The sequence below is a fragment of the Curtobacterium sp. MCPF17_047 genome (assembly GCF_003234045.1).
GTDB lineage: Bacteria > Actinomycetota > Actinomycetes > Actinomycetales > Microbacteriaceae > Curtobacterium.
The window spans coordinates 1-55,532 of the sequence record NZ_QKSF01000005.1 but is presented as its reverse complement, the minus strand read 5'-3'; the positions used below and the strand labels follow the sequence as shown (position 1 = coordinate 55,532).

Below are 55,532 nucleotides of genomic sequence, written 5' to 3'. Positions count from 1 at the left end.
CCGTTCACGTTGGAACCTAGTCCGGCACTTGTTGGTACAGTGAAGCCATGACCGAGCCAGCCGCCGAAGCAGACACGACCCCGCTGACCTTGGTCGAACGCAAGCAGCGTGCCGCGCGGAGCCGGATCATCGACGCCGCAGATGAGTTGTTCGCCGAGCGAGGCTTCGACGCGGTCTCGGTCACGGACATCGCCGAACGGGCCGAGGTCGGCCGGACGACGTTCTTCCGACACTTCGGCGACAAGACAGAAGTCGTCTTCGCCAAAGAGCAGGCCATGTTCGACGCGATCACTACCGTTGCATCCGCGCTTTGGGATCCCGCGCCAGCCGTGCAAACCCTCGGAGACGCCCTGAGCGCGCTCGAACCGCTTGTCCTCCAACTCTGCGCACAAGCGATCTCGGACCTTGCCACGTACGGGCGGCACACAAGGCTTCTCGACGCGCACGAGGAGCTGCGGGCACGCGAAGCGGTCAAGCACCAGTACATCGCGAACGAGTTCACGAAGGCGCTCATCATGCAGAACGCCCCCGTTGACGTTGCCACCATTGCAGGGCAACTCGCGGTCGCCTGCTACTCCAGCGGTCGAATCCTGGCCAGCGACCCCGCCGACCTGGTGGAAGGGACCGCGGATGCCTTCCGGAAAACACTGGCGATGCAATCTGCAGGCTCGAACTAGTCAAGCTCGCGATCGTCGACTGGGCGGTCCTCGTCTGAACGAGTAGGGAGAGGCCGAACACGAGCACTCCCAGCCCGAGCGGGGCAAGGACGACCAGGAACGGCGTCGTCGCTCCTTGAGCAGCGAGCATCATCGCGATCCAGAAGAACGCGATGATGCCTGTTCCCGCGCTCACCGCCCCGAAAGTGATCGCTGCGCCCCATCGCGAAGCGCCCGAAGACAACGGGACGACCAGCAGACTGCAGACAAGCGCTCCGACGATGCCCGGAACGATGCACGACCAGAAGGCGTCGTCCGCCGAAGCCCACTGATCTGGGCCTGCTCCCGTCCAATGCACGGGCACTGGAGAGGGAGGATCCGTCCATGCCAGGCGGAGAGCGACCACCGAAGCTGGAGCAAGCCAGGCCACCAGCGCAGCCACGACAAGCGCAGCGCTCAAGCGCGAGCGCGAGTTCCATGACAGCGGAAGATCCAGGCGAGCGTCGCAATACTCGTGACATGACCCGTGCTCTCGTCCTCGTCGACATCCAGCGTGACTACTTCCCCGGCGGCGCGTTCCCCCTCGTCGAGCCCGAGGCGGCGGCCACCGCGGCGCGGACCGTCCTCGACCGCTTCCGCGCGTCCGGCGAGCTCGTCGTGCACATCTTCCACGTCAGCACGGACCCGGCAGCGTCGTTCTTCCGTCCCGAGACGTCTGGGGTGGAGTTCCACTCGTCCGTCACGCCCGCGGACGGTGAGGTCGTGCTCGAAAAGCACCGGCCGAACAGCTTCATCGACACGGGGCTGGCATCGGTCCTCGACGACGCCGACGTCACCGAACTGGTGATCGTCGGGATGATGAGCAGCATGTGCATCGACTCGACCACGCGGGCCGCGCACGAACTCGGCTACAGCAACACCGTCGTCTCGGACGCCTGCACGGCACCAGACCTGCAACACGGTGACACGGTCGTGCCGGGCGCAGCCGTGCACGCCGCATTCATGGCCGCGCTCGACGGCAGCTTTGCGACCGTGACCGACAGCAGCTCCCTGGTGTGATCGACCCGGTCACCGAGACGAGCAGTCATTGACCGGTAGGCCATGGCTCATCGAACGTCGCTGTTGATGACCTCCGACATCGCCCGCAGCGAAGTGAGGCCCACGGACCCGGCCCGGCTTGAACGGGCAGCGACCCTCGCCATGCTGCGGGCAGGACGCATCCTCACCGGGTAGATGCACTTTGGGCGGGTTCCCGTGGATGCGACAGCCCCTCAGCGACCGGTCATTGCGTCGACGCACGATCGTTCACTGCGACGGTGACGGTCCCCAGCGCTCGCTCCCTCGCCACAACTCCGCTGTCCGCTGGGTCACCGGCTCACGGAACATCACTGCAGGTTGCCGGCTGGATCACCGCGGGGGGCAGCCACGGGAGGAGCGCCGTCGTCGCGATGACGAAAGTCACTGCCAGGTCGACGGGCCTGCAGCTAGTGGGCGACTTCAGTGGTGATGAGATCGAGCAGCCGCTTCAACGTCGCCCGTTCCGCTGAGGTCAACTGCGTCAGCAGCTGGTCCTGCGCCGCCGCGAAAGCGGGGTCGAGCCGCTTGAGGAGCTCCGTCCCCGCAAGCGTGTGCTCGAGCAGGTTGCGTCGCACGTCTGCGGGGTCAGGACGCCGCGTGACCAAGCCGAGCTGCTCGAGCCGCGCAGCGTATCCCGAGAGGTCTTTGCGGTCGATCCGGACGCGACGGCCGACTTCGGCTTGGCTGAGCGGACCAGCCGCCTCGAGCACGGCAAGGATCGGGTACGCCGCCTTCGGGACGCCGGCCTCGGTGGTGAGCTCCGACACCACTCGAGACGCTCGCGCCGCAGCCTCGACGAGCAGCCAGCTCGGAAGCGAACGCAGTCGCTCCGGAATCTCCCGCTCAGCCATGTTCTCCACGGTAGGCGAAACTCCCGCTTCCGTGTATCGTTGGGATTCCAACGTTGGGATCCCAACAGTAAGAGAGGCTTCTCATGTCAAGCACACCGTCGGACATCATCTCCCGCATCTTCGCCGCGATCGACGACCGCCGCTTCGACGATCTCCCCCAGATGTATGCGAGCGACGTGGAAGCGACGACGGTCATGGGTGTCACTGTCGGCGCCGGCTTGGTGGTCGAGCAGGTCCGCGCCGTTCACGAGCCGATCCCCGCCACGCAGCACCTCGTCTCGGGCGTCGTGGCCGACATCGCGGGGAACCAGGCGGAAGTTCGCGGCAATGTCACTGCGGTCTTCTGCGACGACGCGCATACGCCGGCATTCGAGGGATCGAACGTCTGGCGCGGCCGCCTGATCCGTCACGGCGACACCTGGCTCGTCACGTCGTTCTCCATCAACCTGGTGTGGGCGCGCGGAACGTTCCCCCAGCTGCAGGCGTGACCACCGCGGACCTCCCCGACTGTCGTGCCTCACCACTACGTCTCCAGACTTGGCGGATCCCCTCCGCGAGCGGGACTCGCGCCAGGCCGAGCGGGGGGGGGAGGACGGTAAGCTCCGGTCGACCGAAGCCGGGCGGACTTGCCCGGTGACGAGGGGGGGGGAACACGTGGACAAGCGCAACATGCTCCGGGGAACCGGAGTCGCACTGATTCTGGGCGTCACTCTGGTGGCCAGCGCCTGCTCCGCTCCGAGCAATCAAGAAGGGCCGCGTGTCCCATCTTCATCCTCCGCGGCGAAGCAAACGACGCCTGCCAGCGCCTCCCGTCCAACCGATGCAGCATCGCCTTCCGATGCGGGCTCGAGCACTCAGGCTGGCGCGGCGGCGACGCCACTGGGCGACGCGACGCAGGATTGGCCCGCAACCGATCTCGGTCAGCGTCAGGGTGCGATGGGGTCGGCAACCGAGGAATCGCCCGGCGTCTACCGGTATGTGGTCGCAGCCAACGACACCACCTCCAACCTGCTCGAGCGGTTCGACCTGTGCCAGATCGATATCGCGCTCTCGTATGAAGCCGACGGCGGCCATCTCGCCGCAGGTCAGGCCATCACCGTGCAGAGGCACATGGCTGACGGACGAGGCAGCGACACCACCGACGACCACCGAGGCTGGAAGTGCACCTACCCCGAGCAGCCCCGCATCTCGCGGACGGGTTAGCCCGCGAGGAATCTGCGCCACCGCTCTCGCATGCTGTCGGTCTGACTGACTGACTGACTGACCGCCCTAGGCAGCACGGCTGACCATCAGCACATCAGAACGCGCCCGGTAGCCGATCGACCGCCGAGACATCGGCCGAGTACAACTGAGGGATGCGAACACATCGACTCTGGGTGGGCTGGATACTCGGCCCGGTCACCATTGCGTTGTTCGTCGTGACCGTCATCGCAGCGGCCACACGTTTCACGTCGTGGCCGCCCCTGCTCGCCGCTGCGGTGACCGCCGCCGTGGCTGGATCAGTTCTCTTCGTGTTGGGGCCGCGCGCTGCTCGACAGCAGCAACGTACGCAGCGGATTGAGGCAGCGGAGCGCGACCGGTAGAGGATCGGCATCCGGGACGAAGCTGCGCTCGTCGCAGTGCTCAGGCTCGACGCAGCACACTGGGCTCACTTAGACGAGCTACCGCGACAGCAAGCTGTACGCGTCGACGACCAGCGTCGTGAGGTCGCCGGAAACCGCTCCGCGATCGCAGCAGACAGGGGGATCTCCCGGCTCCCCGGGAGGCCCAGACACCTGCACCAGCATCTCCGCCCCCCCCTCTGTCGACCGCCGTCCCGACTGAGTACCGGGCAATCCCGGAGTCTCACCTGCCGCGAGAAGCGACAGGTGGAGCCGCCGTTCCCCGCTCCGCGTCGCGCCCGCGCCACGTCCGTCGGTATCGTCACCGGCACCCAGACGACGAAGGAGTACTCGACGTGAGCATGCAGTCCGCACTCCGGCGCGCACGGCAGGTGGTGGCGGTCGCCATCAACCCGCACATCCCCGCGGACCGGTTCGACTGGGTCGGTGACGACGGAGCCGTCGTCACCGACCTGCTGGTGGAGGCGAAGGAGACGATCGAGCTCCTGCAGTCCGACCGGGCCGTCCTGCACACTGGGCGGATCCGTGACCTGCCGACCGATGCGCGCCGGCGTCAGGAACTCTCGAACGCGATCGTCCAGACCGTCTTCGACCGCCTGCCGGCTCGGCGCAGCGTCTCGGAAGCGGCACTGAACGCCGCCCTCGCGATGTTCGTCGAGGACGTCGCGCTCGTCCGGCGCGACGCGGTCGACGCCGGCGTGCTCACCCGGTCAGCGGACGGTTCGTCGTACCGTCTCGACACGAACCCGGCCCGGAACGGCGGGCACCTGCCGTGACCTCGACCTGTCGCCCTGACCGCTGGCGGGTGACCGGCGTCACGCGCGGCTGACCGGCTCGCCGAGCAGCCGCCGGGTCCAGTCCGCCAACGCCGCGGTCGCGCGCCGCGACACGGCGGCCTCGGGCACCATGCTCGTGAAGCCGTGGAAGGCGCCCGGCCAGACGTGCAGCTCCGCGTCGACGCCCGCGGCCCAGAGCGCGCTGGCGTAGGTGACGGTCTCGTCCCGGAAGACCTCGGCGCTGCCGCAGTCGATGTACGTGCGTGGCAGCCCGGCCAGTGACGTCGCACGCGCCGGGGCGGCGTACTCGGACACGTCGTCGGTGGCCCGGCGGTCGCCCAGGTAGGCGGTCCAGCCGGACCGGGTCATCTGCCGGTCGGCGACGCCGACGCCGTCGATCTGCCGCGTCGACACGGTCCGGTCGCGGTCGTCGAGCATCGGCGAGACCAGGATCTGCCCGAGGAGGGCAGGGCCCCTGCGGTCGCGTGCGAGCAGGGCCGTCCCCGCCGCGAGGCCGGCTCCGGCGCTCTGTCCGGCGATCACGATCCGGTCCGGGTCGATGCCGAGTTCGTCGGCGTGCTCGGCGACCCACACCAGGCCGGCGAAGCAGTCCTCGACCGGGTAGGGGTCCGGGTGTTCCGGGGCCAGGCGGTAGTCGACGCTGACGAGGACGACGTCGTGGTCGAGCAGCCAGTCGTCGTAGGAGCCCAGGTTGCCGAGGTGGTGGCCGAACATCATGCCGCCGCCGTGGATCGTGTAGACCCCGGTCGTCGGGCCGGTGCGGCCGGTGCGCTGGATGACCGCCAGCTCGATCGGGTCGCCGAGGTGGCCGGGCACCGTGATGCTCCGACGCTCCAGGCCGCGCTGGCGCAGTCGCTCGTCGTGGGTCTCCAGCGGGATGTCGAGCTGCCGCATCCGGGGCAGCATCTCCGGCGTGAGGACGAACGGTCCGCGCGCGGCGAGTGCGGCGAGGAACGGCGCGAGCTCGCGGTCGAACGGCGGGCGGGCAATCAGGTCAGACATCGGTGTTCTCCTGGCTGGTGGTGGGAGCAGTTGCGGTGGAAGGGGTTGCGGCGGTGCGGGCGCGGAGCATGCCGACGACGACCAGGACGGCCGCGACGGCGGTGACCACCGCGCCCGCGATCGAGACGGCGCCCTCGAACGCGGCGGTCCGACCCGGCGCCCAGGGGGTCGTGCCGAGGTCGCCCGGCACGAGTGCGGCGAGGATCGTGCCCGTGGCGGCGATCCCGACCGCGGTGGCGATCTCACTCGCCGTGTCAACGAGCGCCGCCCCGATCGACGTCCGGTCGGCGGGCAGCCCGTGCAGGACGTTGTTGCCGGCCACGGCACCGACGACGCGCATGCCGGCGGCGACGAGCACGAGGGCGACCAGGACACCGGGGTACCCCAGCCGTGCGGTCAGGGCGAACACGGCGAGGCCGGCGACGACCGCGGCGGCGCTGATGCGTGCCGCCCGGTCGAGTCCGACGCGCTGGACGAACGGGCCGACGAGGCGTCCGCTGGCGAGGAGCACGACCACCTGCGGCAGCGTCCCGACTGCGGCGAGCGCCGGGGGCCATCCCCAGGCGAACTGCAGCTGCAGGGTGACGAGGTACGACAGCGCGGCCATGGCGAGACCCGCCGCGGCCTTGTACGCCAGGCCACTCGCGACGAGCGGCCGAGCGATCAGGTGCAGGTCGAGCAGCGGGTGGTGTGCGGTGCGCTCCCGGACGACGAAGCCGACGGCCACGAGGGCGGTGACCGCGCCGGCGCCCCACCCGGCCCATCCGGCAGCGCCACCGACGACGAGCGTCGGGGTGACGAGGACGCCGACGATGCTCGCGGTACCGAGGACCGCCCCGGCGACGTCGATCGGGTCGCGGTGCAGGTCGTCCGGGCGGTCCGCGGCGATCCCTGCCCGGATGCCGGCGAAGGCGACGACCGCGATCGGCACGTCCGCGACGAGCAGCACCTGCCACGGCGCCACGGCCAGGACGAACCCGCCGACGGTCGGCCCGACGGCGAGGCCGACCAGCCCGGCGGTGGAGATGACGGTGAGCGCCCGGACCCGCAGGTCCTGGCGGGCGAAGAGGCGGAACGCCAGTGCCATCGAACCGGGGGTCGTCATCGCGGCGGCGACGCCCATCAGGGCCCGGACGACGATGAGCTCCTGGACCGAGGTGACGAACACGGTCAGGAGGCTCGCCACCGCCAGCAGCACCAGGCCGACGAGCATCGTGCGACGCCGGCCGACGCGGTCGGCGACCGCACCGAACAGCAGCATCAGGCCGCCGAAGGCCACCGAGTAGGCACCCGACACCCACTGCAGCGCGGTCGTCGAGGCCCGGAGGTCACGGGCGATGGTCGGCAGCGCGACGTTCAGGACCGAGTTGTCGAGCATCTCGAACAGGAAGACCGCGGACAGGCCGGCCAACGGCAGCCAGGCGTCGCGGAGACCAGCGGGTGGCGAGACGGGTGTGGTCGGCGGGGAGGTTCGTACTGACACGGGCGCACTCCTTCGATGAAGAAGTGGCGGCTCCCGTGAGACGCGTACGCGGTTCCGTCTGCCGGAGCAGAACGGGTTTTTTTCCCTCTGCGTCGAACTGTAACGCATCCGGACCCCCCGCGCAGGGCCCGGCGGGACACCGCGTTCACTACGGTGTCGTCATGCCCCCTGCGACGTCGACCGACGGACCGACCACGCACACCTCCGACCACGTCGTCATCGGCGGTGGCGTCCTGGGCGCCGCGACCGCCCGAGCCCTGGCCGCCCGCGGCGAGCGCGTCCTGCTGCTCGAGCAGCACGACCGGGGACACGTGCACGGTTCCTCGCACGGGGGCAGCCGGATCTTCCGGATGGGGTACCCCGACGCGGACTACGTCGACCTGACGCTGCGGGCCTGGGACGCCTGGGCCGCGCTCGAGTCCGCGTCCGGTCGGACCCTGCTCGACCACACGGGCGCCGTGGACCACGGTCGTCCCGAGGTCGTCGACGCCATCGCCGCCGCGCTCGACGCCGCGGGCATCGCAGTCGAACGCCTGACCCCGGACGAGGCCGCAGCACGGTGGCCCGGGATCGCGTTCGAGGGGCACGTCCTGGCGCACGCCACCGCCGGCCGGATCCGCGCCGCCGACGCCCTGGAGGCGCTGCTCGACCTGGCAGCGGCGGACGGCGCCGACCTCCGCTTCGGTGTCCGTGTCACCGACGTGCAGGACGCCGGCGACACGGTGACCCTGACCCTCGCGGACGGCAGCACGGTCCGCACCCGCAGCGTCGTCGCGGCCGTCGGTGCCTGGGCGCCCACCCTGGTGGGTGCGTTGCTCGCCGGGCGTGGGGCGAGCCTCCCGGCCATCCGCGTCACCCAGGAGCAGCCCGCGCACTTCCCCAGCCACCTGCCGGACGAGGCGTGGCCGTCGTTCGTCCACCACCCGGCGGACGGCGGTGGCGTCTACGGGCTGCTGACCCCGGGCGAGGGCGTCAAGGTCGGCTTCCACGGCACGGGGCCGGTCGTCGACCCGGACGACCGTGACCGGACGCCGGACGCCGCCGAGGTGACGCGGCTGCAGGCGTACGTCGAGCGGTTCGTGCCGGGGGTGGACGCGTCGCAGCCGACGCTGATCAGCTGCCTGTACGACAACTCCCCCGACGAGGACTTCGTGCTGGACCGGCGCGGGCCGGTGACGGTCGCGACGGGATCGTCGGGGCACGGGTTCAAGTTCGCGCCGGTCGTCGGGGAGATGCTCGCGGACCTCGCTACCGGCGGCGAACCGCACCCGCGCTTCGCGCTCTGACCGTGCCGCGTGCTGACCGTGCCGGGCGTCAGTCCCGTTCGGCGTCGGTCTGTTCGGCGTCGGCGCGCTCGGGGTCCTGCTGCGAGTCCTGCCGACGGTCCTGCATCAGCTCCTTCGTGCGGAGCAACCGGAGCGCCGTCACCAGGACCAGGCCGCCCAGGACGTTGAACAGCAGCGTGTAGCCGAACCACCCGAGCCACTGCCCGTACGTGATGTCCGCACCGGACTGGATCGCGCCGAAGACCAGCAGTGAGTCGAGGATCGAGTGGAACAGCTGGAGGCCCGCGAGCAGGAACCCGCCCGCCACGGCCGCGACGAGCTTCGCCGGGTCCGAGTCCGTCCCCTGCTGCATGCGCGTCATCAGGGTGATGGTGCTGCCGCCGAGGACGGCCAGGACGACGCTCTGCAGGCCGAACGGCGCGTCGATGTAGTGCGCCGCCGACTCGGTGAGGGTGGCGTGCCACTGCGGGAACGCGTGCACCACCAGCCACATGAAGACCCAGCCCCCGGCGAGGTTCGCGACCAGGGTGCCGCCCCAGAGCTTCATCAACTGCAGGACCGTCCCCTCGCGGGCGACGACCGCGGCGACCGGCATGAGGAAGTTCTCGGTGAACAGCTCGCTGTGCGCCAGGTGCAGGGCGATGAAGCCGATGCCGAACGCGAGGCCGGCGAGCAGGTGGCTGTCCGTCTCGGTGAGCACGGCGAGGTACGCCATCACGCCGAGGCCCACCTCGAGGCCGCCGAAGAAGCCCGTGATGAGGACGGCGCGGGTCGTCCGCTGCAGCCGTTCGGCGCCCTCCTCGATGGTGGCGTCGAAGGACTCGGCGAGCTCGTCCTCCACAGGTGCGTCGGTGGAGCCCAGCTCGCGGCGGCGGTCGTCGGTCATCGTCCGGACGGTACTCAGCCGGACCCGGGCCAGCTGGTCGGTTGCGCCGCAACACGCAACGCGGGCGGCGGCACGCAGCGGTACTCCGTTGCGCGGTGCCGCCGGGGTTGCGTTCTGCGGGCGCGCTCGCGGGGTTGCTAGCGTGACGGGATGCGCGTCGTCATCGCACCGGACTCGTTCAAGGGGACCGCGTCGGCGGCCGACGTCGCCCGGGCCGTCGCCGACGGTTGGCGGAGTGAGCGGCCGGACGACGACCTGGTCATCCTGCCGATGGCCGACGGCGGCGAGGGCACCATCGACGCCGTGGCCACCGCGGTACCGGGCAGCGAACGGGTACCGGTGACCGTGACGGGACCGGACGACCGGCCCGTCGAGACGGCATGGCTCCGTCTGCCGGACGGCCGTGCCCTGGTGGAACTGGCGGCGACCAGTGGCCTGACACTCCTCGACCACCCCCGGCCCGACACCGCGCACACGACCGGGTTCGGGCAGGCGATCGCCGCGGCCCTCGACGCCGGCGCGACCGGGCTGCTCCTCGGCATCGGCGGCAGCGCCTCGACCGACGGCGGCATCGGCGCACTGCGGGCGCTGGGACTGGCGGTCGGGACGAGCGTGCCGGCGGACGCGACCGGCGGCACGGTGCTCGACCACGTGCCTCCCGTCGACACCACCGCGCTCCGGACCCTGCCGAAGCTCGGCGCCGTGGTGCTCAGCGACGTGACCTCCCCGCTCCTCGGCGAGCACGGGGCCGCCGCCGTGTTCGGACCACAGAAGGGCGTGGCGCCCGACCGGGTGGCCGTGCACGAGGACCGGCTCCGCCGCTGGTCCGAGTGCTTCCCCCACGTCGACGCGGCCACGCCGGGCGCGGGAGCGGCAGGCGGGACGGGGTTCGGGCTGCTCGCCTGGGGCGCCGTCCTCGCGAGCGGTGCCACGACGATCGCCGACGCGATCGGACTGTCGGACGCCGTGGCCCGAGCCGACCTCGTGATCACCGGCGAGGGCTGCTTCGACGCCCAGAGCGCCGCGGGCAAGGCCCCTGCCGTGGTCCGGGCGCTCGCCGAGGACCTGGGGACGCCGACTGCGCTGGTCGCCGGAGCAATCGCGGCACCGGTCGACGGGTTCGCGCTGGCGGCGTCGCTCACCGTCATCGCGACGCAGACCACCGGCGAGCCCGACGACGCGCTGCGGGACCCGCTGCGCTTCGCCCGGATCGCGGGGGCGCGGATCGCGCGGGCGCAGGACGCCTGACCGGCAGCGCCGTCCCGGTCCGGCTCAGCGCACTGACGGGAGGCGCGGCACGCACGGCAGGCGCGGCACGCTGACGGGAGGCCCACCCCGCGTGTGTCGGACAGGTCCGGAACGCCTCCCCCGGCGTCGCGGTAACCAGGGGCCGTGCACCAGCGACCGACCCGTACCCCGGTCAGGACCCCGGCCGGCGTCCTGACCGGATCGGCCCTGCTCGCGGCCCTGCTCATGGCCTCGGTCACCGGGTGCAGTGCGGGCGGCGACACCCGGGCGGCGGCCGTCGACGCGGCTTCCGACTTCGTCACGGCGCTCGACGACCAGCGCGGTGCCGACGCCTGCGCCCTCCTCGTGCCGGACGCACGCCAGGCAGTGACCGACCAGACCCACCGGGACTGCGCCGACGGTGTGCTCGAGCTCGACCTGCCGAGGGTCGTCCGCACCGCGTCGACCGAGGTGCACGGACGCGCCGCACTCGTGCACGGCGAGGGCGACGCCGTGTTCCTGGCGCGGTCCGGCTCGTCGTGGCTGGTCCGCGCCGCCGGGTGCACGCCGGTCGCCGACGCCCCGTTCGAGTGCGTCCTGGACGGGAGCTGACGTGCGGAAGCTGTTCACCGCGTACCTGGTGTTCATCGTCGCGGGCCTGGCGTACTGCTTCGCCATCGCCGCACTCGGGCGGTGAGCGCGGTGCGCAAGGCCGTCCGGCAGAACGCACTCGGGCTGTTCTTCGGCGGGATCCTGGTGGCCGCGCTCGTCGGGCAGTCGTTCGCCGGCTGGGCGGTGTTCAACGACACCCAGACCGCGGAGGGCCTCGACCCGATCGGCTGGCTGGAGTACGTGTCCTCGTCGAGCTTCACCGCCGACGTCGCGGAGAACTGGCAGTCCGAGTACCTGCAGTTCCTGCTCTACATCTGGACGACGGTGTGGTTCGTGCAGCGCGGTTCCCCGGAGTCGAAGGAGCAGGACCAGACCGGGCTCGAGTCGGACGCGGACCAGGAGGTCGGCCCGCACGCCGGTCCCCGCTCACCGCGCTGGGCCGCGGTCGGCGGTCTGCGGCAGGCACTGTTCTCGCACTCGCTGCTGCTCGTGATGGGCGGCGTCTTCCTGGCGAGCTGGGCCGCGCAGTCGGCCGCCGGGGTGGTGGCGTACGACGAGCAGCAGCTGCTCGACCTCGAGGCGCCGGTCACCTGGGCGCAGTACGTCGTCAGCGCGGACTTCTGGAACCGCACCCTGCAGAACTGGCAGTCCGAGTTCCTGGCCGTCGGGAGCATGGCGGTGCTGTCGGTGTTCCTGCGCGAGCGGGGGTCGCCGGAGTCGAAGCCGGTCGGGGCCGCGCACGACGACACCGGTGCCGAGGGCTGAGCGCCAGGACGGCGGACGGGAGGTGCGATGCCGACCGGCACCGCACCTCCCGTCCGTCACGTGTCCGTGCTCCGACCGGTCCCTACTCCGTCGGCACCCCCAGTCGGTCGCGTCGACGTCGGACCACCGTGACCGCGACGGTGATCGCCGCACCGAGCGCGATCAGCGCTCCGGCCACGAGCCCCCAGCGGGCCGGGTCGACGTCGGAACCGGTCCAGGCGAGGCCGTCCCAGTTACCCGGCTCCGCCGGTGCCGCCCCCGCGTCGGCGGCGGGTCGGGCGAGGACCCGGAACGCGGCGCTCACCGTGACGTCGGACGTCGCGCCGAGGGCCTCCACCCGGTGGCTGCCCGGTCGCGCTGCGGACGGCACCGTGAAGGTCCCGCCGAGCACGCCGTCGGCGTTGGCGGTCGCGGTCCCGAGGGCGATCGGGGCGCTGTGCAGGGTCAGGGTGACCCGCTCGTTCGGCGCGAACCCACTGCCGGAGAACCCGACGACGGTGCCCTCGGTGCCGGCGTCCGCCAGGAGCCGGAACTCCGGCGCCCACGATCCGTGTCCGCCGCCGTTCCCGTTCCCGTTGCCGCCGCCGTTCCCGTTGCCGTTGCCGTTGCCGTTGCCGCCGCCGTTCCCGCCGCCGTTCCCGTTGCCGCCGCCGTTGCCGGGGACGACCACCTGGAAGGTGGCGCTCGCCGGGGTCGCCGACCGGTCGCCGGTGGCCGAGACCACGTGGCTGCCCGGACGTCCCGGGGCGGTCACGTCGAACCCGACCGCTCCGTCACTGCCCGCGGTCGCCGTGACCGGGACCGTGGTCCCGTCGACACCGACCGTGATCGACTCGCCCGCCGCGAACCCGGCGCCCGTGACGTGCACGGTCGCACGCGGTCGGACGCCGTCGCCCGCCGAGGTGGTGAGCGTCGGGGTCCAGACCGGCGCCGCCTCGATCGTCACCGCGGTGCGCACGGTCGCGCTCCCGGTGCCGTCGTCCACGGTCACGATGGCCGTGCGCTCCCCGGCGTCGGCATAGGTGTGCTTCCCGGTGACGGTCGCGGTGCCGTCGGTGACGCTGACGGTCGCGGCCTCGAGCGGCGAACCGTCGCCCCAGTTCACGGTCGCGGTGGTCGTGCCCGTGCCGACGGTGCCGCCGGTCGCGGTCGCGAGGGTCCCCGAGACCTCCTCGCCGGCGGTGCCGGTGAGGGTGTCCCCGGCGGTCGCGGCGAGCGCTGTGGTGGGGACCCGGGTGCCGTTCGTCGCGATCGCGAAGACGTGGATGCGGCCCTGACCCGACGGGGTCCCGACAGCCTCCGGCAGCGTGATCGAGACGGCTTGCTTGCCCGTCGGGATCGCGAACGCCGCGGTCGCGAAGACGCCGGCGTCCGTGCCGTCGGTGCCGTTCACCCCGACGGTGCGGTGGTCGCTGGTCGCGACGACGGTGTTCCCGAACTGCGGGTTCGCCAACGAGGCAGTCCAGTCGCCGAACGCGATCGGGAGGACGTCCGTGCTGCCGTCCGCGTAGGTGATCGTGCCGTCGAGCTGCTGCGGGTGCTCGTTGGCGGTGCCGATCACGGAGAGCTCCGTGATCCCGGTGCCGGTCGGCACCGGGATCACCTGACCGTCGTTCGTGGCGTTGTCCGGCTCACCCGGCTCGACGGCCGGCAGGTCGAACGTCAGGTCCGTGCCGGGCACGGCGTTCGTCGCACCCTGGGTGAACCCGTCGGCGGCGAGCGCCGAGCGGGAGAACCCGCGGCCTCCGAAGTCGCAGTTCGCGGCCTGGCCCGGGTCACCGAGGCAGACGTTGTCGAATGCGCCTTGGAGGCTCGGAGCGGTCCGCGAGATCGTCACCGGGACGTCGGTGCTCGCCATCTCCGTCCCCGAGCGGACGACGACGTGCACGGTGTGCTCGCCGGCGGTGTCGAACACGTGCTCGCCGGGCACCTCCCACGCGCCGAGGGCCGACTTCGTCGGGGTCACCTGCTGCGGGTCTGAACCGTCCTGCCAGTCCACGGTCACCGTGTAGTCGGCGGCCGTCGTGCCGGGCCCGGTGATCGCAGCGAGGTTGCCGGAGAAGGTCTGACCGACCTCCGCGGTGAGTCCCGGCGTCGGTGCGACCGCGAACGCGCTGGTCGTGGCGGTGCTGTCCGCAAGCAGCTCGAACTCGCCGATGGACGGCGCCTTCCCGGTGCTCGTCCCGGTGACCGACAGGCGGTACCAGGTCAGTGCGGCGGGGTGGGCGATCGTCGTCGGACGGGTCTGGAGCGGCGCGTCGAAGGCGCTCTTCGCGACGGTCGACAGCGGCACCCAGGTGGTGCCGTCACTCGAGCCCTCGAGCTTCCACGACGTCGGCTGGGCGCCGGAGGCCGCGGTGGTGAGCGTGTACTGGTCGACGGTGACCGGCCCCTGCGCGGACTTCCAGGTGATCGCCGGAGTGGCGGTCTGGAAGGTCGTCGCGGTCATGGACTCGTCGTCGGTCAGTGCGCCGACCGCGGTGTCGTCGTCACTCGTCGTGGCGCCGAACCCGGGGGTCGTGGCGTCGACGAGCGGCTTCGGTGCCACGGCCGGGGTGTCCAGGCCCTCGGCGCCCTGCGTCTTGCCGGCACCCCAGTTCGACGCGGTCGACCCCATGGTGAAGTCGAGCGTGCCGCCCTTCGCGACGTCGGCCTGCGAGATGACCGCTCGGTCGAGGGCCTTCCCGTTGAACGAGGCCGACTGCACGTACACGTTCTGCGCGCTGTTCCCCCTCGCGTTCACGTGCAGGTCGCCGCCGTCCAGGTGCACGGTGGCCTGCGAGAAGAGCGGCGAGCCGATCGTGTACTGCCCGGAGCCCTGTGCCAACGGGTAGAGGCCGAGGGCGGAGAACACGAACCACGACGACATCTCGCCGTTGTCCTCGTCACCGGTGTAGCCCTGCCCGATGTCGCTGCCGACGAACAGGCGTCGCATGCTCTCCCGGACGACCTGCTGCGTGAGCGACGGGTCGCCCGCGGCGGCGGCGATGTACGGGATGTGGTGCGAGACCTGGTTGCTCATGCCGAGCTGGCCCATGCGGACCGAGCGTGCCTCGAGCATCTCGTGGATCTGGCCGCCGTAGGAGCCCACGTTCTCGGCGGTCTCCGGGGTGGCGTAGAACTCCTTGAGCTTCGCGATGAGTTGGTCGTCGCCGCCGTAGAGCCCGGCGAGGCCCTGCACGTCGAACGGGGCGTGGAACGCGAAGTTCCAGCCGTCGGTCTCGGTGAAGGCACCGCCCCACTCCGCGGGGTCGAACTCGTCGGCTGCGACCTGGAACGACCCGTCGGCGTCGCGGCCCTGGAAGAACCCGGCGTCCTGGTCGAACAGGTTGACGTAGTCCTTCGCCCGGTCGTTCAGGTAGGCGGCATCGGCCGTCAACTCGTCGACGCGGTCGGCCGGGGTGGCCGGGTCCTTCGCCAGTGCCTCGGCCATCTTCGCCAGGCCGTGGTCGTTGATGGTGCCCTCGAGACCCCAGGAGACGCTCTCACCGAGCGAGTCCGGGACGTAGCCGAGGAAGGCGGACTGGTCGAGCGCCTTCCGGCCGGCGCCGGAGACGTCGGTGGAGACGGTCGTGGCGTTCTTGAAGCCGGCGTCGAAGGCCTCGAGCGCGGTCTTCGTGTCCACGGCACCGTCGAGGTACGCGGTCGCGAACGCCACGTCGGAGCTCGTGCCCGTCATGAGGTCTGCGTAGCCCGGGGAGGACCAGCGCGGCGTCCATCCACCGTCGCGGTACTGCTGCACGAACCCGTCGACGAGCTCCTGCGCGACGTGCGGGTACAGCATCGAGTACAGCGGCCACACCGTGCGGTAGGTGTCCCAGAACCCGTTGTTGACGTACACCTTGCCGGCCTTCACGACAGCGTTCGTCGTGGTGGCGGTCGCCGCGCCCTTCGGGGCGATGTTCGGGCTGGCGTGTTCCCAGACGGGGGCGCCGGCAGTGCCGGTGTTCTCGTGCTGCGAGTTCGGGTAGAGGTTCATCCGGTAGAGCGAGCCGTAGAGCGCCTGCAGCTGCGAGTCGCTCGCCGCGGACTGCGGCACGGTGACGACACCGAGTCGGTCGTTCCACGCGGACGCAGCAGCCTGCTGGACCTGGCCGAATGACTTGCCGGTCAGTTCGAGGTCGGCGTTGTGCCGGGCCTGGGCCAGCGAGATGAACGAGGTGGTGAGCCGGAGTTCGACGACGTGGTCGCCGGTCAGGCCGGAGAACGACGCGTACCGGGCGCTCGAGCGGTTGCCCGCTGCGGTGCCGGTGCCGGACGGGTCGTGGTCGAACGTGCCGGCGAAGAACATCCGGGTGGCGCCGACCGACAGGCCGGAGCCGCCCTGGGTCCAGCCGCTGACCGTCCCGTCCGGGTTCATCGTGATCGAGGTCTGCTCGTCCGAGCCGACGTTGTCGAACACGACGCTGCCGCTCGACGCCGGGAAGGCGAAGCGGAGCACGGCGCCGTGGTCGGACGGCGTGACCTCGGCCACGACACCGGACTTCGTCTTCACGGAGTACAGGTCCGGGCGGGCGACCTCGTCGTTGTGGTCGAACGCGAGCGCACGGGAACCGAGCGAGGCGTCCGGGTTCGTGCCCGAGGTCGACGGCATGATCGCGAGCTGGTTGCGGTCACCCATCCACGGGCTCGGCTCGTGGGAGATGCCGATGCCCTGCAGACGCGGCAGGTTGCCCGAGTCGTTGTCGGACTGCCACGAGTACTCCCACGACTGGCTCGACGCGTTCGTCATCGGGGTCCAGAAGTTGAACCCGTTCGGGACGGCCGCCGCCGGGATGTTGTTCCCGCGGGAGAAGCCGCCGGACGAGTTGGTGCCACGGCGGGTGTCGACGTAGTTCGTCAGGCTCGCGCCGTCGATGCGCTCGGCCTGCGGGTCGATCCGGATGTCGTCGACCCAGCCCTGGAACTTCGTTGCGGCGCTGGTGCCCGCGGCGTCGTCGTCGTAGGTGAAGAGGACCTTCTTCACGGTCTTGCCGGCGAGGGCGCCGAGCGGGATCCGGATCGAGTTCCACTGGTCGACGAAGAAGACCTTGCCGTGGCCGAGCGCCTTCGCCGAGACGCGGTTGCCGTTCTCGTCCGTGACCTGCGGGGACGCGGAGACGAGCGAGCCGTCGGAGAGCTGCAGGTCGACCGCGGCGTAGGTCGCCGGGTAGGTCGTGTCGCCGCCGAGCTCCGGGAAGAGCTTGTAGCTGAGCTCGCTGTCCGTCGTGATCGGCAACGAGACGTCGTCGTAGAGGACGTTCGTCGCGCTCGCCTCGCCGGTACCCACGTGGGCACCCGAGTAGCGGAGCGCCTTGGTGCCGCTGAAGCCCACGGTGGAGCGGATGTTCAGCCCGGAGACGGGGCCGTTCCCGACCTGCGTGACCATCGGGCTGGGCGGCGGCGGGGTGGTGGACCCGTCGGAGATGCTCCAGTCGGCGAGCTGCGTGATGCCCTCGCCGCTGTTCTCGGTGATGCGCAGGCGGTACTGGGCGTACGAGCCGGGCGTCGCCGCGGTGTAGTCGTTCGTCTTCCCGCGGCCGCTGAAGGACTGCGCCGACTGCGTGTCGACCGTCGTCCACGTGCTGCCGTCGGTCGAGCCCTCGAGGGTCCACGCCTTCGGGTCGCGGCCGGGTGCGTCGTTGGCGCTCGTGAGCGAGTACTTCCGGAGCGTCTCGGCCTGGTCGAGCCGGTAGGTGATGACACCGGTGTTCTTGAACGAGAGCCACTTCGACCCGGGGTTCCCGTCGGCCAGACTCGCGGCGACCTCGTTCGGCGGGTTCTCGGCGTCGGCCGTCACCGCGGTGACGTGGCCGAGGAGGCTGCCGACGGGCAGTGTCGACCCGGTGACCGTCGTCGACGGGGTGAGCGGGGTGTTCGCGAGGGGCTGCGTCTCACCGCCCTCGAACGAGGTGGTGAAGGGACCGGAGGCCGCGTGCGCCGGGACCGCTCCGAGGAGTGCGCCGGACGAGGCGATCGCCGCGCCGACGACGATCGCGGTGACGCGGGTCCCGAGCCCGCCGACTGTTCCGCGGATCTGCTGCATGGTCCGGCCGTGCCGGGAACCGTATGACGACATCGTCACCTTTCGGGGTTGGGGAGAGGTGACGCCGCGTCGACCATGACAGCGTTGTCACACTGGGCGTTTCTATCCGTTCGGTGTGAGTCGTGTCAAGGTCCACTCATGAAAGCGGACAACCGTACGATGACCCGGTGAGCACCGAGCGACCGACGCTGCGCGCCGTGGCCGAGCGGTCCGGCGTCAGCATGAAGACGGTCTCGCGGGTGGTGAACGGCGAGCGCTACGTCGCCGCGGACACCGCCGAGCGGGTGCTCGCGGCCGCCGCCGAACTGGGCTTCCGCCCGAACACCCTGGCGCGCGAGCTGCGTGCGGGCGGGCGCTCGGCGACGGTCGGACTCGTCACCGGCGACGTGGCGAACCCGTTCTACTCGAGGATCGCCCGCGGAGCCGAGCACGCACTCCGGGCGCCCGGACTCAGCCTGCTGTCCGCGTCGACCGACGAGGACGCCGACCGGGAACGGACGCTGGTGGCGCAGCTCGTCGAACGGCGGGTCGGGGGCCTGCTCGTGGTCTCCGCGGACGACGACCACTCCCTGCTCGCGCGGGAACGCGCGCTCGGGACACCGGTCGTGTTCCTCGACCGGTCCCCCACAGACGTCGACGTCGACTCGGTGGTCCTCGACAACGCCGGCGGCATGCGGTCCGCCGTCGAACACCTGCTCGAACGCGGCCACCGGCGGATCGGCCTGATCGGTGACCTCAGCCGGCTCTCGACCCACCGCGCCCGGGTCGAGGCGTTCGGCGAGGCGATGCGCGACGCCGGGGTCGACGACTGGGAACGCTGGGTCCGCAGCGACTCCCACGACCTCGACGAGGCGTCCCGGTCCGCGGTGAGCCTCGTCGAGAGCCCCGAACCACCGACCGCCGTCGTGACGACGAACAACCGCATCACGACCGGAGCCCTGCGGGCGTACGCCGACCGCCCGGACCGGCCGGCCCTGGTCGGGTTCGACGACTTCGAGCTCGCCGACGTGCTCGGCATCAGTGTCATCGCGCACGAACCGGAGGCGATGGGTCGCGTCGGGGCCGGAGAGCTCCTCGCCCGCATCGCCGGGGACGACGGTCCCCCACGGCACCACGTCCTCCCGGTCCGGCTCGTCGTCCGGGCGTCGAGCAGCACGCCACGCTGACCACACTCCGTGCGAGCACCGGCGCGGACCGCACCCCGTGCGAGCACCGGCGCGGCAGCACGCCACGCCTGCCCGGGCAACCCGAAGGGTGTTCCACCCGTACCTGTCACCTGTCGCACAACCGGAGCAGGATCGAGGGTGGGCCGCACCCGGCCCGACATCCCCACCCCACGAGGAGACCCTTGCGCACCGTCAACGCGTACGCGGCACCGTCCGCGACCGAACCGCTCGTCAAGACCACCATCGAGCGCCGCGACCTCCTGCCGGGCGACGTCATGATCGACATCGCCTACGCCGGCATCTGCCACTCCGACATCCACACCGTCCGCGGCGAGTGGGGCCCCATCCAGTACCCGCAGGTCGTCGGCCACGAGATCGTCGGCCACGTCTCCGAGGTCGGATCGGACGTCACGAAGTACGCCGTCGGTGACCTGGTCGGCGTCGGCTGCATGGTCAACTCCTGCGGCGAGTGCGAGCAGTGCCTCGCCGGCCAGGAGCAGTACTGCCTGAAGGGCAACACCGGGACCTACGCATCCGTCGACCGCGCCGACGGCACCATCACCCAGGGCGGCTACTCCCAGGCCGTCGTCGTCGACCAGGACTTCGTCCTCCGCGTCCCGGAGTCGCTCGACATCGAGAAGGTCGCACCGCTGCTCTGCGCCGGCATCACGCTGTACTCGCCGCTGCACCACTGGAAGGCCGGCCCCGGCATGCAGGTCGCGATCGTCGGCCTCGGCGGCCTCGGTCACATGGGCGTCAAGATCGCCGCGGCGCTCGGCGCCGAGGTCACGGTCCTGTCGCAGACCACCTCGAAGCAGGCGGACTCGCTCAAGTTCGGCGCGAAGGCCCACTACGCGACGAAGGACCCGGAGACGTTCGAGAAGCTCAAGGGCTCGTTCGACCTCATCATCAACACCGTCTCGGCGACGATCGACATGGGTGCGCACCTCAGCCTGCTCAAGGTCGACGGCATGATGGTCAACGTCGGCGCCCCGTCCGAGCCGCTCCAGGTCCCCGCGTTCGCGCTCCTGCCGGGCCGTCGCAGCTGGGCGGGTTCGTCGATCGGTGGCATCCGTGAAACCCAGGAGATGCTCGACTTCTGCGCCGAGCACGGCATCCTGCCGGAAACCGAGCTGATCAGCGCCGACCAGGTCAACGAGGCCTACGAGCGCGTCCTCTCCTCGGACGTCCGCTACCGCTTCGTCATCGACGCCGCGACGCTCGCGTAACGACCCGCGCCGTCGTCGTCCCGCACGTCGACAGCCGGTCCACACCGGAACGGGAGGCCCGTCACCAGCTGGTGACGGGCCTCCCGTTCCGTCGTCCACCCGGCTCCACCTCGCCGTCCCCCGATCCGACCGCGAACCTGACCGCGACCTCGACATCCGCGTGCCATGATCCGCGGAGCGCCGTCCCGCGACCACAGCTCGCCCGACGGCTCGCGCGCGACCGCCGTCCGGAGGATGGTGGGGACATGACCAATCCGGAGACCTCGGCGCCCACCGGTGCCATCGTCGCCGTGTCGGGCAACGACACCGGTGGCGCCATCCAGGACCTCGCCGGCATGTACGCCGGCCGGACCTGGTACTCCTCCCCCGTCGACCGCGACTACTGGTACAAGTACGTCGGCGTCGGTGACGACCGGATGAGCATCCGCCGATCGCAGATGCACGGGTACCTGCGCGGCGACGTCGCCGTCGAGGGTGAGGTCGTCGTCCAGTGGATCGACGCCGGCCGGGCGCGTGTGGACGTGGGGCGTGACGAGGTCCGGATGGAGCCCGGCGTCCCGGCGCTGTTCCCGATCGAGCGCCGGTTCGAGATGGAGTACGAGGACTGGGACCAGCGACTGGTCCACCTCGACCGCGACCTGGTCCTCGACGTGGCCGCCGAGCGGTACCTGGTCGACGGCACCCTCGGCTTCGACCGCTCCGTCACCCCGACCGATGCCGCCGTGCAGGCGTGGCGCAGTTCCGTCGCAGGCGCGGTCCGGGCCCTCCGCACCGAGGGGTCCGCGTCCCTCGCGTGGAACGAGGCGCAGCGTGACGTCGTCCGTTCGCTGTTCGGGCTGTACCGGTTCCAGGGCGAGGCCCAGCCGGACGGCTACGGCGAGCGTCGCAACACCCGCCTGCGCAAGGCCGTCGAGTTCCTGCACGAGCACGCCGGCGAGCCGTTGACCGTGTCGGACATCGCCCGGGCGGCGGACCTCAGCGTCCGTGCGCTGCAGGAGTCGTTCCAGCGGACGCTCGACCGCACGCCGATGAACTACCTGCGCGAGGTCCGACTGCGCCAGGTCCACGACGACCTGGTGGCTGCCGAGCCGGGAACCGCGTCCGTGGCGGACATCGCCTCACGCTGGGGGTTCACGCACATGGGCCGGTTCTCGGGCGAGTACCTGCGGCGCTTCGGCGAGTACCCGCGGCAGACGCTGCGGAAGTAGCGGCGGTCGCACGTCCGGATCCACGTCCGGTTGTCGGTCCGTTCCCGGGTCCGGTTGGTCCGGTTGGTCCGTTCCCGGGTCCGGCTTTCAGCCGACCTCGTCGCCCGTCGGCAGCGCGGTGCACCAGTCGATCGCGGTGCCGGCCAGGGAAGCCTGGAGTGCACCCGACGTGGTGTCCACGACGCTGACCAGCGCGCCGCCGGCGGAACGTGTCGCCACCGCGGCGAACTGGCCGTTCGGTGACGGGCAGACCGCGGTGACGCTCGCGTCGTCGGGGATGGTCACCGCCAGCCGGGAGGCCCCTGCCCCGTCCACCCGCATGATGCGGGCCGCCAGGGTGCCGTCGTCGCGGGTCGAACCGACGAGCCGCAGGTACCGACCCTCGGCGAGCGGAGCGATGCGTCCGAGGTAGGGCTGATCGGTGCTCGCCGCCGGGGTGGGCAGCGGGGTCCGGTCGCCGTCCGTGAGGTCGAGCTGCACGATGCCGGTGCCGGTCTCGACGACTGCGGTCGTGCCGGAGCCCACGAAGCCGTGCAGGTACGTCGCAGAGCCCAGTCGGACGGCTTCGTTGCGACCACCCATGTCGACGAGCACCAGGTCGTCGGCGCCCGTCCGGACGAGGGCGCTCGCGGTGCGCGGCACGTAGGCCCACTGGGCGACCGAGAGCGGTGTCGCCCCGACCGCCGGTCGGCCGTCCGGCCCGACCGGCTCCGGTTGGTGCGTGCCCGTCAGGTCGACGTCGTACAGGCCGACGTCCTCGGACCGACCGGAGGACGTGTCAGCGTAGACGAACCCGAACGATGCGCCGTCGTCGGCGGCGTGCAGGGCCTTCGCCGTCCCGACCGGGCTCGGCATCGACAGCCGTTCGACGGGGACCGCGGGGTCCTGGACGCCACCGGCGAGCGGCACGATGTCGATCGCCGAGTGGCCCGACGTGTCGTTCCGGAGCACGACCAGGGAGCGGGCGAGGACCGCGTACTCCGCGATCCCCGACGCGCGGTACACGGTGCGGGTGCCGGCGGCGCCGAGGTCCCGGCGGATGATCCGGTCCGGGTCGCCGTCCCCGCCGGGCAGCACGGCGAGGACGTCGGTGCTGCCGGTGCGGATCGTGGTGCGGAGCTCGGAGGCGGCCGCCTGCCCCGGGGCGCGGACGCCGCGGACCGTCAGCGTGTAGTCGCGGTCGTACCCGAGCGGGCCGGCGAACTCCACGGCGACGGTGTTGCCGCTCGACGTGACCGAGAACGCTGCCGCAGGACTCACGCGGACCGCAGACGCCGGGACGCGCTGCACCGCCTGGTTCGCGGTGAGGATCACGCGCTGGGCGGGCCGGGTGACCAGGTCGCCGGCGTCGTACGACACCGACCGCAACCGGGGGCCCTGCTGCGAACCGACCACGGCGGCGAGCGCTGCGACGACGGTCAGGACGACCACCACGGCCAGGAACCGACGGCGGAAGCGGTGGGTGACCGGACGTCGCGGGCGGACGGCACCCGGCTCGGCGTCAGTACTCATACGGGTCCGAGGGCTGGCCGACACGGGTGACCGTCGCGGCGCGGATGACGAGCCGGGCGTCCGAGGACGTGTCCGGGTTCGCGGCGAGGGCGCCCTCGACCCGGACCCACTGGTTCTCCGGCGACGGCGTGCCGTCCGTCGTGACACCGATGCCGACGGGCTGGGCGTCGACCGCGCAGCAGCTGACGACGAACCGGGTCAGCGTGAAGGTGTCGTCAGAGCCGGGCACGACGAAGCCGGTGAGGGTGAGCTCGCGGCCGACGAGCGCCGTCGTGTCGGTGCTCTGCCGGATGAGCGCGGCCCAGTCCTTCACGCCGTAGCCCGAGGTGTCGACCGACTCGCTGCCGAGGAGCGACACCGGCGCCCCGGCACCCGTCGCGTCGGACAGCGAGGCCGACCCCACGCTCCGCTGCTGCGCGGTCCGCGCGGAGAGGGTCGTCGGGGGCAGGACGAGCATCGCGACGACGGTGCCGATCGTGACGAGCGCCGCGACCGAGCCGAGGACGACGTGCAGGAGGCGACCACCGCCTCCCGGCCGGGGTTCCGGGTCCGCGTCGTGCGTGTGGCCGCCGTGGCGGGCGACCACGACGAGGCCGGCGACCGAAGCGGGCACCGCGACGGCCGCGAGCACCAGCGTGAAGACGGCGTACCGGGGGTTGATGTAGAGGTCGAGGTGGTCGGCGAGCCCGAGCCAGAGCGTGCCGAGGGCGACGGCCAGGACGGACCCGAGGCCGAGCAGTGCCCGACGCGTCGCGGTGCGGTCCGCGTGACTGGCGGCGGCACCGTGCTCGTGCCCGGCCGGGCTGCGGTCAGACGAGGACATTCATCACCAACCCGACGGTCGCGGCGAACAGGACACAGACGACAGCGAGCAGCACCAGGAAGCGCGCGCGGAACGTCGTGCGGAGCAGGGCGATCATCTTCACGTCGATGATCGGCCCGATGATCAGGAAGGCGGTGATCGACCCGGGCAGGAACGTCGACGCGAAGGACAGTGCGAAGAAGGCGTCGACGTTCGAGCAGAGCGACACCGTCATCGCCAGGAGCATCATCGCGAGCACCGACAGCACCGGGTTCGACCCGACCGCGACCAGGGCGCTCCGCGGTACCGCGACCTGGATCGCCGCCGCCAGCCCGGCACCGACGAACAGAGCCGGCATCATCGTCGCGGTCTCGCCACCGAAGTGGGACGCGCTCTCCCGCCACTTGTCGCGGACCGGCGGGGCGCCGACGGCCGCGCGGCAGCGGGCCTCGAAGGCGGGCAGGAGCAGGTCCGCCGGGCGGCGGTGCGCGGCGACGATCCACCCGACCAGGTTCGCGACGACGAACCCGCCGACGATCCGCGCGGGCAGGATCCACCCCGACCAGCCGAACGCCTGCGCGGTGCTGATGATGACGAGCGGGTTGAGGATCGGTGCGGCGACGAGGAACGTGACCGCCTCGGCCGGGGTGAACCCGCGGAGCATGAGCCCGCGGGCCAGCGGGACGTTGCCGCACTCGCACACCGGGAACAGCATGCCGATCAACGAGATGACCGCACGCCGGGGCATCGGCCGCGTCGGCAGGATCCGTTCGAGGACCCCGTGCGGGACCCAGACCTCGACGACGATCGACAGTACGATGCCCAGGACCACGAACGGCAGCGACTCGACGACGACGCTGATGGCGAGCGTCAGGAAGTCCTGCACGACGTCCGGCAGGCCCGCGGTCCCGACGGCCGGCGAGAGCACGCGGACGGCGAGGAGCGCCACGACGGCGGCGAGGACCAGACCGGGGCCGGTCAGGCTGCGCGGGCGCGTCGTGACGGGGCGGGCGGGGGTGCTCGTCACCCGGACAGGATAGGGGGCGTCGGCGTCGCCGGCCTGGAGGCCCGTCCTGCCCCGGCGGATCGGCGCCGGTCCGGCAGGGCGGGGCCGGGCCGGTCCGGGGCTGCGCCGGTCCGGCAGGGCGTGGCAGGTCCGGGGCTCCGCCGGTCAGGCCTCCCGGTCCGGCTCCCCCGGCCGGGGCTGCGCCGGTCAGGCCTCCCTCGGTCAGATCCGGGCGACTCCGTCGACGTGTCGGTCGAGGACGTCGATCGCCCAGTCACCCGATTCGCCCGGTGCGAGCCGGGCGACGTGCATCGCGAGGCCGTCGAGCAGCGCGTGCAGTCGGCAGGCCTCGTACTCGCGGTCGGCTTCGGGCACCCCGATCACGCCGAGGACGCGTTCGCACCACTCGCGCATCTCGACGACGACGCGGTCGAGCGTCGGCCGGAGCTCGACGTCCGTCAGTGCCGCGTTCCCGAGGGCCAGGTACACGTCGAGCTCGATCACGCGCTCGTCGTCGAGGGGCAGCAGCTCGACGAGGACGGCCCGCACCCACTCGCGGGGCGGCAGGTCCGCGGGGATCGCCTCGATGCGCTCCCTGGTCCGGTCGAAGACCGAGGCGATCGCGTGCTCCCGGACGCTCGCCTGGGTCGGGAACGCGTAGCGGACGGTGCTCGGGGGCAGTCCGGCCTCGGCGGCGACGTTCCGGACGGACAGGCCACCCAGGCCGTCCCGGGCGAGGACCCGACAGGCCGCCGCGGACACGGTGCGACGGCGTTCCTCGAGGTCGATGCTGCGCGACATGCACTCATGGTCGCACGCTCGTACGACTTCGTGCTAGAACTGGACGGCAGCAAGTCGCACAGTCGTACGACTTCGGATCGGAGGAACACCATGGCATGGGTCATCCTGGTGCTGTCGGGCGTGCTCGAGGCCGTCTGGGCCACCGCGCTCGGGGCGTCGAACGGGTTCAAGCGGGTGGTGCCGACGATCGTCTTCGTCGCCGGCATGGGCCTGAGCATGGTCGGGCTCGCGTTCGCCATGAAAGAGATCCCGGTCGGCACCGCCTACGCGGTGTGGGTCGGGATCGGCGCCTCGCTGACGGTCGTCGTCGCGGTCCTACGGCGGCAGGAGGCCGCGTCGCTCGCCCGCATCGCACTGGTCCTCGGTCTGGTCGCGTGCGTCGTCGGTCTCAAGGTGGTGAGCTGATGCCCTGGGTCGTGCTGTTCGTCAGCGCCGCGTTCGAGACCGTCTGGGCCACCGCGCTCGGGGCCAGCGACGGCTTCACCCGCCCGGGGCCGACGCTGGTCTTCGCGGTCACCATCGTGCTGAGCCTCGGAGCGTTCGGGTACGTCCTCAAGCAGATCCCGATCAGCACCGCGTACGCCGTCTGGACCGGCACCGGAGCGGCACTCACGGTGCTCTGGGGCATGGCGACCGGCGCGGAGCCGGTCACGCTCCTCCGCCTGCTGTTCATCGCGGGCATCGTCGGCTGCGTCGTCGGCCTCAAGCTCGTGCCCGCACGCCCCGCGCGCCCCGCCGACCCTCGGGACGTCCGGCGCTGACCCGCGCGGCTTCCGGGACGCGAAAGCGACAGATCGCCGCGAATGCTTCGCGGCGATCTGTCGCTTCGGCGGAGGCAACGAGCACCCGGGTTGCGACGCGCACCGGGGTCGAGACGCGCACCGAGGCCGAGTCGCGCGCCGGGACGGGTGGCGAGCCTCCCGTCCGTCAGCTGGTCACCGGCCCGTTCAGACGGACGCGCCGGTCCACTCGTCGACGGCGGCCACGTGGTCAGCACCGGCCGTGCCGGACGCGCGGGCGGCGACGACGCGCTCCAGGTGCGTCGGCGGGTTCGACGGCACGTGCTCGGGCCGGTCGGACTCGTTGATGCGGCGCAGCTCCGGGACGATGTCCTCGGCCAGGATGTCGATCTGCTCGAGCACCGTCTTCAGCGGCAGGCCGGCGTGGTCGATGAGGAACAGCTGGCGCTGGTAGTGCCCGACGTGGTCCTTCATCGTGGCGTACCGGTCGATGACCTGCTGCGGCGAACCGACGGTGAGCGGGGTCTGGGTGGTGAAGTCCTCCATCGACGGGCCGTGTCCGTAGACCGGGGCGTTGTCGAAGTAGGGACGGAACTCGTCGACTGCGTCCTGCGAGTTCTTCCGCGCGAAGAACTGCCCACCGAGGCCCACGATCGCCTGGTCAGCACGCCCGTGTCCGTGGTGCTCGTAGCGCTGCCGGTACAGCCCGACCATCTGCTCGGTGTGCTGGATCGGCCAGAAGATGTTGTTGTGGAAGAACCCGTCGCCGTAGTAGGCGGCCTGTTCCGCGATCTCGGGCGTGCGGATCGACCCGTGCCAGACGAAGGGGGCGACGCCGTCGAGCGGGCGCGGGGTCGAGGTGAAGCCCTGCAGCGGCGTGCGGAACTGCCCCTGCCAGTTGACGACCTCGTTCTCCCAGAGCTGGCGGATCAGTGCGTAGTTCTCGACCGCCAGGTTCAGGCCCTGCCGGATGTCCTTGCCGAACCACGGGTAGACCGGGCCGGTGTTGCCGCGGCCCATCATCAGGTCCATGCGGCCGCCGGAGATGACCTGGAGCATCGCGTACTCCTCGGCGATGCGCACCGGGTCGTTCGTGGTGACGAGGGTCGTCGACGTCGAGAGGGTGATGTCCTTCGTCACGCCGGCCAGGTAGCCGAGCATGGTCGTGGGGCTCGAGGCGACGAACGGCGGGTTGTGGTGCTCGCCGGTGGCGAAGACGTCGAGGCCGGCCTGGTCCGCGTGCTGCGCGATCGTCAGGATGTCCCGGACGCGCTGGGTGTCGTCCGGCGTGGTCCCGGTGGTGGGGTCGGTGGTGACGTCGCTGACTGTGAAGATCCCGAACTGCATGATGTGCCGCCTCGTCTGTCGCTGACTCGTCGCTGTTCTATGCGTTTGCATCGAACTGACGGTTACAACGTAGCGCAGGCGGGAGCATTCCCGCCACTGCCACCGCCCCCGTTCAGATGCGGACGGGAGGCGCGTCCGCGCTGGTCGTCGGCGGCACGTGGTGCATGCCATCGGCCAACCACACCGCCGTGATCACCGCCAGGACGCTGGCGGACGAGGCCAGCCGACCCGCCAGCAGCATCGCGCCGTGCTCTCCGTCACCGAGGGTCCCGACCAGCAGCGCGACCACACCGACCGCCAACGCGGCGGCCACGGCGACGAGCAGCACGACCGTCACCGCGCGTCGCGGTCCCCGGCGTCCGTCACGGTCGCCCCGGGCGCCGCGGTCCACCTGCGGTCCGACCGCCCGGACGAGCCCGAGCCAGAACAGCGCGACCGCGCAGGCGCCGATGATGTCGCTCACCCGGTGCCACCCGTAGACGACGGTCTGGTTCGCGACGAACACCGCGTAGACGGCGCCGACGAGCAGCACCAGCGGCCGGAACCGCCGCGGCGTGACCATCAACACGGCGAACAACGCCGCGAGGGCGATGGTCGCGTGCCCCGACGGGAACGAGTTCGGCGTCGTCGACTGAGCGATCTCCGGGCGCTCGGCGATACGCTTGAGCAACGTCGAGGTGGCCGCGGACGCGAGCACCACGAAGCCCGCTCCGAGCCCCACGGCGAGCCGCCTGCGTGCGAACGCGACGGCGGCGATCACGACGACCAACAGCAGGATCACCGGCACCGAGATGACGTTGAGTGCGGTGTCCGACCCGAACAGGTCGGACTCGCGGACACCGCCGAGCGCGGCGTCCTCCACCCGCTGCCCCAGCGGCGTCAACACGGCGACCGCGTAGACGGAAGGCACGATCACGAACCCCAGAGCCGCGAGCAGAGCCCACCGGAGCCTCCGGGAGACGCTCGGTCCACGCCCCTCGTCGACGGACTCGGGGGCGGTGCGCTCAGGCGTCCGCATCACGGGCATCGTCCTCCTGGGGGTCATGGTGGTCGGCCTCGTCGTCGGTCTGCTGCGCGGGAAGCGATTCGGTCGCTCGGGGTCCGACACGATACCGTTGGGGCACCCGTCCGAAGCTGGGAACGCCGGCCTTCGCAGCAAGGCCACGGCCGTCCTGCAGCAGGTCTCCGGACAGCGTGACACAGGTCGGTCCGGCACCGGAGCGCGTGCCGCTGACAGTGTGCGTGACCAGCGCGACGGCGGGCAGTCGTACAGCGCGATCGTCGCGCAGGAAGAGGAGACCGAAGTGGCCGTCAAGGAACCGAGCATCATCGCCTCGCCGAACCGCGCGTTGGCGATGACCGCCGGCACGCTCTTCGCGATCTGGGGCATCCTGGGCTTCTTCTTCGCCCAGGACGGTGGCGGAGCGTTCTTCAGCCGCTCCGGTGGGTTCCTCTGGAACGCGTTCGGGCTCAACCCGGCCCTCTGCGGGCTGTGGACGATCCTGGCCGCCGCGTTCTTCATCGTGGGCCTCGGCAACACGATCGGGTCCCGCACGGTGAACCGGGTCATCGGTGTCGTGCTGCTCGTGCTCGCCGTCTACGGGTTCGTGTTCTCGAACACCTCGGCGAACGTCCTCGCGCTGAACACGACCGACAACGTCTTCCACGCCATCGTCGGCGTCGTCCTGCTGCTCACCGCGCTGGGTGCCGACAAGGAGAACATCCGCGCACTGCGGGCAGCGGGCGCCCGCGCCTGACCTGCTCACCTCCGACGCCCGTCTGCCGCTCCGGCAGGCGGGCGTCGTCGTTCGTGGGGTGCGTGCGGCGCGGCCAGGTCGCGCGACGCGCCGCCGGCCCCTCGCCGAGGTCGCACGACCTCCCGCCGGCCGCCCGTCCAGCAGGCACATCGTGCGACCTCGACGGACGCGAGCGGCACGTCGAGCGACCAGGCGACGCGAGCGGCAGCTCACCCGCCCACCTACCGACGTCGCACGAACCGCCGCCGGGCAGCCGTCGACGTCGCACGAACGGCCGCCGGCCGGCCGCCCAGCAGGCACATCGTGCGACCTCGACGGACGCGAGCGGCACGTCGTGCGACCTCGACGGACGCGAGCGGCACGTCGTGCGACCTCGGCACCGGCCCGTCGAGGCCGCAGGGAGCGCGGGGGCGCACCACGGACGGAGCGGGCCGGCTCGCGTCGGCGTCAGGCCTCGGGTGCGTCCGAGGGCTCGGCGGCGGGCTTCGGCGGCTCGAGCTGCGTCGCGACGACGCGCGGCGACTCGGACATGAACCGCCGCACGTCGAGGTCCACGATGATGTCCGCCGGTCGGAGCGGCCGCGTCAGGTACAGCCCGTCCAGGGACGTCAAGCGCGACAACGCCACGTACGTCTGCCCGGCGCTGAACACCCGGTTGCCGAGGTCCACCACCGCCCGGTCGTAGGTGCTGCCCTGGGACTTGTGGATCGTCACGGCCCAGGCCAGGCGCAGGGGGAACTGCTGGAACTCCCCCACCGTGTCCTTCTTGAGTTCCTTCTTCTCCGGGTCGTACGAGTACTTGAACTTCTCCCACACCGACGGCTGGACCTCGAAGTCCTCACCGTCGACGCTGACCCACACCGTGTCGCGGATGCTCCGCACGATGCCGAGCGTGCCGTTCACCCAGCGCTGGTCCGGGTCGTTGCGGAGGAACATCACGTGGGCGCCGGGCTTCAGCTCGAGGGCTTCGTCCGCCGGGAAGTTCCGACCGCCGAAGTCGCCGTTGACGTCGGCCTTGGCGGTCTTCAGCTTGCCGGGCAGCCGTTCGAGGGCGGCTTTGTTGATCCGGGCGACGGTGTCGTTCCGGGTGGCGAGGGTGATCGCGTCGTCGGGGGCAGGACGGGCGCCCGCTTCGTTGAGCCGCTGCGCGACGTCGGCGGTGACCCGGCCGTGGCGGACGGCGGTGAGCATCGCGGCGAAGGCATCGTCCCGCTGCCGGTGCACGGTCGCGAGTTCGATGATGTGGAGCTGGGCCTCGAGCCACACCTTGGCGTCGAAGAACCACATGGACCGGTAGTGGTCGGTGAAGTAGGCGCGCTCGTCACCGTCACCCGGTACCGGGGGCAGCTGGTACGGGTCGCCGAACATGACCACCTGGACGCCGCCGAACGGCTCGAACTGCCGTCCGCGGGCCTTCCGCAACGAGCGGTCCATGGCGTCGAGCAGATCGGCGTTGACCATGGAGACCTCGTCGATGACCAGGGTGTCGATGGTGTTGAGGAGTTTCCGGGTGTCCGGGCCCTGCCGCAGTTCGGCGTCCGCGATGAGGCCGATCGGCAGGCGGAACAGCGAGTGGATCGTCTGTCCGCCGACGTTCAGCGCCGCGACACCCGTCGGGGCGCAGATGACGACCTGCTTCTCGGTGTTCCAGGACAGGTGGTTGAGCAGCGTGGACTTGCCGGTGCCGGCTCGTCCGGTGATGAAGACGTGGTCGCGCGTCGACTCGATGTACTCGAAGACCGCCCGCTGTTCGGCGGAGAGCTCGACGCTCATCGCGCGCTCGATCCGCTCGCGACGCCGCTGTCGCCGACCGCTGTCGCGGTGTCGGCGTCCGGGAGGCTCGTGGGCACGTCCGCCGGGGACGCGGCCGCCGGTGCGATGGGCTGGTCCTCGGCCCCGCCGACACCGCCGCCGACACCGACCCCGGCACCCGGACGGGTCCACAGGCGCACCGCGCCGACGACGACCACCGCGACGACGACGAGCACACCCGCGACGATCAGCAGCGCGCCTGCCCGGGCCTGGTCGACGAGCGGGTCCGGGCCCCAGGTGCGCCCCATCGCCCCGAACCAGGACGCCTGCAGCAGCCCGAGCGGCCCCTGCATCGCGATGCCGAGCGAGATGGTGGCCGCCGCGACGACGACCGCTCCGACGGCACGCACGAGGAACGCCGCTGCCGACGGCCGCCGGGCGCCGAGGGCGATCGGCGTGAGGAGGGTCGGCAGCGCCAGGAGCCCCACGAGCAGGAAGACCAGGTCCACCACGGTCCGGCCCATGGCGTCGCTGACGGACCAGCGCAGCACGTCGGTCGCGTACAGCCCCCACCAGATGCCGGCGAGCAGCAGGAACGCCGGGAACGGCTGGACCAGGTACCGCACGACGGCGTTGTCGACGAAGACCGTGGTCCACTCGGCCACGCCGGCGCTGTCGTCCGTTCGCGGGTGGACGGCTGCCCGGATGAGCTGCACGGGCGCCGCGGCCCAGACGAGGGCGGGGACGACCAGCCCGAGCAGCACGTGCGCTCCGACGTTCGCCGACACCAGGAAGCGGTCGTAGGTGTGCAGCGAGCCCGAGGTCGCGACGACGAGCGCCACCACCGCGATGCCGGCGGACACCGAGCGGCGGAGGGGCCAGGAACGCCCCTGTCGACGCAGACGGACGACCCCGGCGACGTAGGCGGCCACGAGCAGCACGGCGGCCATCAGCCAGAACAGGTCGACGTTCCAGTTCGTCAGCCAGCCCCAGGACCCCGGCGCCGCGGGGAGCGGGTCGTCGGTCAGGACCTCGGCCGGGCTCGGGTCGCTGGTCTTGCTCAGCGCCAGCTGCCCCGCGGGGGTGGCGGTGCGGCCGAGCGCGGCGGCGAAGCCCGACGCGACGCCCATCACGGCGAGCTCGACCACGACGAGCGTCCAGAAGGGCCGGACGCGCGCGGGTGCGGCGGTCAGGGCGGAGATCACCCGGCGGCGGTGCATCGCTCCGATGACGCCCATCGCGACGATCGCGGCCACCTTGACGAGCACGAGCACGCCGTACGGGCTGCCGAGCTCAGCCCAGGCCCCGATCCGGATCTGGGCGGACACCACGCCGGAGACGCTCACGAGGACGAAGCAACCCAGCGCGACGCTGGAGTACCGGCCGACGACGGCTGCGAGACGCTCGCCGGGGACGACGTCACGGACGAGGACGAGCATGACGAGCCCGCCGACCCAGAGCGCGGCACCCACCAGGTGCAGTCCGAGTGCGGTGACCGCGGCGTCGTGGCTGGCGGTGCCGGCCGCATGGCCCTGCTGTGTCAGCGGGACGAGGCCGATCAGGGCGACACCGGCCGTCAGCGCGACCATGCCCCGGGATCGCACGGCGAAGCAGAGCACGGTGACCGCTGCCGCGACGAGCACGGTGGTGAGCCAGGCGAGACCGAGGTCGGTCCCGGTGAGGAAGACGCCCATCGACTGGCCGAACTTCGCGTCGAGACTGACCGCCCCGCCGGCGACGCTGAGGTAGGTGAAGAAGGTCGTGACCGCCGAGGTCACCGTCCAGACACCGGCTGCCGCGGCGGCCACGTCGATCGCGCGGTCCCACTCCGGTGCCGTGCGGGAGAGTCCGATCGTCGCGAGGGCGAGCCCGCCGATGGCGGCTGCGGCGGACAGGTCGACGAGCATCCGCGCGATCGGGAGCCCGAAGCGGACGACCGCACCGGGGTCGGCGATGAGGGCGGCGTCGGCACCACCGCCGACGACGAGCGCCACGAGCAGGGACACGAACGCCGCGAGCAGCAGGACGCCGGGGCCGGCGATGCGCGCGATGCGGTTCACCCGTCAAGCCTAGGCGCTGCCCAGCGCGCCACCGAAACAACGCGGGCCGACCTGTGGACGGTGGACGGGCCTCCCGGGAACGACGGAAGGGACGGCGCGAACGCCGTCCCTTCCGTGGAGCTGAGTGGTCTTACTTGACCGACGCCTTGAGCTTGCTGCCGGCGCTGACCTTGACCGAGTCGCTCGCGGCGATCTCGATGGCCTCACCCGTCTGCGGGTTGCGGCCGGTGCGGGCGGCGCGGTGGGTCTTCTCGAAGGCGATCCAGCCCGGGATCGTGACCTTGGTGTCGTCCGCGACGGACTTGCCGACGACGGCGAAGAGCGCGTCGACGACGCCGTTGACGGTGGCCTGGCTCTGGCCGGACTCGGCGGCGACGGCAGCGACGAGCTCGGTGCGGTTCAGTGACTTGTCAGCCATTGGATGTCCTCCTCGGACTTCTTGCGTATGGGTCGGACGCGGAACGTCCGGATGCTGCGGGACGGTTGCCCCGAGCGGTGGGCCCGGTCGGGCCGAGGGCCCGGGGAACCGCTGATGAACCTACCAGCCGGTTCCGGGGTTTCCGGTCGACCCGCCCGGTTTTCCGGGCCTCTCCGGTGACAGGAGGGGCTGGAGTGACCGATGTGACGACCGTGGTGCTGCCCGGGTCGGCGGATGACGTCCCGCGGACGACGACGACGCCCCCGCGACCTCGAGAGGTCGCGGGGGCGCCGGGAGAACTGGTGCTTACCAGGAGCTCTTCGTGATGCCGGGGAGCTCGCCACGGTGGGCCATGTCACGGAAGCGGACACGGCTGATGCCGAACTCACCGAGGTGGCCGCGGGGACGGCCGTCGATGGCGTCGCGGTTGCGGTAGCGGACCGGCGACGCGTCGCGGGGCAGCTTCTGCAGGCCGACGCGGGCGGCCTCGCGGGACTCGTCGGTGCCGTTCGGGTCCACGAGGGCCTTCTTCAGCTCGAGGCGACGCTCGGCGTAGCGCTCGATGATGACGGCGCGCTGGTTGTTCTTCGCGATCTTGCTCTTCTTCGCCATGGCCTAGCGCTCCTCACGGAAGTCGACGTGCTTGCGGACCACCGGGTCGTACTTCTTCAGCACGAGACGGTCGGGGTTGTTCCGGCGGTTCTTCTTGGTCACGTACGTGAACCCGGTACCCGCAGTGGAACGGAGCTTGATGATCGGACGGATGTCCTGACCGCGCTTCGCCATCAGATCTTCTCCCCACGGGCGAGGATGCCCGCCACGACGGACTCGATGCCACGAGCGTCGATCACCTTGATGCCCTTGGCGCTGACGTTGAGCGTCACGTTACGACGCAGCGACGGCACGTAGTAGGTCTTCTTCTGCACGTTCGGGTCGAAGCGACGCTTCGTCCGACGGTGCGAGTGCGAGATGTTGTGTCCGAAGCCGGGAACGGCGCCGGTCACCTGGCACACTGCAGCCATGGTTTCCTCCTGATGAATACCGTGCAGCCGATCGGCTGCACCCAAGGTCACTTGCCTGGCACGCACGCGCTGCGCCGCCTGAGTGGAAGTCCACGACGGCGACGAGCGAGGGGGTTGTGCGCACCGCCCAGACCGGCAGTCGGGCCTGGAGGCTCGATCCGGTACCGCGCGACCGCGGCGTTCGCGACGGTCGGAGGGCAGAACAACGGGCACTCCACGATGAACGCAGAGAACCAGCCACCCACGTTACGCGACGGCCAGGCACCTCGCAAGCCGGGCGCGCCGCACGCCGGGCCTCCGGTCCGCCCTCACCGCCGGAGGCCGGACGGCGGCAGGAGGTACCCCTGTTCCTGCCGGATCCAGTACAGCCCGGTCTCCCGCCGTTCCACCCGGGTGGCGAACCGGTACCGGAACACCCGCGCCCGGACCCACCGCGGCCGCTGCCCGTCGAACGGGTCGTGCCGGAGCAACCGGAGCGTCGGCCGGTCCGCCTCGAGCAGCCGCAGCACGAACACCCGGAACCAGCCGTCGTCCGCACCGAGCGCCAGGAACCACATCAGCCAGTCGAGGCGCAGGTGGTACGGAGCGAACTGCCCCGGGCGGCGACGCGGGTCCCCCGGCTTGCCCTTGAACTCGTAGGGCAGCCAGTCCGCTTCGTCGGGGACCTCTGCCATGGTGCCCTCGACGATCACCTCGTCGCGCTCCTGCGTGACGCTGCCGAAGGCACCGTAGGCGTTGGCGAGGTGCCAGCGGTTGAACGACGCGTTCATGAGCTGTCGGCGTGACACCAGGTTCTTCGCCGACGGCCAGGACAGCACGAGCAGCAGCAGGCCGACCGCGACCGTCAGTCCGACGAACCAGGCCGGCGTCGCGGTCGGGCCGGTGTCCGCGATCCCGTCGAGGAACGGCAGCACCGTCGCGATCGACCGGTCATCGACGGCCGCGAAGGCCAGCACCAGGGTGATCCAGTTGAGCCAGGCGAAGTTGCCCGACACCACGAGCCAGGCCTGGGTGAGCAGCACGAGCGCCGCGGCGACCGAGGCGACGGGCTGCGGCGCGAACAGCAGGAACGGCACCCCGAGCTGGACCACGTGGCTGCCGAGCGTCTCGAGCCGGTGCACGGGTCGGGGCAGCAGGTGGGCCCTGCGCGACATCGGGTTCGGCATCGGCTGCGTCTCGTGGTGGTAGTAGAGCGCGGTCAGGTCGCGCCACGACCGGTCCCCACGCATCTTGATCATGCCGGCACCGAACTCCAGCCGGAACACGAGCCACCGGATCGCGATGAGCACCACGATCGGTGGCGCGACCTGGTCGGAGCCGAGGAACGCCACGACGAACAGGGACTCGAGCAGCAGCGACTCCCACCCGAACGAGTAGAAGGTCTGGCCGACATCGGAGATCGACATGTACGCCAGCCAGAGCACGAGGAAGCAGAGCACCGGGACCCACGCCGGCCCCCGCTGCGGCAGGCCGACGACGATCGTCAGCGACAGCAGCGCCCCGCCTCCGGCCAGGATCCGCAGTCGTCGATCGGTGTACCGCCACCACCGCCACACGACGGGCAGGGTCTGCGCGTACCGGCGCTCCATGAACCGCGGGACGGGCAGGAGGCCCCGCTCGCCCAGCAGCGCCGGGAACTGCGCGATCGCCGACAGGAACGCCAGGCACGCGATCGCCGCGACCCCACGCTGCAGGACGAACCGGGCGACGTCGTAGTCGCCGGCGCCCGCCCAACTCGTCCACGCCTCGAGGTCCACGCGCCGGACGCTACCCGCGGGCTCCCTCGACGGCTGTCCGGACCCGCGCGGTCCGGCCGGAGCGCGCCCTCAGACGCCGTCGGTCGGGCGCGGTGCCAGCGCCTGCACGATCAGCGCACCGAGTTCCCGTGGTGCGGTGGACATCGGCCAGTGCCCGGTGTGCAGGCCGACGATCTCGAGCTCCTCGGTCGCGACGAGCTCGGCGGCCCAGACCTGGTGGTCCGCGACCATGCCGGCCAGCTCGTCCGGGGCGATCTCGCACGTGATCACGGTCGCCGGGATCCGGTGTCGTGCGGGGTCGGCGTAGTGGAACCGGTCGGACGCGACGCGAGCCGGTTCGGGGAACGCACGGCGTTCGACGTCGGCACGGATCTCCGGGGTCATGTCCCGCAGGGTCGCGGCTTCCCAGACGTCCCACGACGGCAGGGGCACCTGCCCGTCGACGACCGGTAGTTCGTCGTTGACGCATCCACCGTCCGGCCCGGGGAAGGTGTCGACGTAGACCAGGTGCAGCACCCGGTCGGGCCGCTGGTCGGCCGCCATGTACGCGATCGGCCCCGCACCGGAGTGCCCGACCAGCACGACCGGCTCCGGGGCGTCGTCCACCCGGGCGACGAGGTCGGCGACCTGTTCGTCGAGCGTCGACCCGCGTCGGGTGACGGCGTCGACGGTGTGGCCCGCCGCGCGGAGGACCGGGACGACGTCGTCCCATGCGCTCGCATCGAGCCAGAACCCGGGAACCAGGATCACGTGCATGTGGCGGAGACTACGCGCCGCCCCGGACAGCGGCACGCGCGGTGCACTCGGCACACTCGCCGAACACGTCCACGACGTGGCTGGCGTTCGAGAACCCGTTCGCGGCGGCGGTCGCGCGGGCCCACTCCTCGACGGGGTCGGCCTGGATCTCGACCGTCCGGCCACAGACGCGGCAGATCAGGTGGTGGTGGTGCTTGTCGGTCGTGCACGCCCGGTACAGGGACTCACCGTCCTGCTGCAGCGAGTCGGCGTCACCCTCGGTGGCCAGGTCGGACAGCGCCCGGTACACGGTCGCCAGCCCGATGGTGGAGCCGCCGTCCCGCAGGTGTGCGTGCAGCGACTGCGCGCTGACGAAGCCGTCGGTCTCGGACAGGGCTCCGCGCACCGCTTCGCGCTGCCAGGTGTTGCGTCGTGGCTTCTGGACGGCGTTCATGCTGCGACTCCTTGCTCCGGTACGGCCGGGAGGCCCGTCCCACGGTCGACCTGCTGCTCCCGCGCCGTCACGCGGTCACGTCCACGGCGGTCCCTGCGGGCGCCGAGCACCCGGCAGACGACCCAGATGAGGAACGAGATGGTGGTGACGTACGGACTGATCGGCAGTCCGCCGCCGAGGGCCAGGAGGATGCCACCGACCACCGAGGTCACGGCGAACACGACGGAGAGCACCGGCACGAGGACCGGGTTCACCGTCACCCGCAGTGCGGCGGCGGCCGGGGTGACCAGCAGCGAGAGCACCAGGAGCGCCCCGACGATCTGCACCGACACCGCGGTGGCCAGGCCGAGCGCGAGCATGAAGACCAGGCCGAGGGTGCGCACCGGGACCCCGGCGGCCGCGGCGACGTCGGGGTCCACCGAGGCGAACATCAGCGGACGCCAGATGACCACGAGGATGAGCACCACGACCGCGGCGATGGCCACGAGCATGCCGAGCTGCGGGTTGTCGACGGAGACGATCTGGCCGGTGAGCAGGCCGGTCTTGTTCGCGGCCCGGCCCTTGTAGAGCGCCAGGCAGAGGATGCCGAGGCCCAGGCCGAACGGCATGAGCACGGCGATGATCGAGTTCCGGTCGCGGGCCCGGCTGCCGAGCACCCCGATGAGCAGCGCGGCGACCAGGGACCCGACGACCGAGCCGCTGACGACGTTGACGCCGAGGAGCAGGGAGGCGCTCGCGCCGGCGAACGACAGCTCGCTGATGCCGTGCACCGCGAACGGCATGTTCCGGGCGACGACGAACGGCCCGATGAGCCCGCCGACGATGCCGAGCACGGCGCCCGCGATGATCGAGTTGCGCACCAGGACGAGCAGCTCGCCGTAGTCCTGGAACGAGAAGACGGTCGACCAGACGTCCATCAGATCCGTCCTTCGTCGGGGGTGGTGGCGTGCGGCGAGGGCTCGCAGTGGTGGTGTCCGTCGCCCGCGGTGTCGTGGGCGTCGCTCGCACCGACGATGACGATGCGGCCCATCGTGCGGACGACGTCGACGGGCGTGCCGTAGAGGTCACTGAGGACGTCGGCGCGCAGGACCTCGTCGGGGGCGCCGATCCGGAAGCGCCCGCCTGCGATGTAGAGGACCCGGTCGACGACGTCGAGGATCGGGTTCACGTCGTGGGTGACGAAGAGCACCGCGGCGCCCTGCTGTCGGCGCTGCCGGTCGATGAGCTCGGTGACGCCGCGCTGGTGCCGGAGGTCGAGCGAGATGAGGGGTTCGTCGCAGAGCAGCAGTGCCGGGTCGGCGGCGATGGCCTGTCCGACACGGGTGCGCTGCTGCTCGCCGCCGGAGAGCTCGGCGACGGGCGCGTCGGCGAACGCGGTCGCGCCGACCTCCGCCACGATCCGGTCTATGCGTTCGCGTTCGGCACGGCGTTCGGGTCGGATGCCCCAGCGGTGCCCGGTGACACCCTGCGCGATCATGTCGCGGGCACGGAGCGGGGTCCCGGAGTCCATCAGCCGCTGCTGCGGGATGTACCCGATCCTCCGGTGACCGCGCCGGACCGGGCGTCCGAGGAACGACATCGACCCGCTCGTCAGCCGCTGCTGGCCGAGGACGGTGCGGAGCAGCGAGGTCTTGCCGGCGCCGTTCGGCCCCAGCACGGCGACGAACTCGCCGGGCTGCACGTCGAGGTCGAGGCCGTCCCAGAGCCGACGACTGCCGTAGGCGAGCCCCGCGTCACGGAGTGCGAGCACGGCGGAACCACCACTGCGCGCGGCAGTGGCGGTCCGGTCCCGGTCCTGGAGGGTCGTCACTTCTGGAGTGCCGCCGTCACCGCGTCGATGTTCGCCTGCTGCCACGAGACGTAATCCTCCCCCTTCGGGAGCGTCTCCGTGACACCGATGACGGGGACGCCCGCCTGCTTCGCGGCCTTCTGGACCTGTTCGGTCTCGGGGCTCGAGGTCTGCTCGTTGACGGCGAGCAGTCTCGCCTCTCCGCTCGTGAAGAGCTTGAGCGTGTCGTTGAGCGCGGCCGGCGGGACGTCGTCGCCCTCCTCGATCGCCTCGGAGAAGTCCGGCGGCGTCACGTTGTCGAGGCCCATCGCGTCGAAGAGGTACCCCGGCACGGGCTCGGTGTACGCCACTTTCTCGCCGTCGACGGTCTTCTCGACCGAGGCGGTCTGCGACTCGAGCTCCTGCAGCTTGCCGGTGAGGGTCTTCGCGTTGGCCTGGAAGGTGCTCGCGTCCGCGCTGTCCAGCTTCGTCAGGCGCTCGGAGACGTCGGCGACGAGCTTCACCATCGTCGGGTAGCTGTAGAAGACGTGCTCGTTGAACTCGTCCGATCCGCCGGTGTCGAGACCCGAGAGCTCCACCACGTTGATCGTGGGGGCGTCGGTGTTCGAGGACTTCGCCAGCGTGGACATGAAGTCGTCGTAGCCACCGCCGTTCTCGATCAGCAGGTCCGCCTTGGACACGGCGAGCTGCGTCTTCGCGCTCGACTCGAACGAGTGCGGGTCCTGCGACGGGTCCTCGAGGATGCTCGTGACGTCGACGTGGTCGCCACCGATGCTCTCGACGATCGACCCGTAGACGTTGGTCGAGGCGACGACGCGGACCGTGCCGTCGCCAGCGTCGGTCGATCCGGAGGAGGTCGCGCACCCGGTCAGGGCGAGCGCGGCGGCGCCGGCGACGAGCGGCAGGGCGAGGAGTCGGGTGTGCATGGGGACGACGCTAGCGCCACATGAGAACGATTGTCAAAACCGGTATCAGCACGAACGACGGACGGGAGGTGCGGTGCCAGCTGGCACCGGACCTCCCGTCCGTGACTCGGTCGGGCCAGAGGACCTACGCCTTGGTGAGGTCGTCGACCGAGGCCGAGGCGATCTCGTCCTCCGGTTCGCGACCCGGCGTCCGGAGGTTCCACTTCTTGATCACGAAGCTGAAGAGGAAGTAGTACACCGCCGCGTACGCCAGACCGATCGGGATGAGCCAGATCGCCCCCTGCGCCTTGCCGAAGTTGAGCACGTAGTCGATCGCCCCGGCGGAGAACGAGAAGCCGTCGTGGATGCCGAGCGCGTTCACCAGCGCCAGCGAGGTGCCGGTGAGCACGGCGTGGATCACGTAGAGCGGCCAGGCCACGAACATGAACGAGTACTCGAGCGGCTCGGTGATGCCGGTCACGAAGGACGTCAGCGCGGCGGAGAGCATGATGCCGCCGACGAGCTTGCGCTGCGACGGGCGGGCGTTCCGCCAGATGGCCAGCGCACCGGCGGGCAGCGCGAACATCATGATCGGGAAGAAGCCGGTCTGGAAGATGCCGGCGGTGGGGTCGCCCGCCAGGAAGCGCGGGATGTCACCGGAGACGGCGCCGTTCGGACCGGCGAAGCTGCCGAGCTGGAACCACGGGAAGAAGTTGAGCAGCTGGTGCAGACCGACCGGGATGAGCATGCGGTTGGCGAACCCGAAGATGCCGCCACCGACGACCGGCTGCGACGTGACCTGCTCGCCGACCCACGTGAGGCCGATGTCGAAGTACCGGTAGACGAAGGACATCAGCACGGCGATGACCAGACCGGCGGCCGCGGTGAGGATCGGGACGAGACGGCGACCCGAGAAGAACCCGAGGAAGTCGGGCATCTTCGTCCGGTGGAACTTCTGCCACAGGCCCGCGGCGACGAGACCCATCACGATGCCGCCGAGGACACCGAAGTTGATGGTCGCCTGGTTGCCGGCCGAGTCCTTGACGCCCGCCAGGACGATCGGCGACATCGTCTTGAAGACCTCGTACATGACCATGTAGCCGACGACCGCGGCCAGGGCCGTCGTGCCGTCGGACTTCTTCGCCCAGCCGATCGCGATGCCGACCGCGAAGAGCAGCGGCAGCCAGGTGAAGATCGCGTTGCCGGCGGCGCCGATGACGCTCGCACCGGTCTCGAACCCGGGGATCGCACCGAGCAGGTCGGGCTGCCCGATCCGGTTGAGGATGCCCGCGGCCGGCATGACCGCGATCGGGAGCAACAGGCTCCGGCCCAGCCGTTGGGCATTCGCGAAGAAGCGTGACTGCTTCTTCGGCGTCTTCTTCTCCGGCACGTCCGTGGTGGCAGCGGTGCTCATGCGGAGTTCCTCTCGTCATCGGGTGGAGCTGTTCGGGGTGAGTTGAGTCGCGTGGACGGCGCAGGTACCCTCGGCAGTGTCGCCAGGTCCCGGTCCTGTCCGGTCATGACCAGTTCGTAGTGTCGATGACCGTGGACTGCATGTCAACCTGTGAGCGAACCCGTAACGAGGAGGAAACAGATGGCTGACATCAAGGCTGCCGACATCATCGCCGCACTCGGCGGAACCGACAACATCGACGAGGTCGAGGGCTGCATCACCCGCCTCCGCGTCGAGGTCGAGGACGGCGACCTCGTCGACAAGGACGCGCTGAAGGCCGCCGGCGCCCAGGCCGTCGTCGGTGGCGGCACCGGCTGGCAGGTCATCGTCGGGCCGATCGCGGACAACCTGGCGCAGGACATCCAGGACGAGCTGTGACGGTCGTCCGCACGCCGTTCGCCGGCCCGGTCGTCGGACTCTCCGACGTTCCCGACCCGGTGTTCGCCGAGCAGCTCGTCGGTGCCGGTGTCGCGGTCGACCCGACCGGCGCCGAGGGTCCGGTCACCGCGGTCGCCCCGGTCGACGGCACCATCGTCAAGCTGCACCCCCACGCGTTCGCGCTGCAGGGCGCCGCGGGCACCGACGTCCTGGTGCACGTCGGCATCGACACCGTGAAGCTCAAGGGCGAGGGCTTCACGCTCCTCGCAGCGGAGGGCGACACCGTCGCCGCCGGCGACCCCGTCGTGCGCTTCACCCCCGCGGCCATCACCGCGGCCGGGTACTCCCCCGTCGTCCCCGTGGTCGTGCTCGGGTCGACGCCGGACTCCGTCCCGCAGGGCACGGTCGGCACCACCGTGGCCGAGGGCGACGCGCTCTTCGAGGTCTGACCGACCCCGACGACCGGACGGGCCGGGAGTGAGCACCCGCTCGCTCCCGGCCCGTCCCGCGTCAGACCCCTGCCCGGGAGGCCGTGACCTCCATCTGCACGCGGTAGCGGTCGGAGCGGTACCAGCTCCGTGCGTGTTCGACCGCCCGCGGCCCCGAGTACGACACCCGGTCGAACTCGAGCAGGGGCGCCCCGGTCTTCGTGCCGAGCAGGGTCGCGACGTCGTCGGTCGCCGGGTTGGCCGCCACGGTCTGTTGCGCCCGGTCGATCGGGTGCCCGTACGCCTCGGCCGCGATCGAGTACACCGAGCCGGACAGGTCGTGGTCGAGCAGACCGGGGAACACGTCCGCGGCGAGCCAGGCGTCGTCGACCGAGACCGGTGCCCCGTCGGCCATCCGCAGTCGCTTGAGGTGGTGCGCGGTCTCGCCCTCGCCGAGGTGCAGGGCCGCGACCGTCGCGGCGGGCGGGACGCGTTCCTCCCGGATCAGCACGACCGTCGTCGGCACGTGCCCCATCGCGCGCATCTCCTCGGTGAAGGAGGCCAGGTGCAGGGTCGACTGCATCGGGCGGTTCGCGACGAAGGTGCCCTTGCCGCGGACGCGCTCGAGGTGTCCCTCGTTCACCAGCTGGCCCAGGGCCTCCCGCACGGTGATGCGCGAGACGCCGTACTCGGCAATGAGCTGCCGCTCCGAGGGGATCGCGGCCCCCGGTGCCAGGCGGGTCGTGATCTGGTCGAGCAGGATCCGCCGCAGCTGCTGGTGCTTCGGTTCAGCACCCTCGGTGATGCGGCTCGGCAAGCGGACTCCTCGTGTGGATCAAGTGGTCCTGTGCGGACATGACCAGTTCACCCACAGTACCGGCCGCACCCGCGCGTGCAACCGCCGCGGAGGCTCTGCACCGGGCCGGTCAGGCGTTCGCGACGAGCCAGTCCAGCTGCGCCGGCGTCAGCGTCCGGTCGCTCCACACCTGGCACTCGACACCCTCGGGCGCTGCCGTCCGTGTCGGCCCCTGCCAGACCTGGGTCAGCCCCACCCGGGCGAGCACACGAGACGAAGCCGGGTTGTTCGTGAGCACCCGGGCGGTCACCGGGACGTCCGGGCGCAGTTCGCGTGCGGCGTCCACCGCGGCGCGGGCGACCTCGGTCGCGTAGCCGTGGCCGTGGTGCTCCGGGGCCAGGCGGTACCCGAGGTTCCAGACGCCGCCGGCGGTGAGGTCCACACCGCCGATGCCGAGGAACACACCGGAGTCGGCCGCTCGGATCGCCCACGAGCCAAGCCCGTGCCGGACGCGCCCGCCGATCTTCCGCTGCACCAGGTCCTGCGTCGCGGCGCGGGAGGTGTGCCGCCCGGCCGGGAGGTGCGTCCAGGTCCGGGCGTCCGAGAAGAGCTCGTGGACCGCGTCGATGTCCGCGGGCGTCACGGGCGTGAGCACCAGGCGACCCGTCCGGATCTCCTGCTGCGGCACGAGCAGCTGGTGGACCATGTGCTGATCATCCCCCGCTCCGCCGACATCGGCGTGAACGGCACACCAAGACCGCGCGACCCGGACCGATCCGTCGGCGTCGCCCGGCCCGGTCGGGCAGCGCTCGTCGTCAGTCGAGCAGGAGCGCGGGCTCCTCGATGACCGAGGCGACGTCGTGCACGAAGCGCGACGCCACGTCACCGTCGACGACACGGTGGTCGAACGAGGCACCGATCGTGGTCACCATGCGCGAGCGCACGTCCCCGTCGACGACCCACGGCTTCGGCTTGATGGTGCCCATCGCGACGATGGCGACCTGACCCGGGTTGAGGATCGGGGTGCCGGTGTCCATCCCGAAGACGCCGATGTTCGTGACGGTGATCGTTCCGTCGGCCATGTCCGCCGGCGTCGTCTTGCCGTCGCGGGCGGTCAGCGTCATCTGCTCGAGCGCCTTCGCGAGCTCGAGCAGCGACATGTCCTGCGCGTCCTTGATGTTCGGCACGATGAGCCCCCGCGGGGTCGCCGCGGCGATGCCGAGGTTCACGAAGTGGTGGACGATGATCTCGCGGTCCGTCCAGGACGAGTTCACGGACCGGTTGCGGCGGACGGCCCAGATGACGGCGCGCGCCATGATGAGCAGCGGCGAGACCTTGACCCCGGCGAACGTCGGCGACTCCTTGAGCCGCTTGACGAACTCCATCGTGCGGGTCGCGTCGACGTCCACGAAGAGCGAGACGTGCGGCGCCGTGAAGGCCGAGGTCGTCATGGCGGTGGCGATGGCCTTGCGGACGCCCTTGACCGGGATGGCCTCCTGGCGGACGTCGCCCCACTCCGGCGTCTCGATGTTGCGGAACACGGTGGCCTGCGTGGCGTGCCGGATGACGTCGTCGCGCGTGACCTCGCCGGCGAGGCCGGTCGGCACGACGATCGTCAGGTCGACACCGAGGTCCTTCGCGAGCTTCCGGATCGGCGGCTTCGCCATCACCTGCAGCGCCGAGGCGCTCGGCATCGTGGGACGCGCGGGCCGGCTCCCCTGTGCCGCGACGGCGTCGGCCGTGGTCGCCTCGCCGTCGTCGGTGACGAACTCGAGTCCGACTTCCCGACTGGAGGCCCGGAACGCCTCCGCAGCGGCGGCCGCGGCCCGGCGGGCGCCCGGCTTCCGGCGGGAGGGTGCGGAGGTGGCGGAGCCGTAACCGACGAGCACGGCGCCCGAGCCCTCGTCGGTGCCGACGACACCGGCGTCCACGGCGACCTGGGCCGGGGCCGGGGCCGGGGCCGGGGCCGCGGCGGCGTGAGCCGGAGCGGCATGGATCGGAGCGGCCGGAGCGGGGACCGGAGCCTGCGCCACGGCCGCGGGGGCCACCGGCGCGGGCGCCAGCGGAGCGGACGCCACCGGAGCCGGCGCCGGGGCGGACGCGGCGGTGTCGGCGACGGGGGCCGAGTCCGCCGACTGCCCGGCGGCGGCCGCGTCGGACTCGACGCGGATGATCGGGCTGCCGACCTCGACCGTGTCGCCCTCGGCGACGAGCAGGCCGGTGACGGTGCCGGCGAACGGCGACGGCAGCTCGACCAGCGACTTCGCGGTCTCGATCTCGACGAGCACCTGGTCCACGGCGATCTCGTCACCGGGGGCGACGCGCCACTGGACGATCTCGGCCTCGGTCAGGCCCTCCCCCACGTCGGGCAGGGGGAATTCGGCGACGGCCACGTCGGCTCCTTCAGCAGGGTTCGTTCGTACGGGAGTGGTGCGGGTCAGTAGGCGAGGGCGCGGTCGACGGCCTCGAGGACGCGGTCGGCGTCGGGCAGGTGGAAGTGCTCGAGCTTCGACTGCGGGAAGGGGATGTCGAACCCGGACACCCGCAGCGGCGGGGCCTGCAGCGTGTAGAACGCCCGCTCGGCGACGGTCGCGGCGATCTCGCTGCCGACGCTGATGAAGCCCGAGTCCTCCTGCGCGATGACCAGGCGTCCGGTCTTGCGCACCGAGGCGAGCAGTGGCTCCCAGTCGATCGGCGAGATCGATCGGAGGTCGACGACCTCGCAGCTGGTGCCCTCGGCCTCCGCGATGTCGGCGGCCTGCATGAGCGTCGCGACCATCGCACCGTGGCCGACGAGGGTGACCTCGGTGCCGGTGCGGGCGACGCGGGTCGTGTGCATCGGCACGTGGCCGTCGACCAGGTCGACCTGGCCCTTCGGCCAGTAGCGCGACTTCGGCTCGAAGAAGACCACCGGGTCCTTCGACGCGATGGCCTCCTGGATCATCCAGTAGGCGTCGTTCGGGGTGCTCGGGCTGACCACGCGCAGCCCCGGGGTGTGCGCGAAGTACGTCTCCGGGCTCTCCTGGTGGTGCTCGATCGCGCCGATGTGCCCGCCGTAGGGGATCCGGATGACGATCGGCAGCGACATGTGCGCCGGCAGTCGGTTCGCCATCTTCGCCAGCTGCGAGGTGATCTGGTTGAAGGCGGGCCAGACGAAGCCGTCGAACTGGATCTCGATGACGGGACGGTAGCCACGCAGCGCCAGGCCGATCGCGGTGCCGACGATGCCGGACTCGGCGAGCGGGGTGTCCCGGACGCGGTCGGCGCCGAAGCGGTCCTGCAGACCTTCGGTGATGCGGAAGACGCCGCCGAGACGGCCGATGTCCTCGCCCATCAGCAGGACCTTGTCGTCCGCCTCCATCGCCTTCGCCAGGCCGGCGTTCAGCGCCTTGGCCATCGGGAGGGTCGGGGTCGGGTCCTCGGGGACCTCGCCCGCACCGGGGTGCGTACGCAACGTGTAGTCGAAGAGCTGCTCGGTGGTGCTCATGCGTGGGCTCCTGCGTCCTGGCCGGCCTCGTAGTCCCGGAGCCATGCGCGCTGCTCGTCGATGCGCGGGTGCGGCTCACGGTAGACGTTGTCGAACATCGCCTCCATCGGCGGGTCCTGGAGGGCACTCGTGCGGGTCCGGATGTCGGCGGCGATCTGCTCGCCCTCGGCGTCGAACTCGGCGAACTGGGCGTCAGTGGCGCCCTTGCTGCGCAGGTACGCCTCGGACCGGGTGATCGGGTCGCGGGCGACCCAGCCGGCGAGCTCGTCGTCGCCGCGGTACCGCGTCGGGTCGTCCGAGCTGGTGTGCGCACCGATGCGGTAGGTCTCGGCCTCGACGAACGCCGGGCCCTGACCGCTGCGGGCGTGGTCGGTCGCGACGAGACTCGCCGCGTACGAGGCCAGCACGTCGTTGCCGTCGACCTTGATGCTCGGGATGCCGAAGCCGCGCGGACGGTCGACGAGCGGGGTCGGGGACTGCACCGAGACCGGCACCGAGATCGCCCAGTGGTTGTTCTGCAGGAAGAAGACGACCGGCGCGGTGTGCGAGGCGGCGAACACGTACGCCTCGTTCACGTCGCCCTGGCTGGTCGCGCCGTCACCGAAGTAGACGATCGAGCACTCGTCGACGTCCGGGTCGCCGGTGCCGACGACGCCGTCGAGCGCCTGACCCATGGCGTAGCCGGTGGCGTGCAGGGTCTGCGCGCCGATGACGAGCGTGTAGATGTGCGTGTTGCCGCGGGCGTCCGGGTCCCAGTTGCCGTGGGCCTGGCCACGGAAGAGCGAGATGATCTCCATCGGCTCGACCCCGCGCTGCATCACGACGGCGTGCTCGCGGTACGAGGGGAAGAGGTGGTCCTGGGGGCGGAGCGCGAACGCGGAGCCGACCTGCGCAGCCTCTTGCCCGTGACTCGGCGCCCAGAGTCCGAGCTGACCGGTGCGCTGCAGGTTGCCGGCGGCGTGGTCGAAGCGTCGGGTGAGCACCATCTGGCGGTGCATGGCGAGCAGGGTCTCATCGGGGAGGGCCCGGGCGACGGCGGCGAGTTCGGCGTTCTCGTCGGTCTCCACGAACCGGCCCTCGGGATCGAGGAGCTGGACGGGGGTCGTCGCAGGAGCCGCGGCGCGGAACAACATGTCCGTCAGCGTACCGGCCGCTCAGGAGCCGTCGTTGTGAGACGTTCCACAACGGCACTCGCGGTTTCGAGGAGCTTTGCGACAGCCTCGTGCTCCCCGATCGAGATGCGGATGCCCTCGGGCGCGAAGGCCCGGACGATCAGCCCGGCGTGCTCGAAGGCCTCGGCGGCGAAGGCGGTGTGCTCACCCGTCGGCAGCCAGACGAAGTTGCCCTGCGCCGCCGGGACGTCCCACCCCTGTTCGAGCAGCCCCGCGCGGATCCGGTCCCGGCGCTCGGCCAGTTCGGCGACGCGGTCCAGCAGCTCGCCCTCGCGCTCGAGACTGGCCAGCGCGGCCGCCTGGCCCTGCGCCGTCACGGACAGCGGGATGGCGCAGGCACGGACGGCGTCGAGGACGTATGCCGGTCCGAGCGCGTACCCGACCCGGAGGCCCGCGAGTCCGTACGCCTTCGAGAAGGTCCGGAGCACCACGAGGTTCGGGTACCGCTCGAGCAGTGCCGGCCCGCGGACCGCGTCGACGTCGGTGACGAACTCGGCGTAGGCCTCGTCGAGGACCACGAGCACCGAGGTCGGCACCCGCTCCATGAACGCGCCGAACTCCGCGCCGGTGACGATCGGGCCGGTCGGGTTGTTCGGCGTGCACACGATGACCATGCGGGTGCGCTCGGTCACCGCCGCCGCCATCGCGTCGAGGTCGTGGCCGCCGTCGGGACGGTTCGGGACCTGCACGCTCGTGGCTCCGGCGACGGTGACGACACCCGGGTACGCCTCGAAGGACCGCCAGGCGTAGACGACCTCGTCGCCCGGGCCGGAGGTCGCCTTCGCCAACTCGTGCAGGATCGCGACGCTGCCCGGGGCGACGTGCACCTCGTCCACGGTGGTGCCGAACCGGTTCGCGAGCACCGCACGGACCGCGAGCGCGGTGGCGTCGGGGTAGCGGTTGAAGGCCGTCTGCGCCTGCACCGCCTCGACCACCCCGGCCAGCGGCGGGAAGGGGTTCTCGTTGCTCGAGAGCTTCAGGGCGTCCGGCGCGGCCTGACGTCCCTGCTTGTAGGGCGGCAGCACGGCGATCTCGGGGCGGATGTGCACGGTCGGCACGGACTGGTCGGTCACCGCCCCAGCGTACCGGCGGCCTGTTCGCGGGGAAGGCGGGCATCATGGGGCCATGCGGTTCCTCGTCCGGCTCATCGTCAACGCCGTCGCCCTCTGGCTCACCACGCTCCTCGTGAGTGGTGTCGCCGTCGACTCCTTCGGGGACGGTGGTCCCGTCGAGACCGTCCTGACGTACCTGCTCGTCGCGCTGGTGTTCGGCATCGTCAACGCGGTGATCGGCACGCTGATCCGGATCGTGGCGTTCCCCCTCTACGTCCTGACGCTCGGGCTGATCTCGTTCGTCGTCAACGCGGTCCTGCTGCTCATCGTCGCCGGGATCTCGACCGGGCTGGGCTTCGGCCTGTCGGTGGAGTCGTTCGGCTGGGGCATCGTCGGGGCCTTCGTGTTGGCGGTCTTCGCCTGGCTCGTCGGCCTGGTCGCCCGTCCGGTCCTGGGCGGCCGCGGTCGGGCCTGAGGCCGGTCGGCCATCGCGCCTGGTGGCCGGGCATCGCGTCCGGCGTCCGGCTGGGCCATGATGTGCACATGACCATGGACGCCGGCGCCCCGTCGCCCTTCCGTGTCTCCTTCGTCTGCAGCGGCAACATCTGCCGGTCCCCGATGGCCGAGATCGTCTTCGCGCAGGTGGCCGCCGACGCCGGCTTGGCGGACCGGTTCGTGGTCGAGTCCGCAGGCACCGGGGACTGGCACGTCGGCGAACCCGCCGACGAGCGCACGATCGCAGCCCTCGCGGCACGCGGATACGATGGCAGCAGGCATCGCGCCCGTCAGTTCGACCCGGACCGGTTCCCGGACCTCGACCTGGTGGTCGCACTCGACCGCTCCCACGAACGCATCCTGCGCTCGTGGGCCCCCACCATGGACGACGCCGCGAAGGTGACGCTCCTGTTGCGGTACGACGACGCCTGGCCTCAGCAGGCCGACGTGCCGGACCCGTACTACGCGGACCGACACGAGTTCGACCGGGTGCTCAGCACGGTCGAACGGGCCTGCCGGGCGCTCTTCCACCAGCTCGAGCCGGCAGTCCGCCAGGGAGCCCCATGACCCCCCTTCCCCCGCAGCCGATCAGCCCGCTCGACGGGCGCTACTACCCGATCGTGCACACGGTGGGCGAGCACCTGTCCGAAGCCGGCCTCAACCGTGCCCGGATCCGGGTCGAGGTCGAGTGGCTCGTGTTCCTCACCGACCACGCGATGTTCACCACCTCCCCGCTGTCCGTCGACGACAAGGCCGCGCTCCGCGCCCTGGTCGACGACTTCGGCCAGGAGCAGATCGCGGAGCTCGCCGAGATCGAGGCGACCACCCGCCACGACGTCAAGGCGGTCGAGTACTTCGTCCGTCGTCGCCTCAGCGACCTGGGCCTCGACGCCGTCGCCGAGCTGACGCACTTCGCCGCGACCAGCGAGGACGTCAACAACCTCTCCTACGCGCTGACCGTCCGTGACGCCGTCGAGCACGTCTGGCTGCCGTCCGCACGCGCGGTCGTGGAGCGCCTGCGGGAGATGGCCACGAGCCTCCGGGCCGTGCCGATGCTCTCGCACACCCACGGCCAGCCCGCGACGCCGACCACGCTCGGCAAGGAGATCGCGGTCGTCGTCTACCGACTCGAGCGGATCCTGTCGCAGGTCGAGCGGGGCGAGTACCTCGGCAAGTTCTCCGGTGCGACCGGCACGTTCTCGGCGCACCTCGCCGCGGACCCGGAGGCCGACTGGCCCGCGCTGTCCCGCGAGTTCGTCGAGGGCCTCGGTCTGACGTGGAACCCGCTGACGACGCAGATCGAGTCGCACGACTGGCAGGCCGAGCTGTACGACCGGGTGCGCCACGCGAACCGGGTCCTGCACAACCTGGCGACCGACGTGTGGACCTACGTCTCGATGGGGTACTTCACGCAGATCCCGATCGCCGGCGCGACCGGGTCGTCGACGATGCCGCACAAGATCAACCCGATCCGGTTCGAGAACGCCGAGGCCAACCTCGAGATCTCCTCGGCGCTGTTCTCCACGCTGTCCGAGACCCTCGTCACGAGCCGTCTGCAGCGCGACCTGACCGACTCCACCACCCAGCGCAACATCGGCGTCGCGTTCGGGCACTCGCTGCTCGCGCTCGACAACCTGCGCCGTGGTCTGGGCGAGATCGCGGTGAACGAGATCCGCTTGGCCGAGGACCTCGACCACAACTGGGAGGTCCTGGCCGAGGCCATCCAGACCGTCATCCGCGCCGAGGTCACGGCCGGACAGTCGGACATCGAGGACCCCTACGCGATGCTCAAGGAGCTCACCCGGGGCAAGCGCATCGGGCGGCAGGAGCTCGTGGCGTTCGTGAACGGACTCGACGTCTCCGATGCTGCGAAGGCCCGACTGACGAACCTCACCCCGGCGACCTACACCGGCCTGGCGGACGAACTCGTCGACCACCTCGAGGTCTGAGCCGGACCCGACCGGTCGGCCGCCTCGCCGGCCCGGCCGGCCGGCTGACCGGCCGGTCGGTGGGTCGGTGGTCAGCCGAGCCAGCCGGTGACCTTCCGCACCCAGCGGTGCCGGAAGGCCCGGGCGAGGGTCGTCTCGCCGCGGCAGAACCGGACGAAGTAGCCGCGGCCGAACGGCGTCTTCGAGATGAGGAAGTGGAAGCCGGCCGGGAACCGCGTGAAGACACGGAGCAGCTGTGCCCCGGCGTCGATCTCGGGGACCAGTTCCGCACGCACCTGCGACTCGTAGCGGTCGAGCGCCGCGCGGTCACCGGCGACGTGCGCGGCAGCGGCGGTCCCCGCCCACTCGCCCGACCGCAGGGCGAACGAGATCCCCTCGCGCGTCCACGGCTCCAGGAGGCCCGCGGTCTCGCCCGCGAGCAGGACGGTGCCGCTGCGGAGCGGTGAGTCGCCCGTGCGCCACTGGGTGAGGTGGCCGCTGCTGCGGTCCTGGTCGGTCGGGTGCAGGCCGAGGCGCTCGATCCAGTCGTCCAGGTACCGACGGGTCTGGTCGGCGTGGCCCTTCTGCTCGATGACCCCGACGGTCAGGGTCTCGGCCTTCGGGAAGACCCAGGCGTACGTGCCGGGGTTGGGGCCCCAGTCCAGGAGCACACCGGTGGCGGCGTCCTCGGGGCGACGCGGGACCTCGACCTCGAGTCCGAGGTCCGTGACGGCCATCACGGCGCCGACGTACCGTCCGACCCGACCGCCGGAGCCGTCGGCGCCGATCACGACGCGCGCGACCAGTTCGTCGCCGTCGGAGAGCGTCAGCCGGGTGCGGCCGTCCTCGTCGGCGAGCGCGCGGACGTTGGCGCCGTCGCGGAAGACGACCCCGGCCTCCTGCGCAGCGTCGACGTTCGCCTGGTCGAACCGCTCCCGGTCGACCATCGCGACGAACGGCGCCTCGGTGCGGACCCGGGTCACGCGGCCCATGCGGTGCGAGAAACCGACCTCGGGCAGGTCCGCTTCGATGGTCGCGAGGGCGCGGTCGTTGAGTCGCCGTCGGGACTGCCCGATGATGCCGCCGCCGCAGGTCTTGTACCGGGGGAAGACCGCCTTGTCGAGGAGCAGGACGCGGGCGCCGCCGAGCGCTGCGTGCCGGGCTGCGGTGGCACCGGCAGGGCCGGCTCCGACGACCACGACGTCCCAGGGCTGATCGGGTTCCGTGTCCTGCATGGGGCCAGAGCCTACCGGCGACCGCCGGCATGACCGCCCTCGCGGCGATGCGAGCGGCTACGCTGACTGCGTCGGGCGTGCAGGCTGCCCCGCCGGGGGCCAGGAGTGGGGAGCGGGATCCGTGTCGAGGGACGTGAGCCGCAACACCGCCGTGCAGATCGTCGACGACCACGGGCTGCCGGGCGCGGTCCCGATGTCCGCGATCCGCCGCCTCGTGCAGGAGGTCACCGGCCGGGAGGTCACCTACCGGTTGGTCCGCGGACTCGCGCACCAGGACGTGCACGGGCTCTGGGCCGGGTACGACGACGGGACCGCGGTCGTGTCCTACCCGCCGGCGCCCTCCGGCACGCAGCTCGTCGTCATCAACCACGAGCACGGCCACATGCTCATCAGCCCGGACGGACCGGCGGAGTCGCACGGCATCGACCCGCGGTTCGCGCGGTTCGTCCAGGACAAGGTCGACGGCATCGTGCCCGGTCGCCGGGTGGTCCGGTCCGGCGAGACCCTCGAGCAGGAGTACACACCGGACCTCCAGTTCCTCTACGGCCACACGGACTTCTCGGAGGACGAGGAACGCCTGGCGGAGCTCGTCGGCGTGGAGCTCAGTGTCCGCGTGATGCGGCACGCCCGCGCACGGGGCCGGGACGTGCGGTTCGGGCGGGTGTTCGGCGGATGAACGTCCTGGACGGCTGGGTCTTCGTGGCGAGCGTGGTGACGGTGGTGTCCGTCGGCCTCGCAGCACTGTCGATGCTGTCCCCGAACGTGCGCCAGCCGCTGCCGGCGCACCCGGACGCCGACGACCAGACCGGGCCCCGCTCGATGCTCGTCCCCGGGGTGCTCGTCTGGGCGCTGGGGTGCACGCTGCAGGCCCCGTTCGTCTACCTCTGGGTCGACGGTCTGCTCGGCGGGCACAACGTCACCAACCTGGTGTACCGGTCCGCGGTGGTCGTCGCGCTCGGCTGCCTCGAGGTCATGGTCATCCGCGCCGAGCACGGTGAGCGCCGACCCCTCGGGGAACGCCTGACGTGGGGACTGGTCCTGGTGGCGGTCGCCGTGCAGGTCGTCCTCTTCGCGATGAGCGACTGGGCCGTCTCGGACCCGTTCCTCGGCCGGTACACGGGCGAACCGACCCGCGAGCTGTTCGCCGCGGTGCTGCCGATCTGCGTCGGACTGTACGGCGTGCAGGTCGCCGCGGTGGCGTTCCGGGGGCTGCCCCTCTACGGCGAGTGGACGACGCGGTGGGGCGTCTGGCTGATCGGCATCGCCGCGCTCGTCGACCTCGCCTGGATCACCGAGAGCCTGGCTGCCGGCGCGGTGCGGCTGTTCGTCGACCGGCACTTCGCCATGGTCGGCACCGTCGACCCGCTCTGGGAACTGGCCGTGGTGTCGATGGCGAGCCTGACCGCGGTCGGGGTCGTGTTCGCGGCCGCCCGCCCGGTCGTGGTGCCGGTGTGGCGCCGCCTGCTGCTCCTGGTCAGCCTGCCGATCACCGATCGCGCGATGGAGGCGCACCCGGAGTTCAGCGTCTACCCGCGGAGCGTCCGTCGGGCCCACGCGTTCCGGAGCCGCGGAGAAGAGGCCGAGGTGGCGCTCTACCAGCGGTGGGCGGAACTCGAGGACAACATCCGCCTCCGCCAGTTCCGGCCCCGCTGGTACGAACGCGGGGTCATCCACCTGATGGGCGTCGCCGCCACGACCGGCGTGACGGACTCCCTGATCGACGAACTCAGCCTGCCCGACGACGACGTCCCGGCCGACGACGAGCACACCGAACGAGACCCGGAACGGATCGAGTCGACGCCATGAACCACGACAAGCTCACCGAGGCGCAGCAGACCCAGCGCGCCGAGCTCGCCCGCAAACTGCACCTGCTCTGCAGCACCATCACCGCTCCCGACGGCGGCCCGGTGACGTACCCGAAGATCCGCGACTGGCTGGCCGACCGGGACGTCAAGCTCAGCCGGTCGCGCTGGGAGTACATGCGCCTGGGCAACCGCTACGTGGTCGAGGACGAGCGGCTGCTGCAGGCGATCGCGGAGTACTTCGAGATCGACCCGTCGTACCTGACCGGTCCGGCGAGCCAGCTCACCGAGACGATCGACGCCGCACTCCGGTTCACCCTGGCGGAGCGCACCAGCCCGGTCAGCCTCTACGCGGCCCGGACGCTGAACCAGGACGTGACGGCCGAGCACCTGGACCGCCTGACGGCGCTCCTGCACGAGATCGAGGAGGCACGCGGCCGGTCGTGAGACGGGCCTCGGGACGGGACCGGCGGGACGGACCTGCGGAGACGCGGCCTGCCGAGACGCGGGCGGCCCGGGGTGAGGCCGAGGCGGGGCCGCCCGCGTCTCGGCAGGCC

At 71.4% G+C, this 55,532-nt stretch carries 54 protein-coding genes; 23 read left to right on the top strand and 31 right to left on the bottom strand.

Going from position 1 to position 55,532, the window contains the following annotated elements; all coding sequences use genetic code 11:
* Positions 1-47 precede the first annotated feature (47 nt).
* Positions 48-677: a TetR/AcrR family transcriptional regulator gene (locus DEJ33_RS06650; protein WP_111077417.1), complete on the top strand. Its 630-nt coding sequence runs from the start codon at positions 48-50 to the stop codon at positions 675-677.
* Positions 678-1,175: 498 nt separating this feature from the next.
* A complete protein-coding gene (locus DEJ33_RS06645) occupies positions 1,176-1,715 on the top strand; it encodes a cysteine hydrolase family protein (RefSeq protein WP_111077416.1) in 540 nt (179 codons plus the stop codon).
* Positions 1,716-2,140: 425 nt separating this feature from the next.
* Here the strand turns inward: DEJ33_RS06645 and DEJ33_RS06640 are convergent, their stop codons facing one another.
* Entirely contained in the window at positions 2,141-2,584 is a 444-nt protein-coding gene (locus tag DEJ33_RS06640) for a MarR family winged helix-turn-helix transcriptional regulator (RefSeq protein WP_146242543.1), read from the bottom strand.
* An 83-nt stretch (positions 2,585-2,667) separates the two neighbouring features.
* On the opposite strand from DEJ33_RS06640, the gene DEJ33_RS06635 reads away from it, so the two are divergent.
* The 3 genes from DEJ33_RS06635 (at position 2,668) to DEJ33_RS06620 (ending at position 4,982) form a co-directional block, all read left to right on the top strand.
* Entirely contained in the window at positions 2,668-3,072 is a 405-nt protein-coding gene (locus tag DEJ33_RS06635; RefSeq protein WP_111077414.1) for a nuclear transport factor 2 family protein, read from the top strand.
* A 166-nt stretch (positions 3,073-3,238) separates the two neighbouring features.
* Positions 3,239-3,787 (top strand): hypothetical protein, encoded by a 549-nt coding sequence (locus tag DEJ33_RS16860; protein WP_146242542.1) that lies wholly within the window; start codon positions 3,239-3,241, stop codon positions 3,785-3,787.
* A 760-nt stretch (positions 3,788-4,547) separates the two neighbouring features.
* The gene (locus DEJ33_RS06620) at positions 4,548-4,982 is read left to right on the top strand and encodes a DUF2087 domain-containing protein (RefSeq protein WP_111077411.1); all 435 of its coding nucleotides are present in this window, start codon (positions 4,548-4,550) and stop codon (positions 4,980-4,982) included.
* A gap of 39 nt (positions 4,983-5,021) precedes the next feature.
* On the opposite strand, the gene DEJ33_RS06615 is transcribed toward DEJ33_RS06620, so the two are convergent.
* Positions 5,022-6,005 (bottom strand): alpha/beta hydrolase, encoded by a 984-nt coding sequence (locus DEJ33_RS06615; RefSeq protein WP_111077410.1) that lies wholly within the window; start codon positions 6,003-6,005, stop codon positions 5,022-5,024.
* Complete coding sequence (locus DEJ33_RS06610) at positions 5,998-7,488, bottom strand: MFS transporter (protein WP_309147003.1); 1,491 nt, start codon at positions 7,486-7,488, stop codon at positions 5,998-6,000. The genes DEJ33_RS06615 and DEJ33_RS06610 overlap by 8 nt, the downstream gene beginning before the upstream one ends.
* Positions 7,489-7,649: 161 nt before the next feature.
* On the opposite strand from DEJ33_RS06610, the gene DEJ33_RS06605 reads away from it, so the two are divergent.
* The gene (locus DEJ33_RS06605; RefSeq protein ID WP_111194505.1) at positions 7,650-8,774 is read left to right on the top strand and encodes an FAD-dependent oxidoreductase; all 1,125 of its coding nucleotides are present in this window, start codon (positions 7,650-7,652) and stop codon (positions 8,772-8,774) included.
* A gap of 28 nt (positions 8,775-8,802) precedes the next feature.
* On the opposite strand, the gene DEJ33_RS06600 is transcribed toward DEJ33_RS06605, so the two are convergent.
* Positions 8,803-9,660: a formate/nitrite transporter family protein gene (locus tag DEJ33_RS06600; protein ID WP_111194504.1), complete on the bottom strand. Its 858-nt coding sequence runs from the start codon at positions 9,658-9,660 to the stop codon at positions 8,803-8,805.
* Positions 9,661-9,810: 150 nt separating this feature from the next.
* Here DEJ33_RS06600 and DEJ33_RS06595 point away from each other — a divergent pair, with 150 nt between their 5' ends.
* From DEJ33_RS06595 to DEJ33_RS06585, 3 genes are all read left to right on the top strand, one after another.
* Positions 9,811-10,908, top strand: coding sequence for a glycerate kinase (locus DEJ33_RS06595; RefSeq protein ID WP_111077406.1), 1,098 nt, complete (start codon positions 9,811-9,813; stop codon positions 10,906-10,908).
* 144 nt (positions 10,909-11,052) lie between these two features.
* Positions 11,053-11,499, top strand: coding sequence for a hypothetical protein (locus DEJ33_RS06590; protein WP_111077405.1), 447 nt, complete (start codon positions 11,053-11,055; stop codon positions 11,497-11,499).
* Between the two features lie 81 nt (positions 11,500-11,580).
* Complete coding sequence (locus DEJ33_RS06585) at positions 11,581-12,264, top strand: DUF6766 family protein (protein ID WP_111077404.1); 684 nt, start codon at positions 11,581-11,583, stop codon at positions 12,262-12,264.
* Between the two features lie 82 nt (positions 12,265-12,346).
* Here the strand turns inward: DEJ33_RS06585 and DEJ33_RS06580 are convergent, their stop codons facing one another.
* Positions 12,347-18,289, bottom strand: coding sequence for a GH92 family glycosyl hydrolase (locus DEJ33_RS06580; RefSeq protein WP_111194503.1), 5,943 nt, complete (start codon positions 18,287-18,289; stop codon positions 12,347-12,349).
* Between the two features lie 167 nt (positions 18,290-18,456).
* Here DEJ33_RS06580 and DEJ33_RS06575 point away from each other — a divergent pair, with 167 nt between their 5' ends.
* From DEJ33_RS06575 to DEJ33_RS06565, 3 genes are all read left to right on the top strand, one after another.
* Positions 18,457-19,455 carry a LacI family DNA-binding transcriptional regulator gene (locus tag DEJ33_RS06575; RefSeq protein WP_220034448.1) on the top strand — a complete coding sequence of 333 codons (999 nt, stop codon included), beginning with the start codon at positions 18,457-18,459 and terminating at the stop codon, positions 19,453-19,455.
* Positions 19,456-19,637: 182 nt separating this feature from the next.
* Entirely contained in the window at positions 19,638-20,684 is a 1,047-nt protein-coding gene (locus tag DEJ33_RS06570; protein ID WP_111194502.1) for an NAD(P)-dependent alcohol dehydrogenase, read from the top strand.
* Positions 20,685-20,929: 245 nt separating this feature from the next.
* The gene (locus tag DEJ33_RS06565) at positions 20,930-21,892 is read left to right on the top strand and encodes an AraC family transcriptional regulator (RefSeq protein ID WP_111194501.1); all 963 of its coding nucleotides are present in this window, start codon (positions 20,930-20,932) and stop codon (positions 21,890-21,892) included.
* Positions 21,893-21,979: 87 nt separating this feature from the next.
* On the opposite strand, the gene DEJ33_RS06560 is transcribed toward DEJ33_RS06565, so the two are convergent.
* The 4 genes from DEJ33_RS06560 to DEJ33_RS06545 form a co-directional block, all read right to left on the bottom strand.
* Complete coding sequence (locus DEJ33_RS06560; protein ID WP_111194500.1) at positions 21,980-23,404, bottom strand: hypothetical protein; 1,425 nt, start codon at positions 23,402-23,404, stop codon at positions 21,980-21,982.
* Complete coding sequence (locus DEJ33_RS06555; protein ID WP_111077399.1) at positions 23,394-24,227, bottom strand: TIGR03943 family putative permease subunit; 834 nt, start codon at positions 24,225-24,227, stop codon at positions 23,394-23,396. Before DEJ33_RS06555 ends, DEJ33_RS06560 begins: the two co-directional genes overlap by 11 nt.
* Entirely contained in the window at positions 24,214-25,233 is a 1,020-nt protein-coding gene (locus tag DEJ33_RS06550) for a permease (RefSeq protein ID WP_181437262.1), read from the bottom strand. The genes DEJ33_RS06555 and DEJ33_RS06550 overlap by 14 nt, the downstream gene beginning before the upstream one ends.
* Positions 25,234-25,434: 201 nt before the next feature.
* A complete protein-coding gene (locus tag DEJ33_RS06545; protein WP_111194499.1) occupies positions 25,435-26,013 on the bottom strand; it encodes a TetR/AcrR family transcriptional regulator in 579 nt (192 codons plus the stop codon).
* 90 nt (positions 26,014-26,103) lie between these two features.
* On the opposite strand from DEJ33_RS06545, the gene DEJ33_RS06540 reads away from it, so the two are divergent.
* Entirely contained in the window at positions 26,104-26,418 is a 315-nt protein-coding gene (locus DEJ33_RS06540) for a multidrug efflux SMR transporter (RefSeq protein WP_111077397.1), read from the top strand.
* Entirely contained in the window at positions 26,418-26,774 is a 357-nt protein-coding gene (locus tag DEJ33_RS06535) for a multidrug efflux SMR transporter (RefSeq protein ID WP_111194498.1), read from the top strand. The genes DEJ33_RS06540 and DEJ33_RS06535 overlap by 1 nt, the downstream gene beginning before the upstream one ends.
* Before the next feature lie 186 nt (positions 26,775-26,960).
* On the opposite strand, the gene DEJ33_RS06530 is transcribed toward DEJ33_RS06535, so the two are convergent.
* On the bottom strand, positions 26,961-28,100 hold the full coding sequence (locus tag DEJ33_RS06530; protein WP_111194497.1) for a CE1758 family FMN-dependent luciferase-like monooxygenase: 1,140 nt from the start codon (positions 28,098-28,100) through the stop codon (positions 26,961-26,963).
* Positions 28,101-28,212: 112 nt separating this feature from the next.
* Positions 28,213-29,118, bottom strand: coding sequence for a phosphatase PAP2 family protein (locus tag DEJ33_RS06525; RefSeq protein WP_181432826.1), 906 nt, complete (start codon positions 29,116-29,118; stop codon positions 28,213-28,215).
* A 220-nt stretch (positions 29,119-29,338) separates the two neighbouring features.
* Between DEJ33_RS06525 and DEJ33_RS06520 the strand changes: the two genes are divergently transcribed.
* Entirely contained in the window at positions 29,339-29,857 is a 519-nt protein-coding gene (locus DEJ33_RS06520; RefSeq protein WP_181432827.1) for a DUF4383 domain-containing protein, read from the top strand.
* A gap of 447 nt (positions 29,858-30,304) precedes the next feature.
* Here the strand turns inward: DEJ33_RS06520 and DEJ33_RS06515 are convergent, their stop codons facing one another.
* The 13 genes from DEJ33_RS06515 to DEJ33_RS06455 all read right to left on the bottom strand — a co-directional run bounded on the left by DEJ33_RS06515 (position 30,305) and on the right by DEJ33_RS06455 (position 42,163).
* Entirely contained in the window at positions 30,305-31,630 is a 1,326-nt protein-coding gene (locus DEJ33_RS06515) for an ATP-dependent RecD-like DNA helicase (protein ID WP_111194496.1), read from the bottom strand.
* Complete coding sequence (locus DEJ33_RS06510) at positions 31,627-33,669, bottom strand: cytochrome c oxidase assembly protein (protein ID WP_111194495.1); 2,043 nt, start codon at positions 33,667-33,669, stop codon at positions 31,627-31,629. The genes DEJ33_RS06515 and DEJ33_RS06510 overlap by 4 nt, the downstream gene beginning before the upstream one ends.
* 130 nt (positions 33,670-33,799) lie before the next feature.
* The gene (locus tag DEJ33_RS06505) at positions 33,800-34,087 is read right to left on the bottom strand and encodes an HU family DNA-binding protein (RefSeq protein WP_110823157.1); all 288 of its coding nucleotides are present in this window, start codon (positions 34,085-34,087) and stop codon (positions 33,800-33,802) included.
* 306 nt (positions 34,088-34,393) lie between these two features.
* Complete coding sequence (rpsN, locus tag DEJ33_RS06500) at positions 34,394-34,699, bottom strand: 30S ribosomal protein S14 (protein WP_110823155.1); 306 nt, start codon at positions 34,697-34,699, stop codon at positions 34,394-34,396.
* A 3-nt stretch (positions 34,700-34,702) separates the two neighbouring features.
* A complete protein-coding gene (rpmG, locus tag DEJ33_RS06495) occupies positions 34,703-34,873 on the bottom strand; it encodes a 50S ribosomal protein L33 (protein WP_110905119.1) in 171 nt (56 codons plus the stop codon).
* Entirely contained in the window at positions 34,873-35,109 is a 237-nt protein-coding gene (rpmB, locus tag DEJ33_RS06490; RefSeq protein ID WP_110905118.1) for a 50S ribosomal protein L28, read from the bottom strand. The genes rpmG and rpmB overlap by 1 nt, the downstream gene beginning before the upstream one ends.
* Positions 35,110-35,417: 308 nt before the next feature.
* Positions 35,418-36,866: a lipase maturation factor family protein gene (locus DEJ33_RS06485; protein ID WP_111194494.1), complete on the bottom strand. Its 1,449-nt coding sequence runs from the start codon at positions 36,864-36,866 to the stop codon at positions 35,418-35,420.
* Positions 36,867-36,935: 69 nt separating this feature from the next.
* A complete protein-coding gene (locus DEJ33_RS06480) occupies positions 36,936-37,622 on the bottom strand; it encodes an alpha/beta fold hydrolase (RefSeq protein ID WP_111194609.1) in 687 nt (228 codons plus the stop codon).
* Positions 37,623-37,632: 10 nt separating this feature from the next.
* Positions 37,633-38,055: a Fur family transcriptional regulator gene (locus tag DEJ33_RS06475; RefSeq protein WP_111194493.1), complete on the bottom strand. Its 423-nt coding sequence runs from the start codon at positions 38,053-38,055 to the stop codon at positions 37,633-37,635.
* Entirely contained in the window at positions 38,052-38,972 is a 921-nt protein-coding gene (locus DEJ33_RS06470; protein ID WP_111194492.1) for a metal ABC transporter permease, read from the bottom strand. The genes DEJ33_RS06475 and DEJ33_RS06470 overlap by 4 nt, the downstream gene beginning before the upstream one ends.
* On the bottom strand, positions 38,972-39,865 hold the full coding sequence (locus DEJ33_RS06465) for a metal ABC transporter ATP-binding protein (protein WP_110905114.1): 894 nt from the start codon (positions 39,863-39,865) through the stop codon (positions 38,972-38,974). Before DEJ33_RS06465 ends, DEJ33_RS06470 begins: the two co-directional genes overlap by 1 nt.
* A complete protein-coding gene (locus tag DEJ33_RS06460; RefSeq protein ID WP_111194491.1) occupies positions 39,862-40,770 on the bottom strand; it encodes a metal ABC transporter solute-binding protein, Zn/Mn family in 909 nt (302 codons plus the stop codon). The genes DEJ33_RS06465 and DEJ33_RS06460 overlap by 4 nt, the downstream gene beginning before the upstream one ends.
* A gap of 124 nt (positions 40,771-40,894) precedes the next feature.
* Entirely contained in the window at positions 40,895-42,163 is a 1,269-nt protein-coding gene (locus tag DEJ33_RS06455; protein ID WP_110904989.1) for a PTS transporter subunit EIIC, read from the bottom strand.
* Between the two features lie 180 nt (positions 42,164-42,343).
* Between DEJ33_RS06455 and DEJ33_RS06450 the strand changes: the two genes are divergently transcribed.
* Positions 42,344-42,580, top strand: a complete 237-nt coding sequence (locus DEJ33_RS06450; RefSeq protein WP_110823137.1) for a glucose PTS transporter subunit EIIB — start codon at positions 42,344-42,346, stop codon at positions 42,578-42,580.
* Positions 42,577-43,029 carry a PTS glucose transporter subunit IIA gene (locus DEJ33_RS06445; protein ID WP_111077385.1) on the top strand — a complete coding sequence of 151 codons (453 nt, stop codon included), beginning with the start codon at positions 42,577-42,579 and terminating at the stop codon, positions 43,027-43,029. Before DEJ33_RS06450 ends, DEJ33_RS06445 begins: the two co-directional genes overlap by 4 nt.
* Positions 43,030-43,090: 61 nt before the next feature.
* Here the strand turns inward: DEJ33_RS06445 and DEJ33_RS06440 are convergent, their stop codons facing one another.
* The 6 genes from DEJ33_RS06440 to DEJ33_RS06415 all read right to left on the bottom strand — a co-directional run bounded on the left by DEJ33_RS06440 (position 43,091) and on the right by DEJ33_RS06415 (position 49,536).
* A complete protein-coding gene (locus tag DEJ33_RS06440) occupies positions 43,091-43,825 on the bottom strand; it encodes a GntR family transcriptional regulator (RefSeq protein WP_111077384.1) in 735 nt (244 codons plus the stop codon).
* A gap of 109 nt (positions 43,826-43,934) precedes the next feature.
* Positions 43,935-44,510 carry a GNAT family N-acetyltransferase gene (locus DEJ33_RS06435; RefSeq protein ID WP_111077383.1) on the bottom strand — a complete coding sequence of 192 codons (576 nt, stop codon included), beginning with the start codon at positions 44,508-44,510 and terminating at the stop codon, positions 43,935-43,937.
* Positions 44,511-44,619: 109 nt separating this feature from the next.
* Complete coding sequence (locus DEJ33_RS06430) at positions 44,620-46,197, bottom strand: dihydrolipoamide acetyltransferase family protein (protein ID WP_111194490.1); 1,578 nt, start codon at positions 46,195-46,197, stop codon at positions 44,620-44,622.
* 44 nt (positions 46,198-46,241) lie between these two features.
* Positions 46,242-47,201 (bottom strand): alpha-ketoacid dehydrogenase subunit beta, encoded by a 960-nt coding sequence (locus DEJ33_RS06425; protein ID WP_110905025.1) that lies wholly within the window; start codon positions 47,199-47,201, stop codon positions 46,242-46,244.
* An 86-nt stretch (positions 47,202-47,287) separates the two neighbouring features.
* A complete protein-coding gene (locus DEJ33_RS06420; protein ID WP_111044576.1) occupies positions 47,288-48,424 on the bottom strand; it encodes a thiamine pyrophosphate-dependent dehydrogenase E1 component subunit alpha in 1,137 nt (378 codons plus the stop codon).
* 5 nt (positions 48,425-48,429) lie between these two features.
* Entirely contained in the window at positions 48,430-49,536 is a 1,107-nt protein-coding gene (locus DEJ33_RS06415) for a histidinol-phosphate transaminase (protein WP_110904995.1), read from the bottom strand.
* A 52-nt stretch (positions 49,537-49,588) separates the two neighbouring features.
* On the opposite strand from DEJ33_RS06415, the gene DEJ33_RS06410 reads away from it, so the two are divergent.
* The 3 genes from DEJ33_RS06410 to purB all read left to right on the top strand — a co-directional run bounded on the left by DEJ33_RS06410 (position 49,589) and on the right by purB (position 51,959).
* On the top strand, positions 49,589-49,990 hold the full coding sequence (locus DEJ33_RS06410; protein WP_110904996.1) for a phage holin family protein: 402 nt from the start codon (positions 49,589-49,591) through the stop codon (positions 49,988-49,990).
* Positions 49,991-50,064: 74 nt separating this feature from the next.
* Positions 50,065-50,577 carry a low molecular weight protein-tyrosine-phosphatase gene (locus DEJ33_RS06405; protein WP_110905026.1) on the top strand — a complete coding sequence of 171 codons (513 nt, stop codon included), beginning with the start codon at positions 50,065-50,067 and terminating at the stop codon, positions 50,575-50,577.
* Positions 50,574-51,959, top strand: coding sequence for an adenylosuccinate lyase (gene purB, locus DEJ33_RS06400; protein WP_111077381.1), 1,386 nt, complete (start codon positions 50,574-50,576; stop codon positions 51,957-51,959). Before DEJ33_RS06405 ends, purB begins: the two co-directional genes overlap by 4 nt.
* Positions 51,960-52,030: 71 nt before the next feature.
* On the opposite strand, the gene DEJ33_RS06395 is transcribed toward purB, so the two are convergent.
* The gene (locus DEJ33_RS06395; protein ID WP_111194489.1) at positions 52,031-53,173 is read right to left on the bottom strand and encodes a geranylgeranyl reductase family protein; all 1,143 of its coding nucleotides are present in this window, start codon (positions 53,171-53,173) and stop codon (positions 52,031-52,033) included.
* Positions 53,174-53,306: 133 nt separating this feature from the next.
* On the opposite strand from DEJ33_RS06395, the gene DEJ33_RS06390 reads away from it, so the two are divergent.
* Genes DEJ33_RS06390 through DEJ33_RS06380 form a run of 3 tightly spaced genes read left to right on the top strand, consistent with a single transcriptional unit; the run spans position 53,307 to position 55,422 of the window.
* Positions 53,307-53,849: a hypothetical protein gene (locus DEJ33_RS06390; protein ID WP_111194488.1), complete on the top strand. Its 543-nt coding sequence runs from the start codon at positions 53,307-53,309 to the stop codon at positions 53,847-53,849.
* Positions 53,846-54,979, top strand: a complete 1,134-nt coding sequence (locus DEJ33_RS06385) for a hypothetical protein (RefSeq protein WP_111194487.1) — start codon at positions 53,846-53,848, stop codon at positions 54,977-54,979. Before DEJ33_RS06390 ends, DEJ33_RS06385 begins: the two co-directional genes overlap by 4 nt.
* Positions 54,976-55,422: a hypothetical protein gene (locus tag DEJ33_RS06380; RefSeq protein WP_111077377.1), complete on the top strand. Its 447-nt coding sequence runs from the start codon at positions 54,976-54,978 to the stop codon at positions 55,420-55,422. Before DEJ33_RS06385 ends, DEJ33_RS06380 begins: the two co-directional genes overlap by 4 nt.
* The last annotated feature ends 110 nt before the right edge of the window (positions 55,423-55,532 follow it).

What these genes read in the sequence shown, in the direction of transcription:
- DEJ33_RS06560 (WP_111194500.1), bottom strand. Translation starts at nt 23,404, where the DNA reads ATGAGTACTGACGCCGAGCCGGGTGCCGTCCGCCCGCGACGTCCGGTC.
- DEJ33_RS06380 (WP_111077377.1), top strand. Translation starts at nt 54,976, where the DNA reads ATGAACCACGACAAGCTCACCGAGGCGCAGCAGACCCAGCGCGCCGAG.
- DEJ33_RS06405 (WP_110905026.1), top strand. Translation starts at nt 50,065, where the DNA reads ATGGACGCCGGCGCCCCGTCGCCCTTCCGTGTCTCCTTCGTCTGCAGC.
- DEJ33_RS06505 (WP_110823157.1), bottom strand. Translation starts at nt 34,087, where the DNA reads ATGGCTGACAAGTCACTGAACCGCACCGAGCTCGTCGCTGCCGTCGCC.
- DEJ33_RS06420 (WP_111044576.1), bottom strand. Translation starts at nt 48,424, where the DNA reads ATGTTGTTCCGCGCCGCGGCTCCTGCGACGACCCCCGTCCAGCTCCTC.
- DEJ33_RS06530 (WP_111194497.1), bottom strand. Translation starts at nt 28,100, where the DNA reads ATGCAGTTCGGGATCTTCACAGTCAGCGACGTCACCACCGACCCCACC.
- DEJ33_RS06635 (WP_111077414.1), top strand. Translation starts at nt 2,668, where the DNA reads ATGTCAAGCACACCGTCGGACATCATCTCCCGCATCTTCGCCGCGATC.
- DEJ33_RS06535 (WP_111194498.1), top strand. Translation starts at nt 26,418, where the DNA reads ATGCCCTGGGTCGTGCTGTTCGTCAGCGCCGCGTTCGAGACCGTCTGG.
- DEJ33_RS06385 (WP_111194487.1), top strand. Translation starts at nt 53,846, where the DNA reads ATGAACGTCCTGGACGGCTGGGTCTTCGTGGCGAGCGTGGTGACGGTG.
- DEJ33_RS06545 (WP_111194499.1), bottom strand. Translation starts at nt 26,013, where the DNA reads ATGTCGCGCAGCATCGACCTCGAGGAACGCCGTCGCACCGTGTCCGCG.
- DEJ33_RS06640 (WP_146242543.1), bottom strand. Translation starts at nt 2,584, where the DNA reads ATGGCTGAGCGGGAGATTCCGGAGCGACTGCGTTCGCTTCCGAGCTGG.
- rpmB (WP_110905118.1), bottom strand. Translation starts at nt 35,109, where the DNA reads ATGGCTGCAGTGTGCCAGGTGACCGGCGCCGTTCCCGGCTTCGGACAC.
- DEJ33_RS06475 (WP_111194493.1), bottom strand. Translation starts at nt 38,055, where the DNA reads ATGAACGCCGTCCAGAAGCCACGACGCAACACCTGGCAGCGCGAAGCG.
- DEJ33_RS06470 (WP_111194492.1), bottom strand. Translation starts at nt 38,972, where the DNA reads ATGGACGTCTGGTCGACCGTCTTCTCGTTCCAGGACTACGGCGAGCTG.
- DEJ33_RS06435 (WP_111077383.1), bottom strand. Translation starts at nt 44,510, where the DNA reads ATGGTCCACCAGCTGCTCGTGCCGCAGCAGGAGATCCGGACGGGTCGC.
- DEJ33_RS06565 (WP_111194501.1), top strand. Translation starts at nt 20,930, where the DNA reads ATGACCAATCCGGAGACCTCGGCGCCCACCGGTGCCATCGTCGCCGTG.
- DEJ33_RS06460 (WP_111194491.1), bottom strand. Translation starts at nt 40,770, where the DNA reads ATGCACACCCGACTCCTCGCCCTGCCGCTCGTCGCCGGCGCCGCCGCG.
- DEJ33_RS06410 (WP_110904996.1), top strand. Translation starts at nt 49,589, where the DNA reads ATGCGGTTCCTCGTCCGGCTCATCGTCAACGCCGTCGCCCTCTGGCTC.
- DEJ33_RS06515 (WP_111194496.1), bottom strand. Translation starts at nt 31,630, where the DNA reads ATGAGCGTCGAGCTCTCCGCCGAACAGCGGGCGGTCTTCGAGTACATC.
- DEJ33_RS06650 (WP_111077417.1), top strand. Translation starts at nt 48, where the DNA reads ATGACCGAGCCAGCCGCCGAAGCAGACACGACCCCGCTGACCTTGGTC.
- purB (WP_111077381.1), top strand. Translation starts at nt 50,574, where the DNA reads ATGACCCCCCTTCCCCCGCAGCCGATCAGCCCGCTCGACGGGCGCTAC.
- rpsN (WP_110823155.1), bottom strand. Translation starts at nt 34,699, where the DNA reads ATGGCGAAGAAGAGCAAGATCGCGAAGAACAACCAGCGCGCCGTCATC.
- DEJ33_RS06540 (WP_111077397.1), top strand. Translation starts at nt 26,104, where the DNA reads ATGGCATGGGTCATCCTGGTGCTGTCGGGCGTGCTCGAGGCCGTCTGG.
- DEJ33_RS06580 (WP_111194503.1), bottom strand. Translation starts at nt 18,289, where the DNA reads ATGCAGCAGATCCGCGGAACAGTCGGCGGGCTCGGGACCCGCGTCACC.
- DEJ33_RS06645 (WP_111077416.1), top strand. Translation starts at nt 1,176, where the DNA reads ATGACCCGTGCTCTCGTCCTCGTCGACATCCAGCGTGACTACTTCCCC.
- DEJ33_RS06480 (WP_111194609.1), bottom strand. Translation starts at nt 37,622, where the DNA reads ATGCACGTGATCCTGGTTCCCGGGTTCTGGCTCGATGCGAGCGCATGG.
- DEJ33_RS06525 (WP_181432826.1), bottom strand. Translation starts at nt 29,118, where the DNA reads ATGCGGACGCCTGAGCGCACCGCCCCCGAGTCCGTCGACGAGGGGCGT.
- DEJ33_RS06425 (WP_110905025.1), bottom strand. Translation starts at nt 47,201, where the DNA reads ATGGCCAAGGCGCTGAACGCCGGCCTGGCGAAGGCGATGGAGGCGGAC.
- DEJ33_RS06395 (WP_111194489.1), bottom strand. Translation starts at nt 53,173, where the DNA reads ATGCAGGACACGGAACCCGATCAGCCCTGGGACGTCGTGGTCGTCGGA.
- DEJ33_RS06450 (WP_110823137.1), top strand. Translation starts at nt 42,344, where the DNA reads ATGGCTGACATCAAGGCTGCCGACATCATCGCCGCACTCGGCGGAACC.
- rpmG (WP_110905119.1), bottom strand. Translation starts at nt 34,873, where the DNA reads ATGGCGAAGCGCGGTCAGGACATCCGTCCGATCATCAAGCTCCGTTCC.
- DEJ33_RS06455 (WP_110904989.1), bottom strand. Translation starts at nt 42,163, where the DNA reads ATGAGCACCGCTGCCACCACGGACGTGCCGGAGAAGAAGACGCCGAAG.
- DEJ33_RS06595 (WP_111077406.1), top strand. Translation starts at nt 9,811, where the DNA reads ATGCGCGTCGTCATCGCACCGGACTCGTTCAAGGGGACCGCGTCGGCG.
- DEJ33_RS06600 (WP_111194504.1), bottom strand. Translation starts at nt 9,660, where the DNA reads ATGACCGACGACCGCCGCCGCGAGCTGGGCTCCACCGACGCACCTGTG.
- DEJ33_RS06555 (WP_111077399.1), bottom strand. Translation starts at nt 24,227, where the DNA reads ATGTCCTCGTCTGACCGCAGCCCGGCCGGGCACGAGCACGGTGCCGCC.
- DEJ33_RS06605 (WP_111194505.1), top strand. Translation starts at nt 7,650, where the DNA reads ATGCCCCCTGCGACGTCGACCGACGGACCGACCACGCACACCTCCGAC.
- DEJ33_RS06615 (WP_111077410.1), bottom strand. Translation starts at nt 6,005, where the DNA reads ATGTCTGACCTGATTGCCCGCCCGCCGTTCGACCGCGAGCTCGCGCCG.
- DEJ33_RS06620 (WP_111077411.1), top strand. Translation starts at nt 4,548, where the DNA reads ATGCAGTCCGCACTCCGGCGCGCACGGCAGGTGGTGGCGGTCGCCATC.